Here is a 57,671-nt window from a genome sequence, read left to right as displayed (position 1 = left end):
GAGGAGCTGGCCGCGGCCCGCCCCCGGCTGGTCGTCGGCGACGTCCACGAACACCCCGTCCTGCGCGGCGCGTTGGAGTCCGCGCTCGTGACCACCCGCGACGAGGTCTTCGACACCTCGCGCTGACCCCGGCAGCACTCCTCTTCCCGTTCACCCGTCCCTGGGAGACCTCGCCATGCCCACAGCCATACCCGAAGTCGCCCGAAAAGCGGCTTTCGCCCTGACCGCCTCCGCCCTGCTGCTCGCCGCCACCGCCTGCACCGGGCAGTCCGGCTCCGGCGCGACGGACGACGCCTCGAAGGACACGACGATCAACTTCTGGCACGCCTGGAGCGCGCCGAACGAGGTGCAGGCCGTCAAGTCCCTGGTCGCCGGCTTCGAGAAGGCGCACCCCAACATCCACGTGAACATCGTCGGCAACATGACCGACGACAAGATCAACCAGGCGCTGCGGTCGGGCGGTGACAAGGCGCCGGACGTGATCTCCTCGTTCACCACCAACAATGTGGGCAAGTTCTGTTCCTCGGGTGCCCTGGTCGACCTCAACCCCTTCTTCAAGAAGTCCGGGATCGACCCCGCGAAGACGTTCCCGAAGACCATGAACGAATACACCCAGTTCGACGGAAACCGCTGCACGGTGTCGCTGCTCGGTGACGCGTACGGGCTCTACTACAACAAGACGGCGTTCCAGAAGGCCGGCATCGCGAATCCGCCGAAGACCTGGTCCGAGTTCGAGGCCGACGCCAAGAAGCTGACCATCACCGACGGTGACTCCTACAAGCAGCTGGGCTTCATGCCGGACTACCACGGCTGGGAGACCACCACCGAGCACTACTTCGCCCAGTTCTCGCCGACGTACTTCGGCAAGGACGGCAAGTCGAACCTCGCCAAGGACCCGGCGTTCGAAAAGGGCTTCGCGCTCCAGAAGCGGCTCGTGGACGAACTCGGCGGATTCCAGAAGCTGGAGAAGTTCCGGGCGACACTGGGTGACGAATGGGGTCCCAAGCACCCCTTCCACACTGGTCAGGTCGCCATGCAGCTCGACGGCGAGTGGCGGCTCGGCATGGCCGAGCAGGCCAAGCCCACGTTCGAGATCGGGGTCGCCCCGCTGCCCGTGCCCGACGACCAGGCGGCACAGTACGGCAAGGGCTACATCACCGGCACCATCGCGGGCATCGCCGCCGGCAGCCACAAGCAGAACGCGGCCTGGGAGTTCGTCAAGTACATCACCACCGACACCGACGCGGTGGTCGGATTCGCCAACGACATCCACAACGTGCCCTCCACGCTGGCCGCGCTGAAGTCCCCGAAGCTGAAGTACGACCCGCGCTTCAAGACCTTCCTGGACATCGCCGCCAATCCGGAATCCGCCACCACTCCCGCCTCCATCAACGGCGGCCAGTACCTGGTCACGATCCAGCAGCTCGGGTACGACTACGAAAGCGGCAAGGTCACCGATCTGAAGGCCGGTCTGAAGAACTCGGCCGCGCAGATCGACACGGACATCGCGCAGGCGAAGTAGCCGATGAGTACGGTCACTCTGGCGTCGAAGCGCCGCCGGTCGGCGCTTCGAACCCTCGCCTTCATGTCGCCCTGGCTGATCGGCTTCGCGGTGTTCTTCGCGTACCCGCTGATCTCGACGGTCTATTTCTCCTTCATGCACTACGACGGTTTCCGGCCGCCGACGTGGAGCGGCGGGAAGAACTGGCGTTACGTCTTCGAGCACTACCCGCTCTTCTGGCCGGCCCTGCGCAACACGCTGTGGCTGGTGCTGGTGATGGTGTCGTTGCGGGTCGTCTTCGGGCTCGGCATCGGCCTGCTCATCACGAAGATAAAGACGGGCACGGGGGTCTTCCGCACCCTCTTCTATCTGCCGTACCTGGCCCCGCCGGTCGCCGCGACCATGGCCTTCGCCTTCCTCCTCAACCCCGGTACGGGCCCGGTCAACTCGATCCTGGAGAAGGTGGGCCTCCCGGCGCCGGGCTGGTTCAACGACCCCGCCTGGTCCAAGCCGGCCCTGACCCTGCTGGCGCTGTGGGGCATCGGAGACCTGATGGTCATCTTCATGGCCGCGCTGCTGGACGTGCCGGCCGAGCAGTACGAGGCGGCCGAGCTGGACGGCGCCTCGGCCTGGCAGCGGTTCAGATACGTCACCCTGCCGAACATCTCCCCGATCGTGATGTTCGCGGTCGTCACCGGCGTGATCCAGACCATGCAGTACTACACCCAGCCGCTGATCGCCGGGAAGGTCGCCTCCGGGGTGATCCAGGGCGCGGGCACCCAGTTCGAGCCCGGCTACCCGGACAAGTCCACGCTCACCCTCCCCCAGCTCGTCTACAACCTCGGCTTCCAGCGCTTCGACTACGGCTCGGCCTGTGTGGTGGCCCTGGTGCTGTTCGCCCTGTCGATGGTGTTCACCGGGTTCCTGATGCGGCGCCGGGGCGGTCTCATCCAGGCAGGTGACTGACCATGACCCAAGTACTGGACAAGCCGGTGGAGTTGAGGACGTCCTCCACGGCCGCCGAGCGCACCGCCCGGCGCAGGGCACTGTTCGAGTGGATCGCGATCCACTCCCTCGGCGTCGCCGCCGCGCTGTTCTTCACCCTGCCGTTCGTCTTCGTGTTCCTGACCTCGCTGATGAGCGACACCCAGGCGCTCAGCCGCGACCTGATCCCGCACACCTGGGAGTGGGGCAACTACAAGAAGGTCTTCGACACGCCCGGCTTCCTGACCTGGTGGAAGAACACGCTGATCTACGCCGGTCTCGGCACCGTGCTGACCGTGGCGTCGTCCATCCCGGTGGCGTACGCGCTCGCCAAGTTCCGCTTCCGGGGCCGCAATCTGTCCCTGATGCTGGTGATCTCGATGATGATGCTGCCGCCGCAGGTGGTCATCATCCCGATGTACCTGTTCTGGGCGAAGCAGCTGGACCTGTCCGGCACGCTGTGGCCGCTGATCATCCCGATGGCGTTCGGCGACGCGTTCTCCATCTTCCTGCTGCGCCAGTTCCTGATGACGATCCCGAACGAGTACCTGGACGCGGCGCGGGTGGACGGCTGCGGCGACCTCGGGACCCTGCTGAAGGTCGTCCTGCCCATGGCCAGGCCGGGCATCGCCGCCGTCGCTCTCTTCCAGTTCTTCTACGCCTGGAACGACTACTTCGGCCCGCAGATCTACGCGTCCGAGAACCCCGGCGCCTGGACCCTCTCCTACGGCCTGGAGTCCTTCAAGGGCGCCCACCACACCGACTGGAACCTCACGATGGCCGCGACCGTGCTCGTCATGGCCCCCGTGATCCTCGTGTTCTTCTTCGCCCAGAAGGCGTTCGTCGAGGGCGTCACGCTCACCGGAGTGAAGGGTTAACCACCACATGAAACTCACCGTGGTCGGCGGAGGCTCGACCTACACCCCCGAACTCATCGACGGCTTCGCACGCCTGAGGGACACCCTGCCCATCGAGGAACTCGTCCTCGTGGACCCGGCCGCCGAACGCCTGGAACTGGTGGGCGGGCTGGCCCGCCGGATCTTCGCCCGGCAGGGCCACCCCGGCCGGATCGTCACCACCGCCGACCTGGACGCGGGCGTCGACGGTGCCGACGCCGTGCTGCTCCAGCTGCGCGTCGGCGGCCAGGCGGCCCGCGAGCAGGACGAGACCTGGCCGCTGGAGTGCGGCTGCGTCGGCCAGGAGACCACCGGCGCGGGTGGCCTGGCCAAGGCGCTGCGCACGGTCCCGGTCGTCCTCGGCATCGCCGAACGGGTCCGCCGTGCCAACCCGCGCGCGTGGATCATCGACTTCACCAACCCGGTCGGCATCGTCACCCGCGCCCTGCTCCAGGCCGGGTACCGCGCGGTCGGGCTGTGCAACGTGGCGATCGGTTTCCAGCGGAAGTTCGCGAACCTGCTCGGCGTGGCGCCGGCCGACGTGCATCTGGCGCACGTGGGCCTCAACCACCTCACCTGGGAGACGGGGGTGCGCCTCGGCGGCCCGGAGGGCGAGAACGTCCTGCCCAAGCTGCTGGCCGAGCACGGCGAGGCGATCGCCGACGACCTGCACCTCCCGCGCCCCCTCCTGGACCGCCTGGGCGTGGTCCCCTCCTACTACCTGCGCTACTACTACGCCCACGACGAGGTCGTGCGCGAACTGCGCACCAAGCCGTCCCGGGCGGCGGAAGTCGCCGCCATGGAGCGCGAGTTGCTGAGGATGTACGGCGACCCGGCCCTGGACGAGAAGCCGGCGCTGCTCGCCAGGCGCGGCGGCGCCTACTACTCGGAGGCGGCCGTCGACCTGGCTGCGGCGCTGCTGGGCGGGGGTGGCAGCCCCTACCAGGTGGTGAACGCCCTCAACAAGGGCACGCTGCCCGTCCTGCCCGACGACGCGGTGATCGAGGTCCAGGCCGCGGTCGGCCCGGCCGGACCGTCCCCGCTGCCGGTGCCGGAGCTGGACCCCCTGTTCGCCGGGCTGATCGCGAACGTGACGGCGTACGAGGACCTGGCCCTGGAGGCGGCGCTGCGCGGCGGCCGGGACCGGGTCTTCCGCGCCTTGCTGGCCCATCCGCTGATCGGCCAGCACGCGTACGCCGACGCCCTCACCGACCAGCTGATCGCACACAACCGGGAGCATCTCGCGTGGGCCTGACCTCGACCGCGCTTGCCATCGACGCGGGCAACAGCAAGACCGACGTGGCCGTGGTCACCGCCGCCGGGGAGGTTCTGGCCACGGCCCGCGGCGGCGGTTTCCGCCCGCCCGCGGTGGGGGTGAGGGCGGCGGTGGACGCGCTGGCCGAACCGGTGGGGCGGGCGTTCGCGGACGCCGGCGTCACGTCCGTCTCGCATGTCTCGGCATGCCTCGCCAACGCCGATCTCCCCGTCGAGGAGGAGCAGTTGGCGACGGCGCTCCAGGCGCGCGGCTGGGGCGCGTCGGTGGAGGTTCACAACGACACCTTCGCGATCCTGCGCGCGGGCGTCGCCGAGCCGCGCGGGGTGGCCGTGGTGTGCGGGGCGGGCATCAACTGCGTCGGCATGCGCCCCGACGGCCGTACCGCGCGCTTCCCGGCCATCGGCCGGATCTCCGGCGACTGGGGCGGGGGCTGGGGCCTGGCGGAGGAGGCGCTGTGGTTCGCGGCCCGCGCGGAGGACGGCCGGGGCGAGCCGACGGCCCTGGCCCGCACCCTGCCCGGCCACTTCGGGCTGCCGACGATGTACGCGCTGATCGAGGCGCTGCACCTGGAGCACGTCGGCCACGACCGCCGGCACGAGCTGACCCCGGTGCTCTTCGCGACGGCCGCCGACGGCGATGCCGTGGCCCGCTCGATCGTCGCCCGGCTCGCGGCGGAGGTGTCGGTGATGGCCACGGTGGCGCTGATCCGCCTGGACCTGCTCGACGAGGAGACGCCGGTCCTGCTGGGCGGCAGCGTCCTCACCGCCGGCCACGCGCTGCTCGACGACGGCATCCGCGACCTGCTCGCCGCCCGCGCCCCCAAGGCCGACGTCCGCGTGGTCACGGCGAGCCCGGTGCTGGGGGCGGCCCTGCTGGGCCTGGACCGGCTGGGGGCGGGCGCGGAGGCTCAGGAGCGGGCGCGGGGGCACTGGGAGGGGTAGCCGCCGCCCACCGCTCCGGTACCTTCCCCGGGGGGAACCGAACAGATGCTCCCGGCGTATTCATGAGCAGCGCACGCTGCGATCCGATCAAGATCCAGTGAAGGCCGGTGCGGATGTCGGTCCGGGCGGCGATACTTGGCGGCGAACGGATGACCATGGGGGAGGTCGAGTGACACACCCGCCGAAGAGCACGGCAGCGCCACCGGTGGCGGGCCCCGGCATGCCCGCCGCCCCCGGTATCCCCGCACAGCCCGTCCGCCCGGCCGCCACCTCCCCCGCGCCGTCGGCCCGGCGGACCGCGTTCGCCGAGGGCGTCGACCGGCTGCGGGACGCGACGACCACCGAGCCGGGGCGGCTGCGGATCATCGGGGCCGTACTGGCGCTGCTGGTCGTGGCGTTCGGCGCGGTCACCGCCTGGCAGGCCGGTGAGCGCGCGGCCGCCGCCGACGACGTGCTGCACAGGAGCCAGCCGCTCAGTTCCGGTGCGGCGGACATCTACCGGTCGCTGGCGGACGCCAACACGGCCGCCTCCAGCGGGTTCCTGGCCGGCGGTCAGGAGACGGCCGCTTCCCGCGACCGGTACGAGAAGGACATCCAGACCGCCGCCTCGGGGCTGGTGACGGCCGCCGCGAACGCCGAGCCGGGCTCCGCCTCGGAGGCGACCATCGCCCGGCTGAACAAGCTGCTGCCCGAGTACAAGGGGCTCATCGAGCGGGCGCGGACGTACAACCGGCAGGGCTACCCGGTCGGCGGCGCGTATCTGCGGTACGCCAACGAGAAGATGCAGAAGGAGATGCTCCCGGCCGCGGAGGATCTCTACACCAAGGAGAACCAGCGGCTGGACGCCGACTACGGCGACGCCACCCCGTATCCGTGGATCGCCATCGGCCTCGGTGTGCTCGCGCTGGCCGCGCTCGGCTGGGCCCAGCACCGCACCTACCGGCGCACCAACCGCGTCCTCAACCACGGCCTGGTCGCCGCCTCCGCCGCCACCACGGTCGCGCTGCTGTGGCTGGTCGTGGGGCACGCGGTGGCCCGCTCGGAGCTGAACGGCTCCTACGACCACGGCATCCGCTCGCTGACCGTGCTGCACGACGCCCGGATCGCCTCCCTGAAGGCGCGCGGGAACGAGAACCTGAGTCTGGTGGCGCGCGGCGCCGAGACCATCACGGTCGACGGGCAGACGTACGACGCGTACTACTACGACTTCGACAAGGACATGACCACCCTCGGCACGGGCCTGACCCGGGCGGCGAAGCTCGCCGACGACCAGGGCGGCAGCGCACCGGTGAAGGCGGCGGAAGCCAACATGGCGGTGTGGAAGCAGCGCCACACCGCGGCCCGCACCGAGGACGAGGACGGCAACTACCAGCAGGCGCTGGACAAGGTGATCGGCGCCAAGGGCGCCACCGGCGAGTGCTTCGACAGCGTCGACGCCAATCTCGCCCGCGCCATCGACCACGAGCAGACCGAGTTCCAGCAGGCCGCCGGCGACGGCCGGGACGCCATGGCCGGGCTGCCGGTGGGCGCGGCTGTGCTCGCGGTGCTCGGCGCGGCCGGCGCCCTGTTCGGCATCGGCCGCAGGCTTTCGGAGTACCGGTGACAGGGGGCATGACGATGTACGCGGCGCGTGTACGGGCCTCCCTGCGGGGCTGGGGCGGAGTCGGCGCGATGGCGGTGCTGTGCGCGCTGGCGCTGGCGTTCGTCCTGCTGCTGCCGTGCACCCAGCAGCCTCCGCCGGACCGCCCGGTGCGGACCGGTCAGGCCGTCGCGAGCGGGGTGCAGGCCCGCGCCGAGGACTGCAAGCCCGACGGGGCGCAGAACCAGACCCTGTCGCCGTCCGGCGCGGACGGCCCGACGATCGACGCGATCAAGGCCCGTACGGGCGCCAAGCGCAAGCTGATCGTCGGCGTGGACCAGAACAGCTACCACTGGGGCTACCGCAACCCCAACACCCAAGGCGCGGAGCTGGAGGGCTTCGACATCGACCTGGTGCACCGGATCGCGCAGGACATCCTCGGCGACCCGGACGCGGTGCAGTTCAAGGCGATCCCGACCAGCCAGCGGATCTCCGCGATACAGGACGGGCGGGTGGACATGGTCGTGCGGACCATGACCATCACCTGCGACCGGCTGTCCCAGGTGGCGTTCTCCGCGCCCTACTTCAAGACCGGGCAGCAGGTCCTCGCCCCCAAGTCGTCGTCGATCACGGGCTACAACAGCACCCTGGCGCACAAGAGGATCTGCACGGCGGCCGGTTCGACGGCGTACACCAAGCTGGACGCCGACAGGAAGGGCGGCGCCCTGCCCTCCTCCACGGACATCTCCACCACCGTCCCGAACCAGCTCGACTGCCTGGTCAGGCTGCAACTCGGCGAGGTGGACGCGGTGGTGACGGACGGCGCGCTCGCCGCCAGCCAGGCCGCGCAGGACCCGACCGTCGAACTGAAGGGCGGGGCGTTCACCACCGAGTACTACGGCGTGGCGATGAAGAAGGACGCCTCCGATCTGGTACGCCGGGTCAATCGCATTCTGGTGGACTACCGCACCGGCGGCTGGCAGGCGTCGTACGACAAGTGGCTGTCGGCGACACTGGGGAAGGACTCCAGCGCGTCCAAGCCGCCCGCACCGCAGTATCTGCGCACGAGCTGAGCCACATCCGACCGGAATCCTTGAAAGCAGCGAGAGGTGATCGATGGGCGTCACGGACCCCGCCGGGCCGGTGATGGACCGGGACGAGGTGGACCGTGCGCTGGCGCGGCTCGGCCAGGAGCACGAGGCGATCGAGACCTCGCTGCTGGCGCTGCAGGACCACGCGGGCCGCAGACTCCTCGAAGGCGCCGAACTGACCGGCGTCACCAAGGAACGCTGGCAGGCCACGGAGGCGCGGATCACCCTGCTGTGGGGGTACTTCGACGCCTACGCGGCAGCACTGCGCTCCGCCCGTGAGATCCGCTCCCGGCGCCGCTGGTCCAGCCGCGATGACCTGGTGGAGCTGACCGATCTGCTGCGCGGCGAGTCCGTCACCGTGGCCGGGAACGGCACGCTGAGCGAGTCCTTCTCGCTGTCCGGCCTGGTGGACCGGATGAACGAGCTGTACGCGACGAGCCTGGACCTGGTCGTGGCCTGCGACGCGGTGTGGTCGGCGCTGCCCGCGCGGATCGATTTACTCGCCGCGGAACTGCAGCGCACCCGCAAGCTCGCGTACTCCGTCGGCGTGCGTCCCGGCGAACACCCTTCCGGCGACGACCTGGAGCGGATCACGCGCACGCTGACCAGGCTCAGGGAAGACGTCGTTTCGGATCCGCTGGCCTTCTGGGTGCCGGCGGAGGGCAGTTCGGCGCCCGGTGGCGGCCGTCCGGACACCACGGTGTACGACCGTGAGGCGCGCGCCCTGGAGGACGTGCGCCGGGAGATCGACGCCGTGCTGACGGTCCGGCAGGACGCGGAGGCGCGGCTGATCCGGCTGCGGGACGTGCTCTCGCGCGCCGACCGCACCCTCGCCGAGGCCCGCACCGCGCGCGGCGAGGTGCTGGCGAAGATCGCGGCGACCGAGGTGCCGGTGGTCAGCGGCCCGCCCACCGTGCTCCAGGAGCAGCTGGCGACGGCGGCCGAGTACCGCAGGCAGGCGCAGTGGCACCGGCTCTCCCCGCTCCTGGAGTCCCTGGAGCAGAAGGCCGAGGACGAACTGCTGCGCGCCCGCGAGTCGCTGACCGCGGTCACCGCGCCGCTCGCGGTCCGCGCCGAGCTGCGCGGCCGGCTCGACGCGTACAAGGCGAAGGTGGCCCGGCACGGGCTCGCGGAGGACCCGTTCCTGGTCGAGCGGTACGACGCGGCCCGCCGGATGCTGTGGAGCGCGCCCTGCGACCTGCGGGTGGCCGAACAGGCCGTGCTGCGCTACCAGCAGCTGGCGGCCGAGCTGCTCGGCGGCGCGGGCGCGCCGGAGGACCGTAAGGGGGACCAGTCATGAGCCAGCCGGGGCAGACCTGTCAGCGGCCGGGCTGCGAGGGGTCGTACGAGGACGTCGGCGGCGGCGAGCTGTACTGCGACACCTGCGGACTCGCGCCGGTGGTGTCGGCGACCGGGATGGTCGGCTCGCCGGCGACCGGGATCACCAAGGGCGCGGCGGACAGCGGGAGTTCACGCAGCAGCTCGCGCACGTCCTCGCAGTCGTCGAAGTCGCGCCGCTCGGTGTCGGGGCGGCTGTCGCGGTCCCTGTCGGGCCGCTCCAGCGGCCGTTCGGTGTCGGTGCGCAGCTCCGGCTCCTCCTCCGGCACCTCCACCCGCGGGCGGCTCGGCGCCGGCCTGGTGCACGTACCGCAGGTGCCGCGGCCCGACCCGCGCGCGATGGTGCTGGAGAACCCCGAGGTGCCGGAGCGCAAGCGGTTCTGCTCGCGCTCGGACTGCGGGGCGCCGGTGGGGCGCGCGCGGGGCGACCGCCCTGGCCGTACGGAGGGTTTCTGCACCAAGTGCGGGCACCCGTACTCCTTCGTGCCGAAGCTGAAGGCCGGGGACATCGTGCACGGCCAGTACGAGGTCGTGGGCTGCCTCGCGCACGGCGGGCTCGGCTGGATCTACCTCGCCGTGGACCGGGCCGTCTCCGACCGGTGGGTGGTCCTCAAGGGTCTGCTGGACACCGGGGACCAGGACGCGATGGCCGCCGCGATCTCCGAGCGGCGCTTCCTCGCGGAGATCGAGCACGCCAACATCGTGCGGATCTACAACTTCGTGGAGCACCTGGACCAGCGGACCGGCTCCCTCGACGGCTACATCGTCATGGAGTACGTCGGCGGCAAGTCCCTGAAGGAGATCGCCAACGCCCGCCGCACGCCGGACGGCCGGCGCGACCCGCTGCCGGTGGAGCAGGCCTGCGCGTACGGCATCGAGGCGCTGGAGGCACTCGGCCACCTGCACAGCCGTAACCTCCTCTACTGCGATTTCAAGGTCGACAACGCCATCCAGACCGAGGACCAGCTCAAGCTGATCGACATGGGCGCCGTGCGCCGCATGGACGACGACGAGTCGGCGATCTACGGCACGGTCGGCTACCAGGCGCCCGAGGTCGCCGAGGTCGGCCCGTCGGTGGCGAGCGACCTGTACACGGTGGGCCGTACGCTCGCCGTCCTGACCTTCGACTTCCAGGGCTACACGAACGTCTACGCGGACTCGCTGCCCGATCCGGACACCATCGACGTCTTCCGCCGCTACGAGTCCTTCTACCGGCTGCTCGTGCGCGCCACCGACCCCGACCCGGCCCGCCGGTTCGCCTCCGCGCAGGAGATGGCCGAGCAGCTGACCGGGGTGCTGCGCGAGGTGGTCTCGTTGCAGACCGGGCAGGCGCGGCCCGCGCTGTCGACGCTGTTCGGCCCCGAAGTGAGGGTCACCGACCGGGAGTTGTTCCCCCGGCTGGACGGTGATGTGTCCCGGCTGGGGGCGCGGCCCCTCGCCAAGGCCGCGCACCCCGACCCGGCCGCGCTCCCGCCCGCGCTCGTCAAGCCCGTCGACACCCCGGCCACCGCCCTCGCCCTGCCGGTCCCGCTGGTCGACCCGGGCGACCCCAACGCGGGTTTCCTGGCGGGTCTGATGACCTCCGCACCGGCCGAACTGATCAGCGCACTGGACGCGGCGCCCGCGCAGACCGTGGAGACCCGGCTCCGGCAGATCCGCGCCCGGCTGGAGAGCGGCGACCACCAGGCGGCGCTGATGAGCCTGGCCAAGCTGGAGGAGGAGCGGCCCGACGACTGGCGGGTGGTGTGGTACCGGGGCGTGGCCGCCCTGGTCACCGGCGACTTCGAGGGCGCCGCGCTCTCCTTCGACGCGATCTACGACGCCTTCCCCGGCGAGGCCGCGCCCAAGCTGGCGCTCGGTCTGTGCGCGGAGGTACTGGGCCAGCTGGACAACGCGGCCGAGTACTACCACCTGGTGTGGGCGACCGACCCGAGTTACGTGAGCGCCGCCTTCGGGCTGGCCCGGGTGCAGCTCGCGGCCGGGAACCGGCACGGTGCCGTGCGCACCCTGGAGTCGGTGCCGGAGTCCTCCATCCACTACACGGCCGCCCGGGTCGCCGCCGTCCGGGCGCGGCTCAGACAGCGCACCGCGACCGCCGGTGACGTACCGTTCCTGGACGACCTGACGGCCGCCGCCGGGCAGGTCGAGGCGCTGGACGCGTACGGTCTGGACCCGGCGCGGCGCGAGCAGTTGTCGGCGGAAGTCCTCGGCTCGGCGCTGGACTGGATACTCTCCGGTGGCCAGGGCTCCCCGCCCGCCACCGGCGGACGGGTGCTGCTGGGCAGCGGTCTGGACGAGCGGGGCCTCCGCTTCGGCCTGGAGCGCGCCTACCGCACGCTGGCCCGGCTGGCGACCGGCGGCGAGGAGAGGATCGAACTGGTGGAACGGGCCAACCGTTACCGCCCTCGGACGTGGGTGTAGTTGATGTCGCAGATGCCCCAGCAGGCCGCACTGTCGAAGTGCCCGAGCTGCGCGGAGCCCGTCGAGCCGGGTGACCTCTTCTGCGGAGCGTGCGGGTACGACCTCTCCGTCGTACCCGCGCCTTTGCAGGACCATCCGACGCTCACCATGACCGGCACCCCGGGGGACGGCGTGGACTGGCCCGCCCCCGAGCCGGACGCCTCCGGCGCCCCGCAGGCGCCGCACCTGCCGGCCGACCTGCCCGGCACCGACTCCGGCGGCGCACCCCTGCCCGAGCACGAGTCCGGCACGGACCCGCACGGCCACCGGACCAGCGCACCGGACGCACCGCAGCCGGCCGGTTCCGGGGTGCGCTTCGACCGGCCCGCGGAGCCCGAGGAGTACCCGCTGCAGGCACCCGACCCGCGGGTGGCCGAGAACCCCGGGACCACAGCCGTGCCGGAGGAGCCCGCGCAGCTGTGCGTGGCCTGTAGGGCCGGCCGGGTGGACAGCGACGGCTACTGCGAGAACTGCGGGCACGCCCAGCCCCGCGAACGCGACCACGTGGAGCGGGAGTCCGGCCCGGTGGCCGCCGTCAGCGACCGGGGTCTGCGCCACCACCGCAATGAGGACGCCTTCGCCGTCGGCCACACCGCGCTGCCCGACGGCACCCCCGCCGCCCTCGCGATCGTCTGCGACGGCGTGTCCTCCGCGACCCGCCCGGACGACGCGTCGTCCGCCGCGTCCCAGGCCGCCGGCGACACGCTGCTGGCCGCCCTGCCGCGCGGCACGCACCCGCAGACCGCCATGCACGAGGCGATCGTCGCCGCCGCACAGGCCGTGAACGCGCTCGCCGAGGAACCCGCCACGGCCCGCGAGCACGCCCCGCACCAGAACTCCCCGGCCTGCACGATCGTCGGCGCGGTGGTCGCCTCCGGACTGCTGGTCGTCGGCTGGGTCGGCGACAGCCGCGTCTACTGGGTGCCGGACGACCGCAGCGCGCCGGCGGCCCGGCTCACCGAGGACGACTCCTGGGCCGCGCAGATGGTCGCCGCCGGCCTGATGAGCGAGGCCGAGGCGTACGCCGACGAGCGCGCCCACGCGATCACCGGCTGGCTCGGCGCGGACGCCTATGAACTGGAGCCGCACACCGCGTCCTTCAAGCCGGACCGGCCCGGAGTCGTGGTGGTGTGCACCGACGGCCTGTGGAACTACGCCGAGACGGCCGAGGAGATGTCCGAGGTCGTACCGCCGGACGCGGCCGAGCGTCCGCTGCACAGCGCCCGGGTCCTGGTCGGCCACGCCCTGGACGGCGGGGGCCACGACAACGTAACAGTGGCCGTCGTGCCGTTCCCGGCGCCGCCGCAGGGGGCAGGATCGGCCTGAGGGCCCGAGGTCTGGAGCCGCGAGCCGGAGGGGACCGGCCCGTTCACAGCCATCGCCCTGCATCGGCAGGGCGGTCAAGGGGGATTTGAGTACGCATGGCCAATTTCGCGAAGTCGCATGTGCCGCAGTTCTCGATGGACGTCTATCAGAACGAGTACCTGCCGGAGGGCGGGCGCGAGGTCAACGCCATCGTCACCGTGACGGCCACCGGTGGCGGCACGGTCGGCAGCGCCGCGGCACCGCTGTACCCGCGGGGCCAGGGCCCCTCGGCCGCCGTGGCGCTGATGGTCGACTGCTCCGGTTCGATGGACTACCCGCCGACCAAGATGCGCAACGCCCGGGACGCCACGGCCGCCGCCATCGACACCTTGCGCGACGGCACGCACTTCGCGGTGATCGGCGGCACACATGTGGCCAAGGAGGTCTATCCGGGCGGCGGACGGCTCGCCGTCGCCGACGCCGGCACCCGTGAGCAGGCCAAGCAGGCGCTGCGCAAGCTCAGCGCGGGCGGCGGTACGGCCATCGGCACCTGGCTGCGGCTGGCCGACCGGCTGCTGAACTCGGCGGACGTCACCATCCGGCACGGCATCCTGCTCACCGACGGCCGTAACGAGCACGAGTCGCCCGAGGACCTGAGGGCCTCACTTCAGGCCTGCGCCGGACGGTTCACCTGTGACGCGCGGGGCGTGGGCACCGACTGGGAAGTGAAAGAAGTCACAGGGATCGCCTCGGCGCTGCTCGGCTCCGCCGACATCGTCGCCGACCCGGCCGGTCTCGCCGCCGACTTCACGCGGATGATGGAGGCGGCGATGGGCAAGGAGGTCGCCGACGTCTCGCTCAGAGTGTGGACGCCGGTCGGCACGACCATCCGGTTCGTCAAGCAAGTCGCGCCCACCGTCGAGGACTTGACCGCCCGCCGCACCGAGGCCGGGCCGCGCGCCGGGGACTACCCGACCGGGTCCTGGGGCGACGAGTCCCGCGACTACCACCTGTGCGTATCGGTCCCGGCGGCCGGCCTCGGCCAGGAGATGCTCGCCGCGCGGGTCTCGCTGGTCGTGCCGCAGGCTGGGGGCACCTCCCGCTCGAGCGTAGCCGAGAGTGGGGGAGGATCGGCACAGAACCTGGGCGCGCAGGGGCTCGTACGGGCCGTGTGGACCGACGACATGGCGGCCTCCACCTCGATCAACCCCCAAGTCGCCCACTACACCGGGCAGGCCGAACTGGCACAAGCCATCAAGCAAGGGCTCGATCTTCGCAAGGCGGGTGATTTCGATGGTGCAACGGCCAAACTGGGGCGTGCGGTTCAGCTCGCCAATGCCTCCGGGAACGCGGATACTGCGAAACTGCTTGCGAAGGTGGTGGACGTGGTCGATGCCGCGACAGGTACTGTGCGGTTGAAGACGAAGGTCGCAGAGGCGGACGAGATGACTCTGGAGACCCGGTCCACAAAGACTGTTCGTGTAAAGAAGTGACCCAGTAGGACATCCGGAGAAGGGGAAGCACCGACATGCCGACCTGCCCGAACGGACACCAGTCGGGTTCCGACGACTGGTGCGAGGTCTGCGGTCACCGCATGGCCGGTGCCGTACCTCCGCCCCCGCCGCCCCCGCCCGCGGGCGGTTACGGCTTCCCGCCGCCGCAGGGCACCCAGGCCGGCGGACGCCCGCCGGCCGCCTCGGCCCCGGAGCCGGAGCTGTGCCCGCAGTGCCGTACGCCCCGCGAGGGCGGCGCGCCCTTCTGCGAGGAGTGCCGGTGGAACTTCCTGACCAACACGGCCACCTCGTACACCCCGGCCGCGCCGCGCCCGCCGCAGCCGCGGTTCCAGCCGCCGAGCGCGACGTACGGCGGCAATGACGGGTACGAGTACCAGGGCTCGCGCCCCTCGCAGATGAACCGGCCCGCCGAGCCGATCCCGTCCTTCGGCAGCGAGCCGTCGGGCCCGACGCCGTTCGCCGCCGAGCGCGGCCCGTCGGGCCCGCCGACCTCACCGGGTCCCTCCGGGCCGGGCGGTCCGGGTGGCTTCGGTGGCCCGGGGCAGGGCGGCCCGGGTGCCGGTGGCCCCGCCGGTTTCGGTGGCCCGGGGCAGGGCGCCCCGGGTGCCGGTGGTCCTTCGGGTTTCGGCGGCGGTCAAGGGCAGGGGCCCGGTGGTCCCTCCGGTTTCGGCGGCGGCCCGGGGCAGCCTCAGGGGCCCGGTGCGCCCGGCGGTCCGGCCGGTCCGCCGCCCTTCGGTCGCGAGCCGTCCGGTCCCGGTGGTCCCTTCGGCCGTGAGCCCTCCGGCCCCGGTGGCCCCACTCCCCCCGGCCCGCCCCAGGGCGGTCCCGGCGCGCCCGGTCCCTCCGGCTTCGGCGGCGACCCCTCGCGTCCGCTGCCGCCACCGCCCGGTCCGACCCCGTCCGCCGGTCCGGGCGGTGCCCCACAGGCGTTCCAGCAGTCCGGGCCGCCCGCTCCGCCCGCGTTCCCGCGCGAGACCGGCCGGCCCGGCGCCGGCGGTCCGCCCCAAGGTCCGGGCGGTGGGCAGCCGGGCGGTCCCGCGGCCCCCGGCCCCGCCTTCGGCGGGGACGACGACTGGGTGATATCTCCGCCGTCGGCCTCCGGCCCGGCCGGCGGCCACGGTGGCGGTCAGGGCGGCGGGTACGGCTACCCGCAGCCCGGCGCCACGCAGGCCCCGCCCGGCGCGGGTTTCCCGCAGCAGCGGACCACCTGGACGGCGACCATCGGCCCGGACCGCGACTACTTCATGGCGATGATGCAGCGCTCGGGCCCCGAGGCCGCGGGCCTGAACCTGCCCGCGTACTCGCCCGAGCAGCAGCGCACGCTCGGCGGCAACCAGGTCACCATCGGCCGCCGCCGGCACTCCACCGGCGACACCCCCGACATCGACCTGTCGGTGCCGCCGGAGGATCCGGGCGTCTCGCACCAGCACGCGGTGCTGGTGCAGCAGCCGGACGGCAGTTGGGCGGTCGTCGACCAGAACTCGACCAACGGCACCACGGTCAACATGTCCGAGGAACCGATCCAGCCGTTCGTGCCGGTTCCGCTGCAGGACGGCGACCGGGTGCACGTGGGCGCCTGGACGACGATCACGATCCGCCGGGCCTGAGCGCGCCGGGGACGGTCACGGGAGGGGCCAGGCGTACGGCCCCTCCGGCTCGTCCAGCCACGCCCAGGTGTGCCCGCCGTTGACCGTGACGCCGTACCGCTCGCGCTCCGGCTCGCCCTCGCGCTGCCACAGCGCGTAGGCCTCCTGCGGATCGAGGGTGCCCCGGGTCAGCGCGAGCAGGAAGCGGAACGTCTCCTGCTCGCGGGCCCGGCCCGGCAGCCCGGCGAGCGACACGCCCTCCGGCCCTCCTCGGCCCGCGCCGCGCAGCGGCACGAAGTAGGCGGGCGTGGCCAGGAAACAGCCCTCGCCGTGGGTCGCGTCCCGCACCGTCAGCGCGAGCAGGCCGGTGGCCAGCGGGGCGAGGATGCGGGCGCCGGGGCGGCACTGGGCGAGCCAGGCGCGTGGGACCGTGGACAGCTCGCAGGTGGCGATGATCCGGTCGAACGGGGCGCGTTCGGGCACGCCGCGCGCGCCGTCGCCGGTGACGACGGCCGGGTGGAATCCGGCCGCCTCCAGGTGCCGGCGGGCCGACTCGGTGATCTCCGGTTCCAGATCGACGGTGGTGACGAGGTCGTCGTCGCCGAGCCGGTGGGCGAGCAGCGCCGCGTTGTAGCCGGTGCCGGCGCCCACCTCGAGGACCCGGTCGCCGTCCTCGACCTCCAGCGCGGCCAGCATCCGCGCCATCAGGGAGGGCTGGCTGCTGGAGGAGACCAGCTCGCCGTCGCGCAGCCGGGTGGCCAGCGGAACGTCCTCGTAGGCGCCGCGCACCCAGCGCTCGCGCGCCTGAGGGTCCGGGCTCTCGCCCCAGCGGCGCTCGTAGCCGCGCGGCCCGGCGACGTAGTAGTACGGCACGAACAGGTGCCGGGGCACCGCCGCGAACGCCCCCCGCCACACCGGGTCCCCGGCCCAGGCCCCCTCGGCGTCGATCTCCCGCACCAGTGCGTCCCGCGCGGCGGCGGCCAGCCGGCCGGTCTCGGCGTCGTAGGCACCCATGGGTCCACAGTAGGGGCCGGTCGGCGCGTCCTGACACCGAGCGGTTGCCGCTGGTGGGGCGAGCTCGCAGCGGCGGTCACCCTCGCGGGTGACGATGAGCATGGTGACCCACTCGGCCAAGGCGTGCGGCAGGTCGAGTGCGCAGGACAGGGAACCAACGAGGCATCTCCAGATCAGCCTCCTCCGTCTGCGCGATGGGCACGACTCGGGAATGAGCAGCCGCGTTCTCGACGAGCATGTCCAGGCCCGGCCAACGCCAGTCCGACCGGCCCCAGGAACGAAAGCGCCCAGGCTGCCGAAGGCGCTGATGCGCGGACCCCGGCGGAGACCTCGCGCTGGACGTTCGCCGGCGTGGAAGGCGAATCCGCCCGGAAAGAGCACATACGCATACGGCGCCGGTGCCGCGCTCGCCCGACGGCCCTACGCGCCGCCCTCGCGGTGAGCCGACCGCCGCATCCAGTAGACGGCGGTGAGGGCGAGGAACCGGCAGTTGCCCACCGCGTACCGCACGAACATGCGGCGGGGCTCCTGGACCAGGCGGTGGAACCATTCGAGGCCGGCCCGCTGCATCCACCGCGGTGCCCTGCTGCGCACTCCCGCCACCACGTCGAAGGATCCGCCGACGCCGACCACCAGGGCGCAGCCCAACTCCTGCTGCCGGCGCGCGAGAAAGTACTCCTTGCGCGGACTCGGCACGGCGAGGAACAGGATGTCCGGACGGGCTTCTCGGACGGCCGCCACCACCTGCGGCTCCTGGGTCTCGTCCCAGTAGCCGTCCCGGTGCCCGACGACCTGGACACCCTGGGCGGCGGCGATGCGGGCGGTCTCCTCGACCACCCTGGGTTCGGCGCCCAGCAGATAGACGCGATATCCGTTGCGTGCGGCGCTGCGCCACAGCGCCGTCATGAAGTCGATGCCCGCGACCCGTTCGGGCAGCGGACTTCCGAGGAGACGGCCCGCCCACACGACCGACTGCCCGTCGGCGTTGACGAGCGAGCACGAGCGGATGATCCGCGCCAGTTCCGGGTCGTCGTGCGCCTGGACGATCTTGGCGGCGTTCAGCACGACGTGCTGGTGGGGGCCGCCGTCCGCGATCAGTGCCTCGGCCGCCGCCACCGACTCCTCCAGGGTGAGCGGGTGGACGGGCAGTCCACAGACCGTCACGTGCGGGCATGGTCCCGCTTTTCCGGTCGCCGTGGCCTCGTCGGGCTGCCCCGCCGTATGCGGTGTGTGCACCTGTGCCTCCAACGGATCGTCAACCTTGTCCGAACGGCGCGGTCTCCCAGAACCGCGCGAACGACTTCTCGACGCCGTCCTGTGCGTAGAGTGCTCGCAGTTGGTGCCATGCCTTCTGCTGGCGCTGCCGGACGCCGTCGAGGTCGGTCCGGCAGGCTTCGAGGAAACCGGTGACCGAGCCGACCGTGGGTTCGACGTCGTCCACACACCCGTGGCGGAAGAGTTCGGCACAGCCGGGGGAACGGGTCCCCGCCACGGCGCAGCCCGCCTGCAGGGCCTCGAGAAACACGAAGGGGAGTCCTTCCGCCCAGCGGGCCGGAAGGACGAACACGTCGACGGCGGACCAGAAGGCGGGGACGTCCGCCGGCTGGAGCACACCGAGGTCGCGGTCCACGCAGTGCATCCGGGAGGGCGGCACGTCCCTACGCATCCCGGCGGTGGAGAACTCAATGGCGGCACCCGAACGCTTCACCCGGTCCACCGCATCGCACAGGATGTCGAAGCCCTTGGCCGTGCACATCGTACCGAGCCAACCGACGCGAAGGGGGCGCGCGGCACTCGGCGCCCATGACGGCGTGCCGGTGCGCGGAGGACGGGCGCGAGCTTCGGGGTGAGTCCCCGGCGCCGGGTTCCGGATCACCGTCACGGATCGCGTACGGCAGCCACTGGCCCGCAGGTCCGCGGCCACGTCCTCGCTCAGGACGATCCAGTGGGCTCCGCCCAGTGCCTTCCGCAGGAGCGGGGCGCCGGAGAGCTTGGCCGGCAGCTGGGCGCCATGGAGGTGCAGTACCGGAGCGGATCCGGTGGCCCTGGCGAGCGCGACTACGAGGACGTCCCTCAGGAGCGGGAGACCCCACTGGGAGATCGGCAGATAGACGGCGTCGGGGGAATCCCTGAGCAGCACCCGGGTGCACTGCCACAGGACCGAGACCGTGGTACGGATCTTCGCGGGCCAGGACGCCTCGAAGCCGTCGGACGTCCGAACCGCGGAAAGGGTGACGACGGCCGGGACGTGGCAGAGGCACCTGAGAACAGGGGTGAAGAACTCGCCGGCCCTGCCCATGCCGCCGAGTCCCGCGCTGTGCCTCAACGCGAGGACGGTCGGTTTCGAGCGGTGCCGCGGATTCCTTCGGCAGATAGGTAACACACCCCGTCCTTCCGTACGGACCGGAACGAGGAATGCGAAAGAGTCCCGGAAACCGGACAATTGCGGAAACATTCTGAGCCGTCACGGCATCATGTGTGACCCGCGGAGTCCAGTGTGACACGTTGGCATCCTGTTCTTCATAGGATATGTCGATGCAGAAAAATAGGGGACTCGCGGGACGATAACCCGGTGCTTCGCATCCGCCGTGATAGAAGAGCTTCTGCGCCCCAGAATCATGTGGGGAAACCGCAGGAGATTCTCGTACTTGAACCGGATATCAAGGATTTCTGGTCCGCCCACCCGTCTGGTGACAACGTCTTCGGGGCGCCGGCCACCCTCTCCCAGAACATCCGCACCTGCGGCCTCCGCAGAGCCCGCTACCGAGGCCTGCGCAAGACCCACGTCCAGCACGTCCTGACCGCTCTGGCCTGCAATGTCGTGGGAGAAACGCCGCAGGGGCGAGTCCCTGCTGAAGTCGGTGCGGCAGCTGATCGAGTCGGTGAACGACACCCTCAGGGGCGGCTCGACCTGGAACAGCATTGCGGCCGGACCTGCGAGGGCGTGACCGACCGCGTCGCTCAGCCCGTCCTCGCACCGACCGCGGCGATCCGGCACGACCACAAGACCGGACAGCTGGTCATGCGATCCCTGGTCGCCTACGACCACTGATCACATCGGAAGACTCGTCCAGGGGAGCGACATGCGGGCATCCGCGGAAGCTCAGGGGACTCTCGTGCCAGGGTGACTTGCCACTCGTGCCGCGTGCCCGTCATGGAGATGCCCGAGTCGCCCGGCCGGCTGCCGCGCGCGTTCCCATCGCGGGTCGGGGTACTCGTCGCCGTTGATGTCGCCGAGGCCGAACTCGTGGGCGACGCCTTCGTTCGCCTCCAGGCTGCCGGGGATACGCCCGGAGCATCCGGGACCGTGCCGGTGGCTGAGCCGGGGCCGCGCGCCGTGCCGTGGGTGATCCACGCCTGGCCTGCCTCGGGGGAGCCCGAGATCGGCGTGCCGTCACTCGTGCTGGGATCTCCCGCGGCGCTGCCCTGGCACGCGCCCTCGTGAGGTGGCCGGGCGAGGGCTGGCCCACAATGCCGGAAAGTGCTCCTGACCTGCAACGACAGGACTCGCTGAGGGTCCTGTCGGCTGCGCGGGAAGAAGCACTTTCCAGATGGAGAAGCGTATGGGGTCCCACCCGCGTGTCCGCATCGAGGGCGGCGGCTGTTCGGTGGTCTCCCAGGCCGGGACCGTGCTGCTGGTGGAGGCCAGAGTCGGGCGGTTCACGGCGAGCAGGCGGGGCCTACCCCACGTACACGCTGTATCCGTAGCTGTCGACGGCACTCGAGCCGGGCGTCAGAGTCTGAATCACGAACCCCGAGCAATTGGTGCCGCTGAAGACGTACGCGATGCCATTGGTCTGATTCTGCACCTGAGTCGGCAGACTCCCCACCATGTAGCAGCCGCTGGGGTTGTTGTACGTCGTGCCGCCGATGATCAGCTGTCCTTGCGCTGCGGACGCGGACTGTGTGATGCCGAGCGCAAGCACGGCACCGACACCGACCGCCCCAAGAGTCCGGGCAATGGATGGCATGTCTTTCTCCCCTGCTCAAGTGGGAGCCGCTGCTCGACTCCCAGCGGGCATCACTTTATGCATATGTGCGACTCCATACGGTTATGATCGCGAGCGGGGTGACGCGCTCCGCTCTTTCGACCTAACCTCGCGCTTTCACGAGGCGGGCTGTTCCGACTCGTGATCAAGAACGCAGAAAGTGCCTCTGACCAGCGAGAACGGGGGTTGCTGAGGTCCTTGTTCCCGCCACCGCCGGAGGCACTTTCCAGGTGAAGATGCGCATCGGGTGCTATCCGCGTGTCGCGTCGACGGCGATGGCCGCGGGATCGTGTCGCAGGCTGATGCGGTGCTGCCGGTCGAGACGGTCCGCAAATCCGGCCTGGATGCGGCGACATCAGCGGCGCTTGTGCCGTGGCACAAGCCGTGGGCAGTACACGATCCGGGCAAGATCCTGCTGGATGTCGCGCTCGCGGTGGCGCTGGGCGGGGACTGCCTGGCCGATGTGGGCATGCTGCGGGCCGAGCCGGCCGTGTTCGGGCCGGTGGCCTCCGACCCCGCTGTCCCTGCGAGCAGCACCGGTCCACCGGAACCGTGGAATCCGGCGCACACCCCGGCGCGACAGGCGGGCTCTCACCTGCCCGCACTTCGAGAATCCCACCAACACCCGCCACAAAGGGGTCCGTCCGCAAGCTGACGGACCCCCATGAACGATCGAGGTCGAGCCAGGAGTGGCTCCGGGGCAAATCCTGATCAGCTGAACGGGTGCCATTCACTTGGGGAACAGATGCCTTTCGCCTCTGCAGCGACGATGCCGAGATATGAAAGGGATAAAGCAGTGCTGACGCAGTCCTAGCAAAGGAGTGACCGCGTTGAACTTCCTTTCGGACCCCGAAAGGCGACCACGGAGACGTCGCGTGGCAGCCCGGGGCCTGCTCGCCGCGTTCGTCACCGTGGTCGGTGTGGCCGCAACGCCGGCGATCGCCCAGCAGCAGCCTCCGTCTCCCCTCAACCAACTCTCTGCGGCGGGAGAAAAGCTGAAGCACAGCATCCCCGCCCAACATCAGCGGCTCCTGTCGGGATCAGGCCAGTTTCTACTCAATCTGGCGAACAACAAAAAGTTGCTGAAGACCCGGCCCAGGCAACTGCCGCTGACGCCACGGCCGGCGCCTCAGGGCTACGCCAACGACCCGAACGCCCCGGACAACTTCATCTCCAGGTTCGACGGCAACACGCAGAGCGAGCCGAGCACTGCCTGGTGCGGCAAGACGGCGGTCATCGGCTACAACGACACCGGAAGCTTCGTGTCGACGCTTGTCAACCCCCCGCCGAGCGGCGCCCTCAGCCTCCTTGGGTGGTCCCGCACCACCAACCCGGACCAGAAGCTGCCGTCGTACACCGACATGGGCGCCCTGATCGCCGATCCGCCCCCGCCCGGCGTGACCCGACGGGACCTGACCGGTGACCCGACGCTGGGCTGCTCGACCAGCAACAACTTCTACTTCGGGTCGACGTCCATGTCGTTCCTGACCGACGGCACCATCAAGAGCGGTATCTCGGTGGCCCGTTCCACGGACGGCGGCAAGAGCTTCCACCACGGTGACCTGGCGGCCAGCGGGGACCTCGGCACCCATTTCCTCGACAAGCCGATGATCACCGTCGAGCCGGGGCCGACCGCTTCCCCGTCCGACGACATCATCCACGTGACATACACCGACTTCGACGGCTCCGGAACCTTCTGTGGCGGCGCCTTCCGCACGGCGATCGAGTACGTCAAGTCGACCGACGGCGGGGCGACCTGGACGGCACCACAGGTGATCGACCAGGACTGCGGCCTTACAGCCACCGTGTTCTCGTCTCTGGTGAAAACGGGCAAGGGCGGCAACGTCTACGTCGCCTGGGAGCGCTACGACCCCGATTTCCAGCACCGGTCCATCCATGTCCGCCGGTCGGTGGACGACGGCGCCAGCTTCGGCGGGGACCACTTGATCAGTCCGGTGGTGCCCACCGGCGACGGTACGTTGCTGCAGGGTTTGTTCCGCAACTTCGTGGATCTGCAGGGCCTGGCGGTCGCACCGTCGAACAAGGCCTTGTACGTGACATGGCACGACGGCCGTTACGCGCAGCAGCCCGACCCCAACAGCAACTGCGAGAACGTCAAGAAGTACTGCTTCTCCAGCGCGCTGTTCTCCAGGTCGACGGACGGCGGTGCCACATGGAGTGCCCCGACCCGGGTGAACGACGGCCCCGTCGGGGAACAGGTCGACTGGTACCAGCCGGCTCTGGACGTGGACTCACACGGCAACCTCTATAGTCTCTACTACGACCGGCAGGGCATCTACCGGGGCGTCGCGAGGAACTTCAACATCCAAGCCGTGGTCGCCCAGTCCTCCGACGGGGGAAGCAGCTGGAAGAGGGCGCCCGTGAGCTCCCGGTTCTTCCCGAGCATGGTGGATCAGGTGCCGCCCCCGCACTACATGGGCGACTACATCTCCATCGCCGCGGACACGCTCGGCACGTATCCGGGTGCCATCGCCGCCTGGGGAGACAACAGCCTCGGTGACGCGAACGTCGGCACGGTGCACGTGGTTGCGGATCCGCCCAAGCCCCATCCCAAGCCCCATCCCAAGCCCCATCCCAAGCCGCACCACGAGGAGAAGCCGGGGCATCACCGGCACCACTGGTAGGACTTGGCTGAGCAGATCGGTGTCGCCGGAGGGCCGTTGAGGACAATCGTCTTCTCGGCCCTTCGGCGTTGGCTGTGGTGCCCTGGCTCCTGGGTGGTGAGCGCCGGGGTGAGTTCCTCGCCGGAAGCGGGCGTTCCCCGGCCGGGCCGGGTGCGTGGCGAACGGTGGACGCAAGCGCGGGCGTCACTCGAAGTGCTCCGGCTCGCGGGGCCCTGCGGCGCCTGCTGTTCCTGCGGGGGCGTGCGGTCGCGTTCGAAGCGACGCCGTACCGGCCGCCGCGTACGGCACGGCGAACCACGTGGAAGCCACCGCCCGCACCTGGCACGTCACCGTGTTCCAGGCGTACCACCGCGGGCCCGAGCCGGATGGCCCGGGCCCGCGGTGGTACGCGGCGTGGTCGCCCGCCTTACGCTCCGCCCCCGCGGCCGGCCGGCCGACGTGCCCAGCAGGCGGCGACGAGGGCGACGAACCGGGTGTTGCCCACCGCGTACCGCACGAACATGCGGCGCGGCTCCTGGACCAGGCGGTGGAACCATTCGAGGCCGGCCCGCTGCATCCACCGCGGTGCCCTGCTGCGCACTCCCGCCACCACGTCGAAGGATCCGCCGACGCCGACCACCAGGGCGCAGCCCAACTCCTGCTGCCGGCGCGCGAGAAAGTACTCCTTGCGCGGACTCGGCACGGCGAGGAACAGGATGTCCGGACGGGCTTCACGGACGGCCGCCACCACCTGCGGCTCCTGGGTCTCGTCCCAGTAGCCGTCCCGGTGCCCGACGACCTGGACACCCTGGGCGGCGGCGATGCGGGCGGTCTCCTCGACCACCCTGGGTTCGGCGCCCAGGAGGTAGACGCGGTACCCGCGGAGTGCCGCCGTACGCCACAGCGCCAGCATGAAGTCGATGCCCGCGACCCGTTCGGGCAGCGGGCTGCCGAGGAGGCGGGCCGCCCATACGACCGACTGTCCGTCGGCGTTGACGAGCGAGCACGAGCGGATGATCCGCGCCAGTGCCGGGTCGTCATGGGCCTGGACGATCTTCGAGGCGTTCAGCACGACGTGCTGGTGAGGGCCGCCGTCCGCGATCAGTGCCTCGGCGGCCGTCACCGACTCCTCCAGGGTGAGCGGGTGGACGGGCAGTTCGCACACCGTCACGGGCCGACCCGGGCCCGCCCTCCCGGTTGCCGTGGTCTCGTCGGGCAGTCCCGGCGTAGGCGGTGTGTGCACCTGTGCCTCCAACGCATTCAACCTTGTCCGAGAATCGATGTCTCCCAGAAGCGCGCGAACGACTCCTCGACACGATCGCGCGCGTACAGCGGCCGCAGCCGATGCCACGCCTCCTGCTGGCGGTCCCGGACACCGTCCAGGTCGGTCCGGCAGGCCTCGAGGAAGGCGGTGACCGAGGTGACCGTGGGTTCGACGGCGTCCACGCATCCGTGGCGGAAGAGTTCGGCGCAGCCGGCGGACGGGGTCCCCGCGACGGCGCAGCCCGCCTGCAACGCCTCGAGCAGTACGAAGGGGAGTCCTTCGGCCCAGCGGGCCGGGAGGACGAACACGTCGGCAGCGGACCAGAACCCGGGGACGTCCGCCGGCTGGAGCACACCGAGGTCCCGGTCCACACAACCCATCCGGGATTCCGGCACGTCCCGGCGCATCCCGGCGACGGAGAAATCCACGGCGGTGCCCGACCGTTTCATCCGGTCCACCGCATCGCACAACACGTCGAAGCCCTTGGCCCGGCACATCGTGCCGAGCCAGGCGACGCGCAAAGGCCGCACGGCACCGGGGTCCGCCGACTGCGTGCGGTTCCGCGTGGGAGACGCACCGGCTTGGCGGTGCGTCTCCGGTGCCGGGTTCCGGATCACCGTCACCGACCTCGTACCGCAGCCACTGGCACGCAGTTCCGCGGCCACGTCCTCGCTCAGGACGATCCAGTGGGCTCCACCCAGTGCCTTCCGCAGAAGCGGGGCCGCGGAGAGCCGGGCCGGCAACTGGGCGCCGTGGAGGTGCAGCACCGGCGTGGACCGGCATGCCTTGGCGAGGGCGACGATGAGGGCGTCCCGCAGCAGGGGAAGACCCCACTGGGAGATCGGCAGGTAGACGGCGTCCGGACGTTTTGCGACCAGCATCCGGGCGAAACGCCGCATGGCCAAGCCCGTTGCGCCGACCTTGGCGAGCCACGGCGGCTCGAAGCGGTCGGACCTGCGTTCCGCGGAAAGGGAGACGACCCCCACGACATCACACAGGCGCCGCAGCACCGGGGTGAAGAATTCGGCGGCCCTGCCCATGCCTCCGAGGCCCGCACTGTGCCTCAGCGCGAGGACGGTCGGCACCAAGAGCTGCGTATCCCTCGGGTGGAACGGGAACATGACGTCTCCCTCCAAACAATTTATCGAGATCTTATCCGAGGTTTCACGGCATCATGCCCGGGGTCGCAGAGGCCAGTGCGACACGTTGGCTTCTTTTTATTCATAGGATATGTCGATGCAGAAAAGTAGGGGACTCACGGGACGGTAACTCGGTGCTTCGCATCCGCCGTGATAGAAGAGCTTCTGCGCCCAAGGATCATGTGTGGAAACGGCAGGAGATTCTCGTGCTTGAACCGGATATCAAGGATTTCTGGTCCGCCCACCCGTGCGGTGACAACGTCTTCGGGGCGCCGGACGGAGACGAGCGACAGGACTACGAGGAGTTCTTCTCGCGGTACGACGCCGCGAAGTACCGGCTCGAACACCACATTCCGGCGTGCCTGGAGAGACTGGACTGCGCCGGGCGTCGCCTTCTCGAGATCGGACTCGGACAGGGCTCGGAGGCCGAGCAGTTGATCAGGCGAGGTGCCCGGTGGACGGGGGTCGACCTGACCGAGACGGCGGTCAGGAGGACGGGAACGCGGCTCGCCCTGCGTGAACTGCCGTACGACGGGCTGCACCAGGCCAGCGTTCTGGACCTGCCGTTCCCGGACGGATCCTTCGACGTCGTCTTCAGCCACGGGGTGCTTCACCACGTCCCGGACGTCCACCGGGCCCAGCGGGAGATCCGTCGGGTACTGAAGCCCGGCGGAGAGCTGGTGGTCATGCTGTACGCCCGCTGGTCGCTCAACTACCTCGTGTCGATCGGGCTGCTGCGCCGAGCCGCGCTCCTGGCGACCCATCCGCTGGTGCGGCTGGGCGCGCTTCCCAAGCCCCAAGGGCTCCTCGGCGCCCACCTGGACAACGCCCGCAGGATCGGGCTCGCACGATATCTGCGGATGCCGGAATTCATCCACCGCAACACCGATGGCCCCCACAACCCGTTTTCACGGGTCTACGACGTCGGGCGCGTGCGACGGGACTTCCCCGACTTCGACGTCCGCCACACCGAGAAGCATTTCCTGCACGCCCCGCCGCTGCCTGTTCACGGACGCGGCAGCGGGAAAGTACTGGGCTGGCATCTGTGGGTGCGTATGACGCCGCGCGCCCGTTGAACGGGAAACCGTTTACGAATGCGCCGCATGGGGGGAACACTCGGCCGTGACCCTGGGTGGTTCAGGGGCTATTTCCTACGCTGTTGCCGGGGAGGAAGGAACCGGCCGCACAGCAACAGAAAAAGCGGCCGGTCGTCCATTCGTCAGCTTCAGCACAAGGAGTGCGTGTGACAGCCAGAACGGCGCTCATCACCGGAATCACCGGCCAGGACGGCTCCTATCTCGCCGAGTTGCTCCTGGACAAGGGCTACACCGTCCACGGAATCATCCGGCGTGCTTCCACGTTCACCACCAGCCGTATCGATCACCTCTACCAGGACCCGCACGCTCCCGAAACCCGGCTGTTCCTGCACTACGGCGATCTGACGGATGCCAGCAGGGTCGCCGGTCTCCTCGAACGCGTACGGCCGGACGAGGTGTACAACCTCGCCGCCCAGTCGCATGTGCGCGTTTCCTTCGACGAGCCCTTGTTCACCGGGGACACGACGGCACTGGGCACCACGCGGCTGCTCGAGGCCATCCGGACCACCGGCCTGCCCTGCCGCTTCTACCAGGCGTCGAGCTCTGAGATGTTCGGTGCGTCGCCCCCGCCGCAGCACGAGACGACTCCTTTCCACCCTCGCTCCCCGTACGGAGTGGCCAAGGTCTACGCGTACTGGATCACCCGCAACTACCGTGAGGCGTACGGGCTCTACGCGGCCAACGGCATCCTTTTCAACCACGAGTCACCGCGCCGGGGGCCCACGTTCGTCACTCGCAAGGTGGCCATGGCGGCGGCTCGGATCAAGGCGGGCCTCCAGGACGCGCTGTACCTCGGCAACCTCGAAGCGCGCCGCGACTGGGGCTACGCAGCGGAGTACGTCGAGGCCATGTGGCTGATGCTGCAGCAGGACGCCCCGGACGACTACGTCGTCGCCACGGGCACCAGCTACAGCGTTCAGGATTTCGTCGAGCACTGCTTCGCCCATGTGGGCCTCGACTGGCGCGACCACGTGCGCTTCGACGAGAGATACCTGCGCCCCGCCGAGGTCGACGACCTGGTCGGTGACGCGTCGAAGGCGGCACGGATCCTCGGCTGGCGGCCGGCTGTGCGCACGCCCGAACTGGCGGGCCTGATGGTCGATGCGGAACTCGAGGCACTCCCTGGGAAGGGAGAAGGCCCGGTGCCGGCCGTACCTCTGCCCGCTCACCCGCTCGCCCGGCTCTGACCCGTTCCGGTGGCTGGACATGCCACCCGTCCCACAGAGGTTGTCCACGTGATCAAACTGATCAAGTCCAGCTTCCATCGTGAAGCCGAGACCAAGCGTGCCCTGGCCGAGTTCGTCCTGAGCCAGGACGTCCTCAGCATGAGCGAGCAGTGCCGGGCGTTCGAGACGGCTTTCGCCGAGAAGCAGGAGCGGACGTATGCGGTCTTCGTGGCCAACGGAAGCGTGGCCAATCTGCTCCTGATCCAGGCCCTGCTGAACCAGGGCCGCCTTCAGCGTGGAGCGCGTGTCGGCTTCTGCGCACTGACCTGGCCGACCAACGTCATGCCCCTGATCCAGCTGGGTCTGGAGCCGGTCGCGATCGACTGCGAGCTGGACACGCTGAACGTCTCGCCCGAGGCCTTTGACGCACACATCGCCGGCTGCCAGGCGCTGTTCCTGACCAACGTCCTGGGGTTCTGCGACGATCTTCCGGCGCTGCGGCGCATGTGTGACGACCGCGGTGTCCTCCTGATCGAGGACAACTGCGAGGCCCTGGGGTCGAGAACGAACCACACCCTGCTCGGCAACTTCGGTGTCGCCTCGACGTTCTCGTTCTTCGTCGGTCACCACCTGTCGACCATCGAGGGCGGCATGGTGTGCACCGACGACGAGGAGCTGTACGAACAGCTGGTCATCTCCCGTGCCCACGGCTGGGACCGCAACCTGCCCCCGGGCACGCGGGAGAGGCTGCGTGCCGAGGCCGGCGTGGACGACTTCCAGGCCAAGTACACCTTCTACGACCTGGCGTCGAACTTCCGGCCCACAGAGATCAACGGCTTCATCGGGAACCAGCAGATCCGGTACTGGGACGAGATCGTCGGGGCGCGGGTGGCCAACTTCGAGCGCTTCCGGCGGGCCATGGCAGGCAACGCGGATGTACTCCACTACGACCTGAGCCATATGGACACCGTGTCGAACTTCGCCATGCCGGTCGTCTGCAGGACCCCCGAGCTGGCCCAGAAGTACCGCTCCGAGTTCGAGGCGGCCGGGGTGGAGATCCGTCCAGTCATCGCCGGTGACATCACGCAGCAGCCCTTCTATCGCAAGTACGTCCAGGACACGACCGAACGGCCGAACGCGCGGCTCGTCCACACCAACGGCTTCTACTTCGGCAACAACCCCGAGATGAACGAGGAAGAGCTGACAACCCTGTGTGGCTTGCTCGCCGGCTGACGAGAGAGAAAAGTACGGAGTAAGGGGCAGGCGGGATGAACCGGCAAGCGAAGATCTATGTCGCCGGGCACACCGGGATGGTGGGCCAGGCGATCGTGCGGCGACTGCGCTCCGAAGGGTACGAGAACCTGGTTCTGGCCACGCGGGCCGAGCTCGACCTCACCGACCAACGTTCCGTGCGGGACTTTGTCATGACCGAGCGGCCCCGGTACGTCGTCGACAGTGCCGCGCGGGTGGGCGGCATCAAGGCGAACATGAGCCATCCCGCGGACTTCCTGTACGAGAACCTCCAGATCCAGAACAACCTGATCTGGTCGGCCAAGGACGCGGGGGTCGAGACGTTTCTGTTCCTCGGCAGCTCCTGTATCTACCCCCGTGCCTGTCCGCAGCCCATGAGGGAGGAGTACCTCATGACGGGCAGGCCGGAACCCACCAACGAGGCCTACGCCTACGCGAAGATCGCAGGGATGAAGCTGTGCGAGTACATCCACGCCGAGTTCGGGATGAACTTCGTCTCCTGTATGCCGACAAACATCTACGGTGAGAACGACAACTTCGATCCCGAGACCTCTCATGTGATCCCGTCTCTTCTCAGCAGGATCCATCAGGCAAAGGCGACGGGCTGTTCCGAGGTGACGATCTGGGGTACCGGATCGAGCCGGCGTGAGTTCCTGTATGTGGACGACTTGGCCGATGCCGTGGTGTGGCTGCTGTTCAACTACACGAAGAAGCAGTTCCTGAACGTCGGAACGGGTGAGGACGTCTCGATCCTGGAGTTGGCCGAGCACATCGGCAAAGTGGTCGGCTACGAAGGACAATTCGTGTTCGACCACACAAAGCCGGACGGGATGCCGAGAAAGCTACTGGATGTCACCAGGTTGCACGAGCTCGGCTGGAGCCACCGCATCGGGCTCGACGAAGGACTCAGGCGGACGTACGACTGGTACCTGACCCATCTGGTCCCCTCTTCATGACGGATGCCGCTGAACCCCTTTCATCCTGAGCGTCAGGCGATCTCGACGGCGTGAACGGCGGCGGCTGCACGACCGATTCGGTTGGTGCTGCGGCGGGCTTTCGGCCCCACCAAGGCCGCGCAACTGACCCGCGCCCAGCTCCGGCCCGCACCCAAACGCGCCGACCGGGCTCACCAGCCACTGCTCGTCGAGGACGCACTCGGCAAGCAGATGCTCGCTCTTGTCCTGGCTGAGATCGGGGACGACCGCACCCGTATCGAGCATGGCTCGATACGGGGCCAATAGGGCTCCTGTGCCGAGACGCCGGTGAGTGAGATCACCAGCGAAACGGCCAGGAGCCCTGCCACGTGACGAACCCGGACCACCAGCCGCCGGCACCCGCGAACCGCGGGATGAGAAGCGTTCACTCACTCAGGCTGACCGCGCTTCCCGAACGTCCCGTGATGAGCGCCATACCCCAGCCACACACGAAGGAAATTTCCTGCATGCCCAGCACACAGTCCACAGACCGGCCGCACACCGTACCGAAAAGGACCCGGCAAAGCGCAAGACTGAGTTTGCCCGCTCTCCGAATCAGTCGACGGGACATCGGCATACCACTGATCTCGGCCTCCACCACGGCCGAGGTCCGGCCCCCGTGGAAGGCACGGCGTACAACCCCCGACAACGTCATCCTGTCCTGGTCGGGGGTTTCGAAGACAAGTGCGGTGCGGGTGAAGAACATCCGTGCTCCGCGCTGGGTCATTTCATGGAAGAAGACGGAGTCCTCGCCGCCCGTCCTGTCGAACGCGGAGTTGAAACGCAGACCCGTGCGACAGACCGTGGACATTCGGACGAGTGTGTTTCCGGATTGGGCGGGCCCTTCCAGCGGCCCGTCATCCTGGGTCCTCACCTGGCGAATCAGCCGCCCCTCGTCGAGCCATCGGGGTGCCCCCTGAGGCAGACGGATCACGACAGGACCCACGACGACGTCGGCGTCGTTGTTCTCGGCACTGGCGACCAGGGCGCCGAGCCATTCCGGAACCGGCCGCTCGTCGTCGTCGATGAAAACCAGCGCATCGTACTGCCAGGCGGCGTCGATTGCCGCGTTGCGGACCTGGGAGTAACCACGCTTCTCGACGCGCCGGTACGCGACGCCGCAGGCGGCCGCGGCCTCACGGACCGACTTCGACCCGGCCGCCGAGTTGTCCAGGATCAGGATCGACACCGCGCGCAGACCACTGCTCTCGGTGACTCGAGCCTGCTGAACGAGGTCGTCGAGCAAAGGACGCAGCGGGCGCGCACCTGTGGTCGGCACCGCGATGAGAATGGTCTTCAGCATGCTGGGCATAGGAGGCGATTGCCTGTCTGTGTTCCGGAGGAGCGGAGTAGTGGTCGCGCTCACATCCGGTCGGAGTAGCGGAATTATTCCCGCGGTCGGACGGAGAGCCTAGCTGTGACAACTCCGGACGTGGCGCGCGGACCTTTCACGGCCGCAGGAATCTCACTCGTCCGGGGCACGCCAGCCGATGCATCACAAGAGTCCGATTGCCAGCAGTCTCTCCCGGGCGGTACGAATTCGTGCGCTCCAATCACCCACCTCACGCAGTCGCTTCAGCGCCCGGTCGACGACCGGCTGCCAGCTGCCGGGTGAGGCCAGGATGTCCAGCACCTGTTGAGCCGGGTTGTTCCAATCGACCTCGACGACAGGATTGAAACCCATGAGGGCCACCAATTCCGAAGGTGCGTGCCCGAGCACAAGACACCCTGACGCCATGCTTTCGAGATATCGCTGAGTCATCGTCTCCACGTTGCCGGAGCGCTGTGGATGCGTGAGCGAGGACGGGAAGCAGACCGAGATCACCGCATCCGACAGGCCGCGCCGCAGAGCGTGTTCATCCGGATACACGAGTCGGCCCGGCTCGTTCTCGTACAGGTGGGGAAGGGGAGAATGCAGCCGCACGGCCTCAGTGATTGCCTCGTGCCAATCCGCGTGCCGACGTCCGAGCTCCAGGATGCCGACCCTCCTCGCATCCAGACAGGTGCCGGAATCGTGCCGAGCGACCCGTGTCGCCTCGGGGAGATGGATGACCTGGGACTGAGGCAACGCCTCAGCGAGGAATCGTGCCGACTGGAGGGCCGTGACGAAAACGGCCGGGGGCCGTAGGGGCCGCAGCCGACGGGCCCACAACTCCCAGGTCGGCTCCCACACGTCCCAGCAGTACGGGACGACATCTCCCGCGAGGCCGGCCGCGTAGAGCTGGCCGAACCGTGCTCCCATCATGGGGACGATGACCGGTCCTTTACGGCGGCGCCACCGACGGGGGAGGCAGAAGTGTGATCTGGCGAGAGCCCGACCGATCAAAGGCGGGGTCCTGACCTCCACGCCGTGGGCGCCCTGTCCGATGAATTCGGCGACCAGATCCCTCACCGCATAGTGCGAGGGATGCTCCTCATGCAGCGGGACCGCCACGCGCAGTTCAGTGGTGGGGCGATCACGGGATCCAACGGCAGTCGTTGCCCCTCCGCGGACTCCTCGCAGCGAAACGATCACGTGTCCGAATTCCTTTTGTTTTTCCGGCAGGCGACGAATATACACCGATTTCTGGTGATTCTGCCGTAGCATGCTGACACACTTCGCCAGGAAGGGACGTCCGCACGTGGTTCTCCACGCTCAGATTTCAGTAGGGCCGGCCGCGTCGTGAACGAAGGGAAGTCGCCCGGCGAAGCCCGGGAAGAAGTATCGGTCCGGTCGCCTTTTCGGACAGGACCTCCACCGCAGCGAGCACAGTCGGCACAGGAGCGGATCGAACCTCAGCAAAGCGTCCTCGCCCCCCATCTGCGGGCCGCCGGACGTTCACTCGGGGTCAAAGCCGTGAGTCTTCCGGTTACCGCGGTTTCCACCCTTGTTGCGACACGGATCGTGGTTGATGCCCTGGGTCCGACCGGCTTCGCCTTCTTCGCGCTCGTCACAACGCTTCCGCTGCTGTTGCCGCTCAATGATCTCGGTACCGGTGCGGCCATCGTGGAAGCGGTGGGAAAGAGGAGTGCCGACGACCATCGGGACCTGCACGGAACGATTATCACAAGTGCGCGCCTGCTCAGTTGCGCGGGCATCCTGAGTGCCCTTGTCGGTATCGTTCCTGCGTGTTTTGGCGTGTGGAGCACCGTGCTCAATTCTGGGGCACAGCGATCTGGTGAGGTTTCGGTCGCCGTCGCCTTCACGCTCTTCGGGTGCAGCCTGCCGCTGAACCTGGGAAATTCCGTGTTGATCGCGTTGAACCGAACCCACACCGCCCTGCTGTTCCAAATGCTGGGCAGTGTCCTCACCTTGGGGTTCATCACGCTGTCGGGGGCCGTACATGCGCCGTCCCCGGCCTTCATCGTGTCGGGCTTCGCCGCGCAGTGTCTGATGGGTGCAGCATGTCTGCTGCGGGCCGGGCGAATTCTCGGTCTGCCGCTGCTCGGGATGGTCCTGGGAAGCCTCGACACCCGGCACACTCCCACACGCATCTGGCACCTCGCCGGGCCCATGGCCGTCATCAACGCTGCTTTGGCCGTGGCCTATTCGACCGATCGGCTGGTCCTCGCCCATACCGCCGATTCCGATGCCGTTGCCGCGTACTCGGCCGGTGCGCGTCTGTTCGCACCTGCTGTAGCTCTGGCCAGCGCCACCGGTCTGCCCCTGTGGACCATCTTCGCCCGGCAACGCGGCACCTCGGGTCGGCCGCACGCACGTCATGTTTCACGCCTGACCCTGTACTTCGGGGTCGGAGGCGCGATCCTCGGCGCGGGGCTGATCTTCTTCGGTCCGGCGGTCGCTTCCTGGATGTTGCACGGAAAGGTTGAAGTCGGGACGGGACTCATGGCTGCCTTCGCGGCCCTGCTGCTGGTCCAGTCCGCTTCCTATCCGGCCAGCATGTGGCTGACCGACGCCGCCGGTCTGAAGTTCCAAGCGCAGAGAGCCGGAGTGATGGCGTTGGTGAATCTGGCCCTCTCGATCGTCCTGGCGCGTCATCTCGGTGCGAGCGGACCCGTCATCGGATCGGTCGTCGCCGTCATGACCTGTCTCTTCCTCCCCAACCTCCGGAGGTCCATGTCCCATGCTTGACACGAAGATGTCCTCCCGGACAAGCACGGAGAAAAGCCGCATCATTGTGCAAAGGGTGCCCGTCAGGCAGCCGCAGCCAGCGCGCTCGTCGCGGGGACAGGGCGGCCGTCTGGTTGTGACTGCGGCTGTCGGCCTGGGCAATGCATGGGGACCTTACACGCAGTCGGGTCTCACCATCGGACACGTTGTCGTACTGATGATCACGCCTGTGGTCCTCGCCACTGCATGGCGTTGGAAGATGGCGCGTTGGAACCTTCTCCTCTTGCTTGTGTGGCTGCTCGGGGCCGCCCTGACCGAAGTTGTGGCGGACGACTCGATTCATGACACGGCCCTGGTCCTGTCCCGTCCGCTTGCCGTTCTTGTGAGTTTCTGCGGTGGGATGTGGGCCCTCCAGGGTCGGCCGGCTGTTGTTCGCGTGTACGTCGTGTCATTCGTTGCGGGACTGACATGCAATATCGCGATTTTCTTCCGGAGTAATCCGAGTATCGACCCATGGAAGTACGGATACGGGCCGGTTGTCAGCCTGGCGGCTATCCTTATCGCATTCGCGCTACTTTCCCGGCGGATGCGTGTCAGTGCAGCCGCCGTGGTGATCGTGGTGGCCCTTGTCAGCCTCTTTTTGGGGTTCCGCTCCGAGTTTATGATCGTTTGCTCGGCGGGTGCCGTGGCAGTGCTCGCCGGGCGTCGTGAAGCAAGGCTCAGTTGGAAAAGAGCCTTCTTCATCCCGGTCGGCTTGATCCTGTTTGCCAGCTCCGTCCCGACCCTTTATGGCTACCTGGCCTCCGAGGGAGCTCTAGGGGCGGAGCAGCAGTACAGATGGGAGGGCCAGAGCGAGGTGGAGGGCGGGGTACTGGTGGGGGCCCGTCCGGAAATCCTGGCGTCCTATGTAATCATCAAGGAGTCCCCGTTCATCGGCAGGGGACTGACACCTCAGGTGAGCCGCGAGACCCGGAGTGATTTTCTGGGGAAACTGCGGGCCGGCGATGTCGATTTCAACGAGCGTCGAGAGAACTACTATTTCGGCAAAGGGCTTTTCCTCCACTCGATTCTGTTTCAACTCTGGGCGGAGAACGGCATCGCGGTGCTTCCTGGAGTTCTGCTTCCCGTGCTGCTTGTTCTGCTGTCCCTCGTCATTGCGATCAAAAATGGATCCGGGCCGTATGCTCTGCTCTTCGCATTCCTTTTTGCGCAACTGGGCTGGGACCTCGTTTTCTCTCCATGGATGAGGCTCGAGGGTCTCTATCTCGGCACCGCTGCGGCGGCCGCCCTGATTTTTCGTGGGACTTCTGGTCGGGCCCGCGAATCCCGTATGCCGTGACAAGCCAGGAGGCCAAGATGATGCGCGTCGGAATGGTGGTACCCACGCTCGGCGATCGTCCCGAACTGCTGATGGAGTGTCTGAATTCGCTGACCGAGCAGGCATATAGCAGGCTTCGCCTGGTTGTCGTGTCGTCACCCGCTGCGCTGACTGCGGTGGGGCAAACCACTTCTCCCCGCACCACTGTGCTCCCGCAGAGCGGCTCCGGCATTGTGGATGCAGTCATGACGGGCTGGAAATACTTCGGTGACGGCGTGGACGTCATGGGTTGGCTGGGCGACGACGATCGGCTGACCCCGGGGTCGATCACCCAGGCGCTACGTGCCCTTGAGCGCCGGCCCGACGCCGCGATGTCATACGGTCAGGTGCGCTACATCGATGGCGATGGAAAAGCCTTCAAAATCATGCGCCCTGGACGGGTGGGTCCACTGATGTTGCGCTTGGGGTACAACATGGTGTATCAGCCCGGTTGCCTTTACCGACGTACCGCGGTGGAGGCAATCGGAGGACTTGACAACAACTTTCGTCTTGCCTTCGATGTCGATTTCCATCGGAGGCTCGCGGCCTTCGGAGGGCTGCGCTATGTCGCCTCGGTCCTCGGTGAAATCCGCTATCACCCCGACTCATTGACGGTCCGTAGGCACTCCGAGTCACAGCGGGAAGCCGAACTCGCGCTCAGTCGGCAGATGCCGGACTGGCTACGCCGGACGAGACCGGTCTGGCGGCCGGCAACCGACGTTCTCCACCGAGCGGCGGCGAAGGTCGCGGGTCGGTGAGCCCGGTGACGCCGTTCAGGGGCAGCGTCCATCCGTCTCGAGCATGCGCACGACACCGTCCGCGAAACTGCTGCTGAACCGCTCCAAGGTGTAAAAGCCGGCGTCGGCCTCGCATCCCTTCTTCAGACGTGCCAACAGGGTGGGATCGCAGAGTGCATCCGCCACAGTCTGGGCGAAGGATTCCACGTCGTCCGGTGCGATCAGACAGTTTCGCCCGTTTTCCAGATACTCGAACTCCGGACCGTGGTCGGGCCGAGGAACGGTCACTACGGGAGTCTGCAAAGCGAATGAGACGACCGCGCACAGTCCTACGGCTCCCGGCGCCAGCATCAGATCAGCTGCCTGCCCGAGCAGCGCCCGTTTCTCGTCATCGAACACGTTGCCCAGGTACACTGTTTCCGCCCCCCGAGCAGCCGCCTGCTCAACCAGGTGTCGCTCTGTGCCGTCGCCCGCCACCAACAGTCGAAATCCCGGCAGTCGCCGGGCGACCGAAGCCGCAGCCGCGAGAAGAAAACCAGTGCGTTTGATCGTGTCGAGCCCACCGAGGTAAACAGCAGTACGGCCGGGGACGAGGCGATGGCGTTCCCGGAACGCTTGCAGGCGATCTTCCGCGACCCTTGTCCGTGCTTCCCTCAGCGCCGAGGTGTCGATGGAGTGATACACCATCGTGATGCGCTCGGCCGGGAACCCCTGGGATACTTCGTGATCCGCTCCTGCCTGGGTGAATGCAAAAAACCAGTGGGCACGACGGGTGAGTGCGCCCGTCGCGACCTTCCGGGCCCAGCCTGCGGTTCTCAGGTGTGTGTACGTGTGCCCCCATAGAGCAATGGCCGGCGTGCGTCGGGGATTAAGTAGCGTCGTATAGAGCTCCACATTGTGGAGCGCCTGTTCCAGTACCAATGCATCACAATTCCTCGCCAGCTCACCGAGATCGCGGTGGACCAGAGTTCGGGAGCCGATTCGGAATGTCCGCTGTCGCAAGTGAACGGCGGTTTCCAGGGATGCGGTGTCGGCGCGTACTGCTTGATCGCCGTGGGCATCCCCATGGGCCACCACGAGTTCTACTCCGCGATCTGAGAGATCCATGGCAAGGCGCTGAAAGAATGCGGTGCGGTATTGTGAAATGTACGGCTGCACAATGGCGATTCGGCGACGAGGCATTTCTCTCTCCAGGTAAGGCCAGGCACCACCGGCCCGATCATTATTTGTGATTTCTGTATCATCGGTGCCGCGGTCCCGTGGTGTGTCATTCCTCAACGTTCCGAGGAATCAAGGATACTCTCCTGAAAAAGAGTGGGTGGGTTAAGAGGAGAGGTGTCATGTCGAAGTCTGGGTTCTTTTCCCAGCAGCTTGTCAGTGCGCCGGTGTGGGGGGATCGGGATGCTCTGCTGCTGAACCTCTGTGCTGGACGTCGCGTCCTCCACGTCGGCTGCGCGGATTCCCCTTTGACCGCCGAGAGGCTGGAGAAAGGATCACTTCTGCACGCCAAGCTCTTGCGGGCGGCATCTGAAGTGCATGGTGTGGACGTCGACCTTGCCGGCGTAGAGCTCCTGCGCGACCACCTGGGGGGTGAATACTCGGTGGCCGATGTCGCAGATCCGAAGGACAGAGGCGACCTGGTGAAATTCAGGCCTGAAATCGTACTGGCCGGTGATGTCATCGAACACGTGCGGGACGCCGCCTCGTTCCTGCGCGGCATTGCGGCCCTGATGCGGGAAGCGGGCGACGGTGTCGAGCTGATCCTGTCGACTCCCAACGGCTTGGCCGCCAAGAATATGATCAACACGCTGGCGGGCCTGGAGATCATCCATCCGGACCATGTCTATGTCTTCACGCCTGCGTCGCTGGCGCGTCTCGTCTCTGACTGCGGGCTGCGCCCGAAACAGTGGTTCTTCTATCACGTCGACTCCGGCAATAGCCTCAGGGCTCGCTCCTACGACGCTGTTTCCCGCATCGCGGCCCACCTGCGGCCGGCCTTTTCCGAGGGGCAGGTTCTGGTCTGCCAGTCCATCCCCGAAGGGGCCTGAGGGGTACGCACCTCCGGAAAGGAATTCTCCTGGTGTTCTCCAGTGTCTGCGTCGTCGGCCTCGGCTACATCGGCCTGCCCACCGCCGCCGCGCTCGCCACGAACGGGATCGACGTCGTCGGTGTCGACGTCAACCCGGCCACCGTCGAACTCATCAACAGTGGTCGCGCCCCCTTCGTCGAACCGGATCTGGCGGTGGCCGTCAGCGGCGCCGTAGCCATGGGACGGCTGCGCGCCGCGGCCGCACCCGAGCCCGCGGACGCCTTCGTCATCGCCGTACCCACCCCGCTGGAGGAGGACCGCACGGCAGACCTGTCGTACGTGCGCAGCGCCGCGGCGTCGGTGGCGGCGGTCCTCAAAGCGGGTGACCTCGTCATCCTCGAGTCCACCTCGCCCCCCGGCACCACCGTGGAGCTGTCCCGGTTGCTGGGCAAGCACCGCCCCGACCTGACGTTCCCCCACGAGGGCGGCGACGCGCCCGACGTGCGGGTCGCGCACTGCCCCGAACGCGTCCTGCCGGGGCGGACCATGATCGAGATCGTGACGAACGACCGGGTGATCGGGGGCGTGGGAGAAGGCTGCGCCGACCGGGCACGGACTCTCTACGAGGTGTTCGCCAAGGGGGAGTGCCTGCTCACCGACGCGACGACGGCGGAGATGGCCAAGCTCAGCGAGAACGCCTTCCGTGATGTCAACATCGCCTTCGCCAATGAGCTGTCCATGGTCTGTGACCACCTCGGCATCGACGCCGGCGACGTCATCGCCCTGGCCAACCGCCACCCCCGGGTCGACATCCTGAGGCCGGGGCCGGGCGTCGGTGGCCACTGCATCGCCGTGGACCCCTGGTTCATCGTCGGCTCCGCGCCCCGGCAGTCGAGGCTCATCCGGCTCGCCCGCGAGGTCAACGACAACCGGCCCGACTACGTGCTCGGCGAGGTGGTCCGGACAGCAGAGAGGTTCAAGGACCCCGTGATCGCGTGTCTCGGACTGGCTTTCAAGGCGAACATCGACGACCTGAGGGAGAGTCCCGCCCTGCATATCGTCACGCAACTGGCGGAGCGACAGGTCGGCCGGCTGTTGATCGCGGAGCCCCACATCAGGGAACTGCCGCCGTCACTGGCACGCAGGGGCGGGGCCGAACTCGTCGACATCACCACCGCCGTGCGGGACGCGGACGTCGTCGTGCTGCTCGTGGACCACGACGCCTTCCGCGTAGTCAAGCGGACCGCGCTGCGTGGCAAGGCCGTGTTCGACACCCGCGGCCTCTGGCGCTGACGCGGAGCCGCCCGCGGAGTCCGGCACGCGGCCGAACTCCGCGGGGCGCTCGCACAGTCCCATCCAGTGCCCGATCGCCCGTACGGTACGGTCCGCGGCCCGCCCGTCGCCGTACGGGTTGACGGCCCGCGCCATCGAGGCGTAGGCCTCCCGGTCGTGCAGCAGCCCGCGCACCTGCTTCACGATGTGTTCGCGGTCGGTCCCCACCAGGCGGCTCGTGCCGGCCCTGACGGCCTCCGGGCGCTCCGTGGTGTCCCGCATGACCAGCACCGGCTTGCCCAGGCCCGGTCCCTCCTCCTGGATGCCGCCGCTGTCGGTCAGGATCAGGTGGGACCGGTCCATCAGCCGGGCGAAGGCGCCGTACGCGAGCGGTTCCGTCAGTCGTACATTTCCGATGCCCTCCACATGGGGCAGGATCGCCGCCCGCACCACCGGATTCGGGTGCAGCGGGAAAACGATGAGCAAGTCGGGCTCGGTACGGGCCAGATCGGCGAGTGCACCGCCGATGGACTCCATTCCGCTCCCCCACGACTCACGGCGATGGGCCGTCACCAGCAGGACCCGGCGGGTGGTGTCGTCGAGGTCGGCCAGTGCCGGGGCCCCGTAGTGCGCCTTCTGCCCGACCGCCCAGTGCAGGGCGTCGACGACCGTGTTCCCGGTGACCACGACGGACGACGGGGCGACGCCGTCCCGGAGCAGGTTGTCCCGGGCGTGCCAGGTGGGTGCCAGATGGAGAGACGCCAACTGGGTTGCCAGCCGGCGGTTGATCTCCTCGGGGAAGGGGGAGTATCGGTCGTCGGTGCGCAGTCCCGCCTCCAGGTGGACCACCGGGACCTGGTTGTAGAAGGCGGCGAGAGCGCCGGCGAACGCGGTCGTCGTGTCCCCCTGGACCAGCACCGCGTCCGGGCGCTCGCGCCGCAGCAGGGGGCACACCCCGTCGAGGACGCGCATGGTGATGTCGGTGAGGGACTGACGCTCGCTGAGGATGTCCAGGTCGTGGTCGGCGTGGATGCCGAACAACGCGTGCACCTGGTCGAGCAGGCCGCGGTGCTGGGCGGTCACCGTCACCGTCGACCGGAACATCCGGGACCGGTTGAGTGCCTCGATGACGGGGGCCATTTTGATGGCCTCCGGTCTTGTTCCGTAGACGACCATCAGTCGATTCACTCGAAGTCTCCTTCTGAGCGGCGCCGGACCGCACCCGGGGCGGGCCGCACCGGTGGCCGAGTTCCCGGAGCGGAATATGCGCTCTCCGGCCACCAGCGAACAGGCATTTCGGTACATTTACTGTGATACCGGACGCGTGTTCATCCATATGCATGGAGATGTTCGTCCATCTGGTCCGCTCCGCAGGAGAGGCGCACGCCCCGGTGCACCGCCCTCCCTACAGTGCGCCGTGATCCGCGCTTCCCTTCAGTGAAGGCAGGAAATGAAAACAGTCCTTCTGTCCCCGCGTACCGGTGCCGTCACGCTGGGAGAAATTCCCGCCCCCGAAGCAGCCGCCGGGACAGTGTTGATCCGCAACGAATGGTCGCTCATCAGCGCGGGCACGGAACGGGCCACTGTCTCGACCGGCGCGCAGAGCCTGATCGGCAAGGCGCGGCAGCGGCCCGAGCAGGTGGCGCAGGTGATCGACAGCGTGAAGCGGTCGGGATTCGCTGACACCTACCGGACGGTCCAGGACCGGCTGGACCGCCCAGTGCAGCTCGGATACTCCTGCGCGGGCACGGTCCTGCGGACCGGTGAGGGCGTCGACGACATCCGCCCGGGCATGCGGGTCGCTGCCGCCGGGGCCCGCTACGCCTCACACGCGGAGATCGTCGCCGTGCCCCGCAACCTGGTGGTTCCCGTGCCGGAGGACGTGGACACCCAGTGGGCGGCCTTCGCCACGGTCGGCGCCATTGCGCTGCAGGGCATCCATCAGGCCGAGGCGGTCCCGGGCTCACGGATCGCCGTCATCGGCCTCGGCCTGCTCGGCCAGATCACGCTCCAACTGCTGCGCGCCTATGGGTACGACGGGGTGGGCATCGATCCCGACCCGGCCATGGTGGCACTCGCCGAGTCGGCGGGGCTCGCGGCCTTCGCGCGGGAGACGGACTGTCTGCCCGACGTCGTATCCCGGCGCTGGGCGGGAGCCGGCGCGGACGCGGTGCTCATCACCGCCGCCACCGCCAGCTCCGACCCCGTCGAGGTCGCAGGGCACCTTGCCCGTGACCGCGCCACCGTGGTGGTCGTCGGCGACGTGGGCGTCGTACCGCCACGTTCGTCGTACTACCACAAGGAACTGTCGATCCGTTATGCGCGGTCCTACGGCCCGGGGCGGTACGACCACCGCTTCGAAGAGCGCGGCCACCCATACCCGGAGGGCTACGTCCCGTGGACGGAACGGCGTAACCTCGCCGAGGTGCTCCGGCTCCTGGCGACGGGGGCGCTGGACCTCGCCCAGCTCAAGCCGCGGGTCTTCCCCGTAGGGGAGGCGGCCGAGGCCTACGAGGCGCTGAAGCCGTCGTCCGGCGGACGCAGCGTCGCCCTGCTCCTGCGCTACCCCGGGTCCGCGCAGCTCCCGCCCCAGCCGGCCTCGCCGGCAGGCTCCCGCACGTGGACCGCGCCCCGGGGCACGCTGCGGGTCGCGGCGATCGGCGCGGGCAACTTCGCGACGAGAACGCTCTTCCCCGAGCTGAAACGGGAGCCCTGCGTCGCGTTCTCATGGGTCGCCAGCGGACGGGGGCTGTCCGCCGCGCACCAGGGCCGGCGGTGGGGTTTCCGTACCGTCGCGGAGAGCGCCGAGGCAGGCCTCGCCTCGGGCGACGCGGACTGCGTGATGGTCCTCAGCCGCCACGACAGCCACGGCCGGTACGCGGCGCAGGTGCTGCGCGGCGGCGCCGCCCTGTACTGCGAGAAGCCCCTGGGCCTCACGGAGGCCGAACTGGAGGACGTGGCCGACGCGTGGCTGACCTCCGGCGCCCCGGCGATGGCCGGGTTCAACCGGCGGTTCGCCCCAGCAATGCGGGATCTGCGCGCCGCGCTTCCGGCGGGGGCACCTCTCCAGATTGTCTACCGGGTGTTCGCGGGCCGGCTTCCGGCCGAGCACTGGTACTTCGACCCTCGGCAGGGCGGTCGGCTGCTCGGCGAAATGTGTCATTTCATCGATGCCGCAGGCTTCCTGGTCTCCGGGAGGCCGGTCGCGGTGCAGGCCGTCGGCGTGGACGCGACGGACCCGGCCGTTGCGCAGAGCGTCACCCTCCAGCTCGCGTACGACGACGGCTCAGCCGCGTCCATCGTGTACGGGGGTCTGACACCGCCCGGTGCCCCCAAGGAACTCCTGGAAGTGGCCACCGACGGCATGGCGGCCAGGATCGAAGACTTCGGCTCGCTTGCCGTGTGGAAAGGTGGCAGGGCGGCCACGACGAAGTACCGTGGCGCGCCGAAGGGGCACGCGGCCGAGATGCGAACCCTCGTGCGCCTGGTCCGCAACGATCCCCTGGACAAGGAGACCACTGCCACCGCCGACTTCGCATCGGCGCTGCGGAGTTCCCTGGTCGCGTCCCGTGCGGCCCGCTCGCTCACGGAGGACCGCGTCATGGAGGTCGCTCCCGCCACACCGGCCCTGGCCAGGGCACTGGAGTGGCCGACACCCCCTTCCGCCCCAGCAGCCGCGGTACCGAAACCAGGCGGGCAGGCGGATGGTGGTTCCCCTGCGGCCACGGCGGCGATCTGATGTGTGGCTTCGTCGTCCTGTTGAACAGGAGCGCCCCGCACCGGCGGTCGTCCCACCCGGACCTGTGCGCGGCACTCGCGCACCGCGGCCCCGACGCGAGCGGGCACCTGGATCTCGACGGGGGGAACTGGCATGCGGAGTTGCACTTCCGCCGCCTGGCCATCGTGGACCTGGACCCCAGGAGCGATCAGCCCTTCGGTTCCCCGGAGCGGGGCGTGCTGGTCTACAACGGCGAGATCTACAACGCTCCGCACCTGCGCGAGGTGCTGCGGAAGCGGCAGGTGAGGTTCACGACCGCGGGCGACACCGAAGTCCTCTACGAACTGCTGCTGCAGCCGGACGCACCGCGGCTGCTCGACCAGATGGACGGCATGTTCGCCTTCGCCCTCCTCCTGCCCGACGGCGAACTGCGCTACGGGCGTGACCGACTGGGCATCAAACCGCTGTACGAGGCGGTGGACACAACGGGCCGAACAGTCGCGCTCGCCAGTGAGATCGAACCACTGCGGGCCGCCGGACTGGCCGGCGACGCCGACCCGGTCGCGGTGGCGCAGGGAGCCATGTTCCTGTGGACGCCGCCGCCGCGGACCGGCTGGCAGCGAGTGCGGGCCGTGCCGATCGGGACGGTGCTGTCGCGGCGGGCTACGGGATGTGACCCGGCGTCACCGTGGTGGCGAGCTGGTGCCGCTTCGCCCCCAGAGGACATCGGTACCGCCGTCCGCGAGTCGGTCACCCGGCAGGTGCGTGCGGACGTGACGGTGGGACTGTTGCTGAGCGGAGGGCTGGACAGCAGCTGGCTGGGCGTGGAGATGATCAGGGGCGGCTTCGCCGGACCCGCGCTCGCCGCCCGGCCGCGGAACGCGGCGGCCACCACGGAGCCGTTCGAGGACGACGCCCCCTACGCCGCACGGGTGGCCCGGCGCCTGGGACTGCCGCTGACGTGGGTCGACCTGGACGTCGACGTACTGCGCCGGATCCCGGAGCTGGTCACCACCATGGAGGTCCCCTTCGGCGACCCGGCCGCCGTCACCCTCATGCAACTCTCTCGCGCCGCAAGCGGTGCGGCCACCGTGCTGCTGTCGGGGCTCGGGGTCGAGGAGTTGTTCCTCGGGTACGAGCGGTACCAGGCCGTGCTGCTGCTGCAACGGCTCCCCGCGTGGGCGCGGCCCGCCCTCGGCGCCACCACCGTCATCCCCGGCCCCCGGCGCTACCGGGGCCGCGCGGACAAGTTCGGGCGACTGCTCCAACTCGGCCCCCGCGACTGGTCGTGGGCGACGCAGGCGTACTACTCCGGGCGGCAGTGGGCAGCGCTGTCGCCGCTCGTCGGTCTGGACGCGGTCACCGGGCGGCATCGCGCCGTGGCGGGCGCCGTGCTCGACGCGGGCGGGACCGCCCTCGCGGCGCTGGCGGAGTGCGACAGGCGGCTGTTCCTGCCGGGGCTGAACCTGCTGTACGGCGACCGTGCGTCGATGCGTGCGAGCGTGGAACTGAGGGTGCCGTTCCTGGGGGAACCGGTGGTTGCTTCCGCCCTCGGCACCGTCGCAGAGGAACAACTGCGGCTGGGCGACGGCAAGGCGCTCTTCCGCGCCGCCGCGGTGGCGGCGGGTGTACCGGAGTTCGTCGTCCGGCGCCCCAAGACGGGGTTCGGGGCGCCGGTACGGTCGCTGCTGCGCGAGCACGGTGGCCGTCTGTGGACCGAGGTCCGGCGCTCCCCGCTGTTCGACGACCTCTTCGACCGGCGGACCGCCGACCGCCTCGTCGCCGAACACGTGCAGGGCAGGCGTGACCGGGGGCTTGCGGTGTTCGGGCTGTTCTGCGCGGCCGTGTGGTGGGAGCGGAACGCGGTGGGAGGGCCGGGGCGGACCGCAGACGTCCTCTCGGGCTACGAGGCGGCTCCTGTCCGCTGACTGCTCGGGTCGGAGTGTGGTGGTCCTGGCACTTCTTCCTGACCGCCCGGCAGCACGGCGTGCAGGGCGGTCAGCGCGTCCAGAAGGGGAGCGGCGCTCCACCGGGGCGACTCCCACAGAGCCCTGTTCCTTTGGGAGCCTTTGGCCCACGGGTCGGTGCCCAGGCCGGGGTAGCGGCCCACGACGGCCGTCAGCACGGCGCGGGCGAAGTCGGGCCGGACGAAGCCGCGCTCGGCCGCCCAGGCCGCCATCCGCACCGCCGTGGCGTCGTTGTTCGGGTCCCGTCTGGTCCGACTGCCCGCGAAGTAGCGGGGAAGAGGGCCGTCGAACAGGTTCCGTAGGTAGTGGTCCACCCCCCGTTCGAGAGGGGCCCGCACATCCAGGCCGAGCAGCGTAGCGGTCCGTTCGAGGCGAAGCAGTACGTATCCGGTGTGGAAGCCGTCCACCCAGTCCAGTCGCGGACCCCGTCCGTACGGCCACGAGCCGTCGGGGCGCTGACCGTCCAGACTCACCTCGACGGCTCCGCGGGCCCCATCGGCCAGCCGGTCCGCAAGTTCCCCGGGCAGGACACCGGTGAGGGCCAGGCGGGCGGCGAGTGCGGCACCCATGAGGTTGGCGTTGTGGACGAGGGCGCCGCTGGTCGGTGTGTAGGTGAAGAACTCGCCGTTGTGCAGGTGCGTCAGCAGTCCGCGGGCGAGCGACCGCACGGCCTCGTCGCCCAGCGTTCCGGTGTCGAGACAGCCGTCCGCGCAGAAGGTCGTGGCCACCAGGTTCGGGACGGAGGCGGGGTAGTACGCCCAACGGGTCTGCACGTCGAACTCGTAGCGCCACAGCCCGGCGTAGCGCCCGGACATCTGCTCGGTGGCCGTCCATCGGCCCAGACGGAGGGCGCGCTCCCGCCACACGGGGGACGCGGAGAGCCGTGCGCAGGCGCCGGCCGCGGTTCCGGCAGCCGTGGCGGTGCGCAGGGGGCGAATGCCCAGGACCGGTCGCAGGTCGATCCCGCTGCGTTTGACGGTCTGCAGGAGCGCCTGCCGCAGCACGCGGTGCGCGGCCAGCCGTCCCAGCGGGCCGGTCAGCCCGTCGTACGGGTCGGGCCCCGCCCAGCCACGGGCGTCGGCCCACCGGAAGAGCCTGTCCGCCAGGGCGAGCACGTCTGTGGCTCCGGCGCATGGTTGGCGAAGGCCATCCCCCGCAGTGCGGTGGTTCGCTCCGGAGCCTTCCCAGGACGAATGGTCGGTAGGGATTCTCGACGGCATGGGCCCTCCCGGGAGGATCGCCGGTGCTGGTGGGTGTCGCCGGTGGTGGCCGGCAGGGGAATGGCTCGGCACGGCCCAGGACCGGTCCACATCGGCGTCGGACTGGCCCGCAACGAGGTCGGCAACTGCTCAGTAGGCCCCGGTACCCGCGACGACGGCGCGCACCGTGCGGACGAGGATGCCGAGGTCGACGGACGGGGACCAGTTGTCGACATACCTGAGGTCCAGGGCGATCGTCTCGTCCCAGGACAGGTCGGAGCGGCCGCTGACCTGCCACAGCCCCGTGAGCCCCGGTTTGACGGTCAGCCTGCGCAGTCCCACTTCGTCGTAACCGGAGACCTCGTCGGGCAGCGGCGGCCGCGGACCGACCAGGGACATGTGTCCCCGCACCACGTTGAAGAGCTGGGGCAGTTCGTCCAGGGAGTAGCGACGCAGCACCCGGCCGACGCGGGTGATCCGCGGATCGCGGCGGATCTTGAACATACGGCCGTCCTGCTCGTTGCTCCCGGCCAGCTGTTGCCTCAGCCGCTCCGCGTTGGCGACCATGGTGCGGAACTTCGCCATGGTGAACGGCACTCCGCCGCGGCCGATGCGGGTCTGCCGATGCACGACGGGGCCCGGGGAGTCCAGCCGCACGGCGAGGGCCACCGCCGCGAGGACGGGGGCGAGCAGCAGGATCAGCAGTGCCGCGCCCAACCGGTCCGTCACCGACTTGAGCAGCGGCGCAAGCCCACGACGCAAGGGCGGGGCCACGTTCAGCATGGTGAGCCCGGCCACGGAGGAGACTCCGACCCGGCGCTTGGCCACTTCGGTCAGTCCCGGCACGACCACGAGCGGGCATTCGTCGGCGTGCAGCGCCCACGACAGCCGTCGCAGGCGCGTTCCCGTCATGAGCGGTCCTGGTGCGACGAGTACCGTCTCGACGTCGAGTCGGCGGACCGCATCGAGCACCGCAGTGGAGTCGGCCGACATGCTCGGTGGCTCGTGTCGTGCGAGGCGGGCGGCGACGGGGGCCAGTGCCTGTGGATCCTCGTCGCCGATCGGGCACACGCCGACAACGACGAACTCGTGGTCGGTCCGCTGCGCGAGATGGCCCACCAGGCCGTCCACGGCTTCGGCCTCCCCGATCACCAGACTCCGGCGGACGGTCCGTCCGTCGCGACGTCGGCCGATCAAATGACGGCGGATCAGTACGTGCCCGATGGTGCTCGTCGGGGCGCAGGGCAGCAGCGCGGCCAGTGTGAGAAGGAAGGGGGACTTTTCGGCGGTCGCCGCCCACCCCACCGCGAGCAGTCCGATCATGATCCGCCAGTCCTTCAGCGCGGAGCCGATGTCGTCGCCCTCACCGAGATGGCGTTCGGCGTAGCGGTTGCGCGAACCGCGCACGAGCAGCCAGGCCGTGGCCGCCACCGTCGCGTACGCCATGGCGTTCGCGCCCTCGATCAGTGCGAAGGCCAGGTACACCGGCACCGCGGCCGCCGCCGCGTCGCCGAGGACGGCGGCGGCCGGGTACCAGACGGGTTTGCCGGTGCGGCGACCGGCCGATGGCTGCTTGCGGATGACCTGTGTCGGCGCAGACTCGATCAGGGGTGCCTGGGGCATTGTCTCCCCGAACAGCCACATTCGCCCTCCAAAGGGTATCAAACCAGGACTAATCGAGTGTGTATGACCATCTGTGGTGAAATGGGGCAGGACGTTGAGGCGGGCGAGAATCTCACCCGATGGGCAGAGCTTCATGCCTCCTGCCCATGCCGTCCGCTTCCGTCTGCGGGCGACCGATACAAACGGACCAGGAGCCGAGGTCGCGTCCCGTGATGCGACCCCTCGGCGGCGCGCGAACGCCGGCTACCGCATGGACTCCCGCTCGGGTTCGCTCTCCGTCTCCAACGGTTCGACCGGGATCTTGACGGAGTCGAGGAGCACCTGGGCGACGTCGACGCCCTCGTTGGCTCGGTGGACTTGCCGCCCGCGGCGGAACCGAAATCGGCAGTCACCGCTGCACCTCGGGCGTGCGATGCGGTTCGGTTCCTTCGATGTACTGGCCCATCTGAGATCACCCACCCACGCCGCCGCACCGTGGTGGCCCAAGCGGTGACCTGCGTCGCTGTGCTGCTGCGGCAGCCCGTCCGTCAGGCCGGCACGAACACCACATGGAACATTTTGGGCCAGAACTTCCCGGTGATCAGGAACTGATGCGTTGAGGTCATTGACCGGGCGGCCTGCGTCGGTGACGGCGACCCCGCCCGTCGTCGCGAGCATCCGTGGGTCACGGAACGTCAGGCGCGCCGAGCCGTCGCTCGTCACCAGCCGGTGGGATGCCCGCTGGAGGCAGGCGCCCCAGCCGTCGTCGGGGTACGGGACACGGCGCAGTTCCGCGAGCATCCTGGCGTCGCGCTCGATGGCAATCCGGTACCGCCAGCTGAGCTGCCACAGGGATCGGCCGAGCAGGGCGATCCCCTCGCCGAAGACGGGTGCGGGCAGCGCGGCGCGGACCGTGGGCGGTTTGCCCGGGGGCCCGGCCCGTACGGAGGACACGCCGGACAGCCCTGTGCTCTCGTAGAGCGTGCCGCCGGCCATCTCCAGGCCCTCGGTGAACGCCTTCGGGTCGTGCGGCAGGACCTGGAGGACCTTGACCCGCAGACGCTCGACCCGGCGAGCGGCCGTTCGTCGGCGGCCCCACGTGCGGCCGCACACCATCCGAAGGCAAGCGCACCCGAGATCACCAGCGCCCCCGTCCGCCGCAGACGCTCACGCACCGCACGTCCCCTTCGCCCTCAGCGTGGTCCGCAACGGTGTCACCAGCGGCTGCTGCAGCAGGGTGGGGGTGCCGTTCGCGTGCGGTTCCAGAAGATGCAGCACCAGCGTGCGGCTGGAGCCCGCGGGCAGCTCCAGGTCCAGCGTGTACACGGGGTGGCCGCGTTCCTCGTCGGATGTGGGCAGCGCCGTACGGCCGTCCAGAGTGGCGCCGGTGAGGGTGGCCCCGGCCCCGGCGTAGTACGACACCAGCAGCCGGTTGTCACCCGGCCTGGTGGGGTAGGGCGGGTGGTCCTCCCGCAGCGTGACGTAACCGGGCAGGCCGGAGGCCGGGGCCCGGTTGGTCAGGGTCACGGTCACGGTGACGGGGCGGTCGCCGCCGGTGCAGCCGCCCGCTTCCCAGACCAGGCGCCGGTCGAGGTAGTAGTCCAGCTTGGAGCCCGCCGCGTTGTTCACCACGAGCCCCGCGAAGGGGCCGGGGGAGTCCGGGAGCGTGCCCGAGTAGGGGCGCGACTCCAGGAGACGCTGCTCTTGCGCGTGGGCGCTCCACACCTTCAGCCGTCCCTCCCGCTGGGCGTCGTTCACAGCGACGAGCAGCGCGGGCAGGCGGCGTGTGTCGTCGGCAGCCGCGAGCAGGGGCCCGGCGGCGGCGCGGGCCGCGTCGACGAAGAACGCCTTGCGCCGGGCGACGTCGTCGTAGATCGCGTAGCTGGCCCGTTCGGTGAGGTCCACGACGTTGTCGGCGGTGAGCTGGGTGCCGTCGGCCATCCGGGCCGGGCCGGTGACCCGCAGGAAGCGGCTCAGCGTCACGGGGTCGATGGCGATCGCGCCGTCCACGCGCTCGCCGGTGTGCTCGCGCCAGGCGGCGGCCCAGATGCGGGCCGCGTAGGGGAAGTGCGGGCTCATGTTGGAGTTGGGCCACGTACCGGTCGGATCGCTGCGCTGGTAGCGGGCGTCGAAGTCGGCTCCCAGGTCGATGTGCGCCTTCGCCGTGGCCATCTCGGTGTTGTTGCCGAACCGCTCGAAGGACAGATGGCCGCGCCGGGCCCGCAGCACGGCAAAGGCCCCCGGCAGGCCCCCGGTGCCGCGTGCCTCGGCGAGGTTCTGGAAGGCGAGGAAGTAACGCCGTTCCCCCTCTGCGCCGAGCATCGGCGGCAGGACACGAGCCGCCACGGACGCGTCGGTCATCACCGGGGCGAGGCGGTCGAGCTGCTCCGCGAGCCCGGCACGGGCCCGGTCGGCCGACGGCAGCCAGGTGGACCGGGGCAGCCCGTGCACGTCGGCCCGCACCTCGGCTGCTACGCGCGCGGCCCGGGCGACGTCCGGCGCGTGCTGCCGCAACGCCGTGAGGGCCTCGGACATCCCCCCGCCATGACCGTCCGGCGTGGGCTGGGGCAACGCGCGCGCCAGCGGGGCCAACACCTCGCCGGCCAGGCGGTCCGCCGCGTAGGCGGCGCCGCGTACGGTCCTGACCGGCTCCCCGAGGAAGGGCAGGGCGGCGGCGGGGTACCAGGCCGGGCCGGTGGTGAGGCGGTGCGCCCGTGCGGAGTGGGCGGCGGCGGAACGCACCGCCTGCTCCCAGGATCTGGTGGCCGAGGGCGGCGCCCCGGCGGCGGAGCCGGGTGTCGACGCGGGTGCCGTCGACTGCCGTAGCGCGTCGAGGTCCCGCTGGGCCGCCATCAGCTCTGAACGGGCGAGCAGTCCGGTGACACCGATCCAGACGGCGCCGGCCAGCGGGAGCGCCGCGGCGGCCAGCAGGGCGTACCTGAGCACGCGACGGCGGCCCGGCGCCCGGTCACCGGAGCGGCGGGGGCGGCCGGGCACGGGGACGGCGTCCCGGTCAGGACCGGGACGCCGTGATACCGCCGTAGTCAGGTCCCGCTCCGTCATGAATTGCGGCGACGGCGCACGGCCATCATCGCGCCGGTGCCCGCCGCGAGCAGCCCCGCTGCGGTGCCGCCCAGCGCCAGGGCCTTCTCGTTGCCGGTCTTGGCGAGGCTCGTACGGTGCTGGTCGTGTTCGCCGTGTTCCTTGTGGTCTCCCCTGTGGTCGTTGTCGTGGTCTCCCCTGTGGTCGTTGTCGTGGTCTCCCCTGTGGTCGCCCTTGTGGTCGTTGTCGTGGTCGCCCTTGTGGTCGCCGTCGTCGTCGCCGTCGTGGTGGCCCTCCCTGCGCGTCACCGTGATTTCGGTGAATGCCTCCAGCCTGGGGTCCTTGCCTTCCAGCTCGAAGACGTGCTTCCCGGGCTTGGTGCGCTTGGGGATCTCCACTCTGCCCCTGACGGTTCCGTCGTCGTCCGCCCTGAACTTGCCCAGGACGACCTCACGCGGGTGCAGCTCCGCGATGACCCACTGGTCGGGGGAGAAGCAAGTGCCCACGAATTTCAGGGTGCCTCCGGCGCGCACCTTCTTGGGGTAGACCTTGACATGCGGGGGCTGCGGCGGGTACGCCGGGCATGGCGTCGGCGGGTAGGGATCCGCGTGGGCGGTCGACATCCCCACCAGTGGTGCGGCGACAAGTACGGCAGCTGATCCTGCCGCTGCCATAGCAGTTCGCCACCTGGGCGATGCTGTCATCTTCTTCACTCTCCTCGACTTCGGTGCGGGCCGGGCTGCAGCGTCAGCCGTAATCAAGATCAGGAATACATCGAATATATGGGGAATACCGACACCAAATCGCCTGAAGTTACCCAGAAGCCATCGGATGGTGTAGTGGTCGCCCTCGATGGAGCGCGGCGTCACCCCGGCGAAGCGGCCGGGTGGTGTACGACGCAAGGGTCGTTCGGCAGGCCGACATGAGGGTGGCTCCCCCGGTTCAGGCGTGCGAGTCCCTATCTTCAGCTGCACGCATAGGGAACGGAACATCCCATTTCGGGCCGTTCCCTCAGTCCTATGAGGGGTGCAGCTTGGATCTCCACGGATTCCTGAAGGCTCTTGCCAGACGATGGCCGACTGTCGTGGCCTGTCTGGTTCTCGCTGTCGGTGCGGCGGTCGCCATGACGAGTTTGAGCACTCCCGTCTACCAGGCCAGGGCGCAGCTCTTCGTCGCCACCCGCACCGCCGAGGACACCGCCCAGATGAACCAGGGGCAGAGCTTCTCGCAGGCCCGCGTGCAGTCGTACGCCGAGATCGTGACGACCCATCAGGTCACCGCTCCCGTGGTGAAGGAGCTGGGGCTGCACACCACACCGGAGAAACTGGCCTCCCAGATCAAGGCCGTTGCCCCGCTCAACACCGTGCTCATCAACATCACGGTCAAGGACACCGTGCCCCAGCGTGCGGCGCGCATCGCCAACGCCGTCGCGGAACGGTTCAGTTCGGTCGTCGAGCGACTGGAGACGCCCAAGCAGGCTCCCTCGAAGCCGTCCAAGGGGAAGCGCACGGGCGACGACGGCGCGACGATTTCCCCCGTCTCCCTGGGGATCACGCAGGAGGCCGTCGTCCCCACCGTTCCGGTCTCGCCGCGCCCGATGCTCAACCTGGCCGCGGGAGTTCTCGGCGGTCTGTTCCTCGGTGCCGGGCTCGTCGCCCTTCGCGAGACCCTCGACACCACGTTCAAGGCCAGCGACGCACTGGGCGAGTTCACCGCGCTGCCGGGCCTCGGCACCATCCCCTACGACAGGAACGCCCCCAAGCAGCCGCTCGTCAGCGCCGACGGCCACTCCAGGCGTGCCGAGGCGTTCCGCAAGCTGCGGACCAACCTCCAGTTCTCCCAGGTCGACGACCCGCCCCGGATCATCGTGGTGACGAGCTCGCTGCCCGGTGAGGGCAAGACCAACACCGCGGTGAACCTCGCGCTCTCGCTCGCCGAGGCGGGCGTCTCCACCTGCCTGGTGGACGCCGACCTGCGCCGTCCGTGTGTGGCCCCGACGTTCGGCCTGGTCCAGGACGCCGGTCTGACCACGGTGCTCATCGGGCACGCCCGCATCGAGGACGTGATGCAGCAGGTCGCCGGCGGGCTCTCGGTGCTCGCCGGCGGTGCCGTACCGCCGAACCCCACGGAGCTGCTCGCCTCGGCGCGCATGGAAGAGGTACTGCGCGAGCTGGCGGACACCTACGAGGTCGTGATCGTCGACACCGCGCCGCTGCTGCCGGTCGCCGACACTCTCGGACTGGCGTCGCTCGCTCAGGGCACGTTGCTCGTCGTACGCGCCGCGAAGACCACCCGGGACCAGGTACGCACCGCCAGTGAATCACTGGAGCGCGTGGGCGTCCGCATCCTCGGCACGGTCTTCAGCATGGCTCCGGTCTCCACGGGTGGCCGTTACGGCCGTTACGGCCGTTACGGCCGTTACGGCGCCTACGGGCAGTACGGCGAACTGCCCGCTCCTCGTACGGCGGGCCGGCCGGAGGAGGCGGTCGCGCCCGCGGCGACGCGACCAGCGGGCGAGAAATGACCCGCGTCCTGTTCGTCTGCACGGGCAACGTGCACCGCTCCGTCTTCGCCGAACGGCTGCTGGCCGCCAGGCTTCCGCCCGGCTCGCCCGTGCGGTCGGAGAGCGCCGGAACAGAGGCGTGGCACGGCTCCGGCATGGACGGCTCCACCAGGGAGGTGCTGGAGGAGTTGGGCGCCGACGGCTCCGGCTTCGTGTCGCGCCCGCTCACCGCGCGGCTCGTCGCCGGCGCCGCGCTGGTCCTCGGGCTGGCGTGCGAGCACCGGGAAGCGGCCGTGCGCCTCGCGCCGTCTGCGATGCGGCGCTGCTTCACCCTGAAGGAGTTCGTGCGTCTCGCCGCCGGGTCCTCCGGCGGCGAGACGGAGGAGCGGGTGGATGCGGGTTTCCGTGCCGTGGTGGCGGACGCGGCGGCCCGCAGAGGTGCCGTCCTCCCCGTCCCGCCGGCCGAGGACGACATCGCGGACCCTGAGGGAAGACCCCGGGAGGTGCTGTACGGGTGCGCCCGCGAGATCGACAGGCTGGTGAGCAGGCTCGCCGGGCTGCTGGACGGCGACGGGGTGAGGCTCTGACTCCCTGTGATCACAAGGTGCCCGGTATCTGCACCAACGCGGTGCGACGGCCGTCCACCGCTCCCGCAGGGTGGCGCCGGCGGCCGGGAGCTCCCGGGCCCGCTCACCGACCTCCGCGCCGACACCGCTCCCAGGCCCCATGGGTGTTTTCGACCGCCGGTGATCCGGCGCTGGAGGCCTCGGCGACGCCGAAACGCGCCGGTCCGCTCGAGCGCGGCAAGGAGCCGGGGCAGAAGCCACTCGGTGCCCCGCACATCGCCGTACCGCATCGCCCGCAAGGGAAGGGAATCGGCTCAGGACGAGGACCGGCCGGCGTCGCCGGGTCGTCGAGCGCACCAGGTCCTGGCCACCGGCCACCGCCGCCCGTCACCCCGCTACAAGCGGCATCCCCACGACCACCTGGCGTTCCTCGGCCTCGCCGCTGCCCTCTGCCGCCGCACACACCTCCCGGCCGACCATGACGGTGCGAGGCCCGACACCTCGGTCACCCGGTCTGAGACCATAGGGGACGTGAATGAGATTCGGCGCGGCACGCTTCAGGAGCAGACCTTCTACGAGCAGGTCGGCGGGGAGGAGACCTTCCGCCGGCTGGTCCACCGTTTCTACCAGGGAGTCGCCGAGGACCCGTTCCTGCGGGCGATGTACCCGGAGGAGGACCTGGGACCGGCCGAGGAGCGGCTGACCCTGTTCCTGATGCAGTACTGGGGCGGCCCCAGCACCTACAGCGAGAACCGCGGCCACCCCCGGCTGCGCATGCGGCACGCCCCGTTCACGGTGGACCGGGCGGCGCACGACGCCTGGCTGCGGCACATGCGGGTGGCCGTCGACGAACTCGGCCTGTCCGAGGAGCACGAGACGACGCTGTGGAACTACCTGACGTACGCCGCCGCGTCGATGATCAACACCCCGGAGTGACGAACAGCCGCCGCTGAACGCCGGATTCCGGTCGCGCACGGCCGGATTCCGGTCACGATCTGGTATAGACCGGTCGACAACCGCTTACCCGGTACCGGTCGGCTCTGTCAGCATCGCCGGGAGGTCTGGAGCTGACGGACACACGGGGGCCTGGTGACGCGGTTCGTCTTCGCACGCGCGCGTGCGCACCGGCTGCTGCTCGGTGCCGCGTTGCTCACCGTGGTGCTGACCACCGCGGTACTGGCGACTCTCACCGCGTACTCGGCGGCGATCGGCGACGCCGCGCTGCGCCATGTGCTGACCGATCCCCGCAACGCCGCCGACACCGCGCTGATCGTCAAGGCGGACGTGCCGCCGGACGGGCGGGCCGCCGCCGACGCCGCCGTACACGCGGGCGCCCGGCGGACCTTCGACGGCCTGCCGGTGACGTTCCGGACTCTGCGCCGCTCGGGCCCGTACGCGCTGCCCCGCTCGCTGCAGCCGCCCGCGGCCCGGTCCGGCGACCCGGACCTGACCTACCTCGCGGCACTGGACGGCACCCAGCTGCGGCTGACCGCCGGCCGCCGCCCGCACCGTGCCGAGGGCGCCGGCGGCACGGTCGAGGTGGCGCTGCCGCAGAACGCCGCCCGGGCGCTGCGGCTGGCACCCGGCGACCGGCTCACCCTGACCGACCGGCTGGGCGGCCCGGCGGTACGGGTGCGGATCACCGGGCTGTACCGCCCCGTCTCGGTGACGGCGCCGTACTGGCAACTGGACGACCTGCTCGGCCGTGGCGTGAAGAAGGCCGGCTTCACGACGTACGGCCCGCTGCTCGCCGACTCCTCCGTCCTCGCTGGCGGCCGGGTCAGCGCCGGGTCCACGGCGTGGCTCGCGTCGGCGGACTTCGGCCGGATGACGACCGCCCGGATCGGCCGACTGCGTACGGCGGCCCGGGCGGGCGGCGCGGGCCTGCGCGACCGCGCGGCGCTGCACGGTACGACGGTGGCGCAGACCTCGCTGCCGGACGTCCTGGACCGGATCGACCGCTCGCTGCTGGTCGCCCGCTCCACGCTGCTGATCGTCACCCTCCAGCTGGTCCTGCTGGCCGGCTACGCACTGCTGCTGGTGGCCCGGCTGCTCAGCACCGAACGGACCGAGGAGACCCGGCTGTTGCGGGCGCGCGGCGCCTCCCGTGCCCGGCTCGCCGCCCTCGCCGCCGCCGAGGCGCTGCTGCTCGCACTGCCCGCGGCCGGCTGCGCGCCGCTGCTCGCCGGACCGCTCACCGCCCTGCTCGCCGGGCACGGCCCGCTGGCCCGCCTCGGTCTGCACCTGGACCTGCCCCCGGCCGGCCGCCCGCTCGTCTGGCTGGTCGCGGCCACGGCGGCACTGGGCTGCGCCCTGGCGGTGACGGTACCGGCGATGGCGGGAGCGGGGACGGCGGTATGGGCGGGGGCGTGGGACCGAGGGGGACGGTCGCGGTCGGTACCGGTCCGGAGGGGCGGGCGGCGGTCGGCGTCGTCCGGCTCGACACCGGTCGGCTGGGGCGGGCGGCGGTCGGGGCGGCCCGGCCCGACACCAGCCGACCAGGACGCCCGACACCCAACACAACCCGGCCCGACACCAACCGCCCAGGACGCCCGACACCCAACACAACCCGGCCCGACACCAACCGCCCAGGACGCCCGACACCCAACACAACCCGGCCCGACACCAACCGCCCAGGG

At 69.7% G+C, this 57,671-nt stretch carries 45 protein-coding genes and 5 pseudogenes (1 of these 50 cut by a window edge); 34 read left to right on the top strand and 16 right to left on the bottom strand.

Annotated features, from left to right (window positions below):
- From ACWCQS_RS09260 to ACWCQS_RS09200, 13 genes are all read left to right on the top strand, one after another.
- On the top strand, positions 1 to 126 hold the final stretch of the coding sequence (locus ACWCQS_RS09260) for an ROK family transcriptional regulator (RefSeq protein ID WP_451003856.1). Its footprint begins 1,086 nt before the window's first position; 126 of the gene's 1,212 nt are visible here — the last part of the coding sequence; the start codon falls outside the window, past its left edge; it ends in the stop codon at positions 124 to 126.
- A 49-nt stretch (positions 127 to 175) separates the two neighbouring features.
- On the top strand, positions 176 to 1,522 hold the full coding sequence (locus tag ACWCQS_RS09255) for an ABC transporter substrate-binding protein (protein WP_451003855.1): 1,347 nt from the start codon (positions 176 to 178) through the stop codon (positions 1,520 to 1,522).
- A 3-nt stretch (positions 1,523 to 1,525) separates the two neighbouring features.
- A complete protein-coding gene (locus tag ACWCQS_RS09250) occupies positions 1,526 to 2,467 on the top strand; it encodes a carbohydrate ABC transporter permease (RefSeq protein WP_451003854.1) in 942 nt (313 codons plus the stop codon).
- A 2-nt stretch (positions 2,468 to 2,469) separates the two neighbouring features.
- A complete protein-coding gene (locus ACWCQS_RS09245; protein WP_451003853.1) occupies positions 2,470 to 3,363 on the top strand; it encodes a carbohydrate ABC transporter permease in 894 nt (297 codons plus the stop codon).
- Between the two features lie 7 nt (positions 3,364 to 3,370).
- Positions 3,371 to 4,636 (top strand): 6-phospho-beta-glucosidase, encoded by a 1,266-nt coding sequence (locus ACWCQS_RS09240; protein WP_451003852.1) that lies wholly within the window; start codon positions 3,371 to 3,373, stop codon positions 4,634 to 4,636.
- Positions 4,627 to 5,598, top strand: coding sequence for an N-acetylglucosamine kinase (locus ACWCQS_RS09235; protein ID WP_451003851.1), 972 nt, complete (start codon positions 4,627 to 4,629; stop codon positions 5,596 to 5,598). The genes ACWCQS_RS09240 and ACWCQS_RS09235 overlap by 10 nt, the downstream gene beginning before the upstream one ends.
- A 220-nt stretch (positions 5,599 to 5,818) precedes the next feature.
- Entirely contained in the window at positions 5,819 to 7,201 is a 1,383-nt protein-coding gene (locus ACWCQS_RS09230) for a hypothetical protein (RefSeq protein WP_451003929.1), read from the top strand.
- 14 nt (positions 7,202 to 7,215) lie between these two features.
- Positions 7,216 to 8,250: a glutamate ABC transporter substrate-binding protein gene (locus ACWCQS_RS09225; protein WP_451003928.1), complete on the top strand. Its 1,035-nt coding sequence runs from the start codon at positions 7,216 to 7,218 to the stop codon at positions 8,248 to 8,250.
- Between the two features lie 43 nt (positions 8,251 to 8,293).
- On the top strand, positions 8,294 to 9,568 hold the full coding sequence (locus ACWCQS_RS09220) for a hypothetical protein (RefSeq protein WP_451003850.1): 1,275 nt from the start codon (positions 8,294 to 8,296) through the stop codon (positions 9,566 to 9,568).
- Entirely contained in the window at positions 9,565 to 12,027 is a 2,463-nt protein-coding gene (locus tag ACWCQS_RS09215) for a tetratricopeptide repeat protein (protein ID WP_451003849.1), read from the top strand. The genes ACWCQS_RS09220 and ACWCQS_RS09215 overlap by 4 nt, the downstream gene beginning before the upstream one ends.
- Before the next feature lie 3 nt (positions 12,028 to 12,030).
- Positions 12,031 to 13,392, top strand: coding sequence for a PP2C family serine/threonine-protein phosphatase (locus ACWCQS_RS09210; protein WP_451003848.1), 1,362 nt, complete (start codon positions 12,031 to 12,033; stop codon positions 13,390 to 13,392).
- Between the two features lie 95 nt (positions 13,393 to 13,487).
- Positions 13,488 to 14,864 carry a vWA domain-containing protein gene (locus ACWCQS_RS09205; RefSeq protein WP_451003847.1) on the top strand — a complete coding sequence of 459 codons (1,377 nt, stop codon included), beginning with the start codon at positions 13,488 to 13,490 and terminating at the stop codon, positions 14,862 to 14,864.
- 35 nt (positions 14,865 to 14,899) lie between these two features.
- Complete coding sequence (locus ACWCQS_RS09200) at positions 14,900 to 16,492, top strand: FHA domain-containing protein (RefSeq protein ID WP_451003846.1); 1,593 nt, start codon at positions 14,900 to 14,902, stop codon at positions 16,490 to 16,492.
- A 15-nt stretch (positions 16,493 to 16,507) separates the two neighbouring features.
- Here ACWCQS_RS09200 and ACWCQS_RS09195 read toward each other — a convergent pair whose 3' ends face one another.
- From ACWCQS_RS09195 to ACWCQS_RS09180, 4 genes and pseudogenes are all read right to left on the bottom strand, one after another.
- Positions 16,508 to 17,485: a methyltransferase domain-containing protein gene (locus ACWCQS_RS09195; RefSeq protein WP_451003927.1), complete on the bottom strand. Its 978-nt coding sequence runs from the start codon at positions 17,483 to 17,485 to the stop codon at positions 16,508 to 16,510.
- Between the two features lie 54 nt (positions 17,486 to 17,539).
- Positions 17,540 to 17,635, bottom strand: a pseudogene (locus ACWCQS_RS09190) (IS5/IS1182 family transposase); the annotation flags it as partial.
- Between the two features lie 270 nt (positions 17,636 to 17,905).
- Complete coding sequence (locus ACWCQS_RS09185; RefSeq protein WP_451003845.1) at positions 17,906 to 18,649, bottom strand: WecB/TagA/CpsF family glycosyltransferase; 744 nt, start codon at positions 18,647 to 18,649, stop codon at positions 17,906 to 17,908.
- 91 nt (positions 18,650 to 18,740) lie between these two features.
- A complete protein-coding gene (locus ACWCQS_RS09180; protein WP_451003844.1) occupies positions 18,741 to 19,811 on the bottom strand; it encodes a glycosyltransferase family 4 protein in 1,071 nt (356 codons plus the stop codon).
- Positions 19,812 to 19,982: 171 nt separating this feature from the next.
- Between ACWCQS_RS09180 and ACWCQS_RS09175 the strand changes: the two are divergent.
- From ACWCQS_RS09175 to ACWCQS_RS09165, 3 genes and pseudogenes are all read left to right on the top strand, one after another.
- Positions 19,983 to 20,255: pseudogene (locus ACWCQS_RS09175) on the top strand (hypothetical protein); the annotation flags it as partial.
- Positions 20,256 to 20,310: 55 nt separating this feature from the next.
- Positions 20,311 to 20,537: pseudogene (locus ACWCQS_RS09170) on the top strand (IS982 family transposase); the annotation flags it as partial.
- Between the two features lie 108 nt (positions 20,538 to 20,645).
- Positions 20,646 to 20,930, top strand: a complete 285-nt coding sequence (locus ACWCQS_RS09165) for a hypothetical protein (RefSeq protein WP_451003843.1) — start codon at positions 20,646 to 20,648, stop codon at positions 20,928 to 20,930.
- Between the two features lie 235 nt (positions 20,931 to 21,165).
- Here ACWCQS_RS09165 and ACWCQS_RS09160 read toward each other — a convergent pair whose 3' ends face one another.
- Entirely contained in the window at positions 21,166 to 21,456 is a 291-nt protein-coding gene (locus ACWCQS_RS09160) for a hypothetical protein (protein ID WP_451003934.1), read from the bottom strand.
- 254 nt (positions 21,457 to 21,710) lie between these two features.
- Here ACWCQS_RS09160 and ACWCQS_RS09155 point away from each other — a divergent pair.
- Both ACWCQS_RS09155 and ACWCQS_RS09150 read left to right on the top strand, forming a co-directional pair.
- Positions 21,711 to 21,997: pseudogene (locus ACWCQS_RS09155) on the top strand (transposase); the annotation flags it as partial.
- A 352-nt stretch (positions 21,998 to 22,349) separates the two neighbouring features.
- Complete coding sequence (locus ACWCQS_RS09150; RefSeq protein WP_451003842.1) at positions 22,350 to 24,119, top strand: sialidase family protein; 1,770 nt, start codon at positions 22,350 to 22,352, stop codon at positions 24,117 to 24,119.
- A 406-nt stretch (positions 24,120 to 24,525) separates the two neighbouring features.
- On the opposite strand, the gene ACWCQS_RS09145 is transcribed toward ACWCQS_RS09150, so the two are convergent.
- Both ACWCQS_RS09145 and ACWCQS_RS09140 read right to left on the bottom strand, forming a co-directional pair.
- Positions 24,526 to 25,341 carry a WecB/TagA/CpsF family glycosyltransferase gene (locus ACWCQS_RS09145; RefSeq protein WP_451003841.1) on the bottom strand — a complete coding sequence of 272 codons (816 nt, stop codon included), beginning with the start codon at positions 25,339 to 25,341 and terminating at the stop codon, positions 24,526 to 24,528.
- A gap of 17 nt (positions 25,342 to 25,358) precedes the next feature.
- Positions 25,359 to 26,483, bottom strand: a complete 1,125-nt coding sequence (locus tag ACWCQS_RS09140; protein ID WP_451003840.1) for a glycosyltransferase family 4 protein — start codon at positions 26,481 to 26,483, stop codon at positions 25,359 to 25,361.
- Between the two features lie 224 nt (positions 26,484 to 26,707).
- On the opposite strand from ACWCQS_RS09140, the gene ACWCQS_RS09135 reads away from it, so the two are divergent.
- From ACWCQS_RS09135 to ACWCQS_RS09115, 5 genes are all read left to right on the top strand, one after another.
- Complete coding sequence (locus ACWCQS_RS09135; RefSeq protein ID WP_451003839.1) at positions 26,708 to 27,577, top strand: class I SAM-dependent methyltransferase; 870 nt, start codon at positions 26,708 to 26,710, stop codon at positions 27,575 to 27,577.
- Between the two features lie 167 nt (positions 27,578 to 27,744).
- Entirely contained in the window at positions 27,745 to 28,785 is a 1,041-nt protein-coding gene (gmd, locus tag ACWCQS_RS09130; protein ID WP_451003838.1) for a GDP-mannose 4,6-dehydratase, read from the top strand.
- 48 nt (positions 28,786 to 28,833) lie between these two features.
- On the top strand, positions 28,834 to 29,997 hold the full coding sequence (locus ACWCQS_RS09125) for a DegT/DnrJ/EryC1/StrS family aminotransferase (RefSeq protein WP_451003837.1): 1,164 nt from the start codon (positions 28,834 to 28,836) through the stop codon (positions 29,995 to 29,997).
- A gap of 35 nt (positions 29,998 to 30,032) precedes the next feature.
- Entirely contained in the window at positions 30,033 to 30,971 is a 939-nt protein-coding gene (locus ACWCQS_RS09120; protein ID WP_451003836.1) for a GDP-L-fucose synthase family protein, read from the top strand.
- 84 nt (positions 30,972 to 31,055) lie between these two features.
- On the top strand, positions 31,056 to 31,256 hold the full coding sequence (locus tag ACWCQS_RS09115; RefSeq protein WP_451003835.1) for a hypothetical protein: 201 nt from the start codon (positions 31,056 to 31,058) through the stop codon (positions 31,254 to 31,256).
- A gap of 118 nt (positions 31,257 to 31,374) precedes the next feature.
- Here ACWCQS_RS09115 and ACWCQS_RS09110 read toward each other — a convergent pair whose 3' ends face one another.
- A complete protein-coding gene (locus tag ACWCQS_RS09110; protein ID WP_451003834.1) occupies positions 31,375 to 32,292 on the bottom strand; it encodes a glycosyltransferase in 918 nt (305 codons plus the stop codon).
- 192 nt (positions 32,293 to 32,484) lie between these two features.
- Entirely contained in the window at positions 32,485 to 33,576 is a 1,092-nt protein-coding gene (locus ACWCQS_RS09105; protein WP_451003833.1) for a hypothetical protein, read from the bottom strand.
- A 297-nt stretch (positions 33,577 to 33,873) separates the two neighbouring features.
- Here ACWCQS_RS09105 and ACWCQS_RS09100 point away from each other — a divergent pair, with 297 nt between their 5' ends.
- Genes ACWCQS_RS09100 through ACWCQS_RS09090 form a run of 3 tightly spaced genes read left to right on the top strand, consistent with a single transcriptional unit; the run spans position 33,874 to position 37,155 of the window.
- Positions 33,874 to 35,061 carry a lipopolysaccharide biosynthesis protein gene (locus ACWCQS_RS09100; RefSeq protein WP_451003832.1) on the top strand — a complete coding sequence of 396 codons (1,188 nt, stop codon included), beginning with the start codon at positions 33,874 to 33,876 and terminating at the stop codon, positions 35,059 to 35,061.
- Positions 35,054 to 36,379 carry a hypothetical protein gene (locus ACWCQS_RS09095; RefSeq protein ID WP_451003831.1) on the top strand — a complete coding sequence of 442 codons (1,326 nt, stop codon included), beginning with the start codon at positions 35,054 to 35,056 and terminating at the stop codon, positions 36,377 to 36,379. Before ACWCQS_RS09100 ends, ACWCQS_RS09095 begins: the two co-directional genes overlap by 8 nt.
- Positions 36,376 to 37,155 carry a glycosyltransferase gene (locus ACWCQS_RS09090; RefSeq protein ID WP_451003830.1) on the top strand — a complete coding sequence of 260 codons (780 nt, stop codon included), beginning with the start codon at positions 36,376 to 36,378 and terminating at the stop codon, positions 37,153 to 37,155. Before ACWCQS_RS09095 ends, ACWCQS_RS09090 begins: the two co-directional genes overlap by 4 nt.
- 15 nt (positions 37,156 to 37,170) lie before the next feature.
- On the opposite strand, the gene ACWCQS_RS09085 is transcribed toward ACWCQS_RS09090, so the two are convergent.
- Entirely contained in the window at positions 37,171 to 38,316 is a 1,146-nt protein-coding gene (locus ACWCQS_RS09085) for a glycosyltransferase family 4 protein (protein ID WP_451003829.1), read from the bottom strand.
- A gap of 158 nt (positions 38,317 to 38,474) precedes the next feature.
- Between ACWCQS_RS09085 and ACWCQS_RS09080 the strand changes: the two genes are divergently transcribed.
- Both ACWCQS_RS09080 and wecC read left to right on the top strand, forming a co-directional pair.
- Positions 38,475 to 39,182, top strand: coding sequence for a class I SAM-dependent methyltransferase (locus ACWCQS_RS09080; RefSeq protein ID WP_451003828.1), 708 nt, complete (start codon positions 38,475 to 38,477; stop codon positions 39,180 to 39,182).
- 32 nt (positions 39,183 to 39,214) lie between these two features.
- Positions 39,215 to 40,393: pseudogene (gene wecC / locus ACWCQS_RS09075) on the top strand (UDP-N-acetyl-D-mannosamine dehydrogenase); the annotation flags it as partial.
- Here wecC and wecB read toward each other — a convergent pair.
- Positions 40,295 to 41,623, bottom strand: a complete 1,329-nt coding sequence (gene wecB, locus ACWCQS_RS09070) for a non-hydrolyzing UDP-N-acetylglucosamine 2-epimerase (RefSeq protein WP_451003827.1) — start codon at positions 41,621 to 41,623, stop codon at positions 40,295 to 40,297. The pseudogene wecC and the gene wecB sit on opposite strands and share 99 nt — an antisense overlap.
- Before the next feature lie 346 nt (positions 41,624 to 41,969).
- Between wecB and ACWCQS_RS09065 the strand changes: the two genes are divergently transcribed.
- Together ACWCQS_RS09065 and asnB are read left to right on the top strand one after the other, a co-directional pair.
- Positions 41,970 to 44,174 (top strand): bi-domain-containing oxidoreductase, encoded by a 2,205-nt coding sequence (locus tag ACWCQS_RS09065; RefSeq protein ID WP_451003826.1) that lies wholly within the window; start codon positions 41,970 to 41,972, stop codon positions 44,172 to 44,174.
- Entirely contained in the window at positions 44,174 to 46,081 is a 1,908-nt protein-coding gene (gene asnB, locus ACWCQS_RS09060) for an asparagine synthase (glutamine-hydrolyzing) (protein ID WP_451003825.1), read from the top strand. The genes ACWCQS_RS09065 and asnB overlap by 1 nt, the downstream gene beginning before the upstream one ends.
- Here asnB and ACWCQS_RS09055 read toward each other — a convergent pair.
- The 5 genes from ACWCQS_RS09055 to ACWCQS_RS09035 form a co-directional block, all read right to left on the bottom strand.
- Positions 46,057 to 47,235 carry a hypothetical protein gene (locus tag ACWCQS_RS09055; protein ID WP_451003824.1) on the bottom strand — a complete coding sequence of 393 codons (1,179 nt, stop codon included), beginning with the start codon at positions 47,233 to 47,235 and terminating at the stop codon, positions 46,057 to 46,059. The genes asnB and ACWCQS_RS09055 overlap by 25 nt on opposite strands.
- 234 nt (positions 47,236 to 47,469) lie before the next feature.
- Positions 47,470 to 48,942 carry an exopolysaccharide biosynthesis polyprenyl glycosylphosphotransferase gene (locus ACWCQS_RS09050; protein WP_451003823.1) on the bottom strand — a complete coding sequence of 491 codons (1,473 nt, stop codon included), beginning with the start codon at positions 48,940 to 48,942 and terminating at the stop codon, positions 47,470 to 47,472.
- A 243-nt stretch (positions 48,943 to 49,185) separates the two neighbouring features.
- Positions 49,186 to 50,034, bottom strand: a complete 849-nt coding sequence (locus tag ACWCQS_RS09045; RefSeq protein WP_451003822.1) for a glutaminyl-peptide cyclotransferase — start codon at positions 50,032 to 50,034, stop codon at positions 49,186 to 49,188.
- A 54-nt stretch (positions 50,035 to 50,088) separates the two neighbouring features.
- Positions 50,089 to 51,918 carry a DUF4012 domain-containing protein gene (locus tag ACWCQS_RS09040; protein ID WP_451003821.1) on the bottom strand — a complete coding sequence of 610 codons (1,830 nt, stop codon included), beginning with the start codon at positions 51,916 to 51,918 and terminating at the stop codon, positions 50,089 to 50,091.
- A 62-nt stretch (positions 51,919 to 51,980) separates the two neighbouring features.
- On the bottom strand, positions 51,981 to 52,586 hold the full coding sequence (locus tag ACWCQS_RS09035; protein ID WP_451003820.1) for an LPXTG cell wall anchor domain-containing protein: 606 nt from the start codon (positions 52,584 to 52,586) through the stop codon (positions 51,981 to 51,983).
- A 299-nt stretch (positions 52,587 to 52,885) separates the two neighbouring features.
- On the opposite strand from ACWCQS_RS09035, the gene ACWCQS_RS09030 reads away from it, so the two are divergent.
- From ACWCQS_RS09030 to ACWCQS_RS09015, 4 genes are all read left to right on the top strand, one after another.
- On the top strand, positions 52,886 to 54,487 hold the full coding sequence (locus tag ACWCQS_RS09030; protein WP_451003926.1) for a polysaccharide biosynthesis tyrosine autokinase: 1,602 nt from the start codon (positions 52,886 to 52,888) through the stop codon (positions 54,485 to 54,487).
- Positions 54,484 to 55,053 (top strand): arsenate reductase/protein-tyrosine-phosphatase family protein, encoded by a 570-nt coding sequence (locus ACWCQS_RS09025; protein WP_451003819.1) that lies wholly within the window; start codon positions 54,484 to 54,486, stop codon positions 55,051 to 55,053. The genes ACWCQS_RS09030 and ACWCQS_RS09025 overlap by 4 nt, the downstream gene beginning before the upstream one ends.
- Before the next feature lie 501 nt (positions 55,054 to 55,554).
- Complete coding sequence (locus ACWCQS_RS09020; RefSeq protein WP_451003925.1) at positions 55,555 to 55,968, top strand: globin; 414 nt, start codon at positions 55,555 to 55,557, stop codon at positions 55,966 to 55,968.
- Between the two features lie 153 nt (positions 55,969 to 56,121).
- On the top strand, positions 56,122 to 57,671 hold a 1,550-nt coding region (locus ACWCQS_RS09015; protein ID WP_451003818.1), incomplete at its 3' end, for an FtsX-like permease family protein.

This window comes from Streptomyces sp. NPDC002076, assembly GCF_053593835.1.
Note: the sequence above shows the minus strand (reverse complement) of the source record. Positions and strands in the feature narration are given on the sequence as shown.

Excerpts from the sequence above, each read along its gene's own strand:
- ACWCQS_RS09255 (WP_451003855.1), top strand. The coding sequence starts at position 176 with ATGCCCACAGCCATACCCGAAGTCGCCCGAAAAGCGGCTTTCGCCCTG.
- ACWCQS_RS09250 (WP_451003854.1), top strand. The coding sequence starts at position 1,526 with ATGAGTACGGTCACTCTGGCGTCGAAGCGCCGCCGGTCGGCGCTTCGA.
- ACWCQS_RS09245 (WP_451003853.1), top strand. The coding sequence starts at position 2,470 with ATGACCCAAGTACTGGACAAGCCGGTGGAGTTGAGGACGTCCTCCACG.
- ACWCQS_RS09240 (WP_451003852.1), top strand. The coding sequence starts at position 3,371 with ATGAAACTCACCGTGGTCGGCGGAGGCTCGACCTACACCCCCGAACTC.
- ACWCQS_RS09230 (WP_451003929.1), top strand. The coding sequence starts at position 5,819 with ATGCCCGCCGCCCCCGGTATCCCCGCACAGCCCGTCCGCCCGGCCGCC.
- ACWCQS_RS09225 (WP_451003928.1), top strand. The coding sequence starts at position 7,216 with ATGTACGCGGCGCGTGTACGGGCCTCCCTGCGGGGCTGGGGCGGAGTC.
- ACWCQS_RS09220 (WP_451003850.1), top strand. The coding sequence starts at position 8,294 with ATGGGCGTCACGGACCCCGCCGGGCCGGTGATGGACCGGGACGAGGTG.
- ACWCQS_RS09215 (WP_451003849.1), top strand. The coding sequence starts at position 9,565 with ATGAGCCAGCCGGGGCAGACCTGTCAGCGGCCGGGCTGCGAGGGGTCG.
- ACWCQS_RS09210 (WP_451003848.1), top strand. The coding sequence starts at position 12,031 with ATGTCGCAGATGCCCCAGCAGGCCGCACTGTCGAAGTGCCCGAGCTGC.
- ACWCQS_RS09205 (WP_451003847.1), top strand. The coding sequence starts at position 13,488 with ATGGCCAATTTCGCGAAGTCGCATGTGCCGCAGTTCTCGATGGACGTC.
- ACWCQS_RS09200 (WP_451003846.1), top strand. The coding sequence starts at position 14,900 with ATGCCGACCTGCCCGAACGGACACCAGTCGGGTTCCGACGACTGGTGC.
- ACWCQS_RS09195 (WP_451003927.1), bottom strand. The coding sequence starts at position 17,485 with ATGGGTGCCTACGACGCCGAGACCGGCCGGCTGGCCGCCGCCGCGCGG.
- ACWCQS_RS09165 (WP_451003843.1), top strand. The coding sequence starts at position 20,646 with ATGCCCGAGTCGCCCGGCCGGCTGCCGCGCGCGTTCCCATCGCGGGTC.
- ACWCQS_RS09160 (WP_451003934.1), bottom strand. The coding sequence starts at position 21,456 with ATGCCATCCATTGCCCGGACTCTTGGGGCGGTCGGTGTCGGTGCCGTG.
- ACWCQS_RS09140 (WP_451003840.1), bottom strand. The coding sequence starts at position 26,483 with ATGTTCCCGTTCCACCCGAGGGATACGCAGCTCTTGGTGCCGACCGTC.
- ACWCQS_RS09120 (WP_451003836.1), top strand. The coding sequence starts at position 30,033 with ATGAACCGGCAAGCGAAGATCTATGTCGCCGGGCACACCGGGATGGTG.
- ACWCQS_RS09110 (WP_451003834.1), bottom strand. The coding sequence starts at position 32,292 with ATGCTGAAGACCATTCTCATCGCGGTGCCGACCACAGGTGCGCGCCCG.
- ACWCQS_RS09105 (WP_451003833.1), bottom strand. The coding sequence starts at position 33,576 with ATGCTACGGCAGAATCACCAGAAATCGGTGTATATTCGTCGCCTGCCG.
- ACWCQS_RS09095 (WP_451003831.1), top strand. The coding sequence starts at position 35,054 with ATGCTTGACACGAAGATGTCCTCCCGGACAAGCACGGAGAAAAGCCGC.
- ACWCQS_RS09085 (WP_451003829.1), bottom strand. The coding sequence starts at position 38,316 with ATGCCTCGTCGCCGAATCGCCATTGTGCAGCCGTACATTTCACAATAC.
- ACWCQS_RS09080 (WP_451003828.1), top strand. The coding sequence starts at position 38,475 with ATGTCGAAGTCTGGGTTCTTTTCCCAGCAGCTTGTCAGTGCGCCGGTG.
- asnB (WP_451003825.1), top strand. The coding sequence starts at position 44,174 with ATGTGTGGCTTCGTCGTCCTGTTGAACAGGAGCGCCCCGCACCGGCGG.
- ACWCQS_RS09050 (WP_451003823.1), bottom strand. The coding sequence starts at position 48,942 with ATGCCCCAGGCACCCCTGATCGAGTCTGCGCCGACACAGGTCATCCGC.
- ACWCQS_RS09035 (WP_451003820.1), bottom strand. The coding sequence starts at position 52,586 with ATGTCGACCGCCCACGCGGATCCCTACCCGCCGACGCCATGCCCGGCG.
- ACWCQS_RS09030 (WP_451003926.1), top strand. The coding sequence starts at position 52,886 with ATGAGGGTGGCTCCCCCGGTTCAGGCGTGCGAGTCCCTATCTTCAGCT.
- ACWCQS_RS09025 (WP_451003819.1), top strand. The coding sequence starts at position 54,484 with ATGACCCGCGTCCTGTTCGTCTGCACGGGCAACGTGCACCGCTCCGTC.